We start from the raw sequence: 54,736 nt of genomic DNA, 5'->3' as shown, positions 1-54,736 counted from the left end.
ATGACCGTCGTCCAATTGTTGATCGGGCTCGCGACGCTGGTGCTGAACGCGTTCTTCGTCGGGGCCGAGTTCGCGCTGATCTCGGTGCGGCGTAGTCAGATCGAGCCGTACGCCGAGCAGGGCGACCGACGGGCGAAGGGTGTGCTGTGGGGGCTGGAGCACGTCTCCGCGCTGCTGGCGGCCGCGCAGCTCGGGATCACCTTGTGCACGCTGGTCCTGGGCGCGGTCGCGGAGCCGGCGATCGCGCATCTGCTGGAGCCGGTGTTCCACGCGGTGGGGGTGCCGGAGGGCGCGGGGCACGCGGTGTCCTTCGTGATCGCGCTGACCCTGGCGACCTATCTGCACATGCTGCTCGGCGAGATGGTCCCGAAGAACATCGCGCTCGCGGAGCCGGTGCGCAGCGCGCTGCTGCTGGGGCCGCCGCTGGTCGCGCTGGCGCGCGGGCTGCGTCCGGTGATCTTCGCGGTCAACGCCTTCGCGAACGCCCTGCTGAAACTGCTCCGCGTGGAGACCAAGGACGAGGTCACGGCCACCTTCTCGGACGCCGAGCTGGCACGGATCGTGCGGGACTCCGGCGAGGCGGGCCTGATCGACGAGCGCGCGCGGGAGCGGCTCAACGACGCGCTGGAGCTGGGGCGGCGCCCGGTGCGGGACGTGGTGCTGCCGCTGGAAGGGGTCGTCTACGCGCGCGTGGGCGTCACCCCGGAGCAGTTGGAGGCGCTGTCGAACGAGACGGGGTTCTCCCGGTTCCCGGTGGTGGACGACAGCCGGCGGATCGTCGGCTACCTGCACGTCAAGGACGCTCTGGACGCCTCACCGCGGGATCTGCCGTTCCCGGTGCGGGACATGCGTCCGATCGCACGGATCCGGGAGAGCACCCCCCTGGACGACGTGCTGACGGCAATGCGGCGCAGCCGGACGCACCTGGCCGCGGTGCTCGGCACGGACGGGCGGCTCGCGGGTCTGGTGACCATGGAGGACGTGCTGCGGGAGCTGTTCGGACGGCAGGTGTGAGGGCGCCCGAACCCACCGACCGGTAAGTATGTGAGCGGGTTACCATTTCTTCCGCCATGCAGACGAACCCCACTTACTCCAGCCTCGTCGCGGTCGGCGACTCCTTCACCGAGGGCATGTCGGACCTGCTGCCGGACGGGACCTACCGCGGCTGGGCCGACCTCCTCGCCGGCCGGATGGCCGCCGTGACGCCCGGCTTCCGCTACGCCAACCTGGCCGTGCGCGGCAAGCTGATCAAGCAGATCGTAGACGAGCAGGTCGACGTGGCGGCGGCGATGCAGGCCGACGTGATCACGCTCGTGGGCGGGCTCAACGACACGCTGCGGCCGAAGTGCGACATGGTCCGGGTGCGCGACCTGCTCACGGAGGCCGTGGAGCGGCTGGCCCCGTCCTGCAAGCAGCTCGTCCTGATGCGCAGCCCCGCCCGCCAGGGCCCGGTCCAGGCGCGTTTCCGGCCGCGCATGGAGGAGCTGTTCGCGGTCGTCGACGAGCTCGCCGGCCGGCACGACGCGGTGGTGGTCGACCTCTACGGCGCCCCCTCGCTCTCCGACCAGCGCATGTGGGACGTGGACCGGCTGCACCTGACGGCCGAGGGCCACCGCCGCGTCGCCGAGGCCGTGTGGCAGGCCCTCGGCTACGACCCCGAGGACACCGAGTGGCGCACGCCGATCCCGGCGACGGTCCCCCCGCGGTGGCTCGCGCGGCGCATCGCCGACGCCCGCTTCGCCCGGCAGCACCTGCTGCCGTGGATCGGACGGCGGCTGACCGGCCGCTCCTCGGGCGACGGCCTGCCGCCCAAGCGGCCCGACCTGCTGCCCTGGGAGCACTGAGGACGCCGTGCACACGCGTGTGGTCAACGTCAGGGGCCGTATCCACGAGTACGGCCCCCGCCTCGAACACGCGCCCGCCGACCTCGTCTACGTCGGCCGCCGCTGGACCCTGGGCGGCTGGGACCTGCCGAAGCACCCGCTGTACAACCCGTTCGCCTACGACACTCCCGCGCGCCGCCGGGACGGCACCCGGGCCGAGGTGATGGCGAAGTACCGGGCGCATCTGCTGGGGCGGCCGGATCTGCTCGCCCTGCTGCCGGGTCTGCGCGGCAAGGCCCTGGCCTGCTGGTGTGCGCCAAAACCGTGCCACGCCGAGGTCCTGGCGGAGCTCGCGGAGGAGCTCTCGTAGGTTCCGACGAACGGCACCCCGGCGCTGGCCTGCACGAATCGCCAGTAGAATCCGTACACGTGACTTCCGCTCCCGCCAAGCCCCGCATCCCCAACGTCCTCGCCGGACGCTACGCCTCCGCCGAGCTCGCCACGCTCTGGTCGCCCGAGCAGAAGGTGAGGCTCGAGCGCCAGCTCTGGCTCGCCGTGCTGCGGGCGCAGAAGGACCTCGGGATCGAGGTGCCGGAGCAGGCCCTCGCCGACTACGAGCGGGTCCTCGACACCGTCGACCTGGCCTCCATCGCCGAGCGCGAGAAGGTCACGCGGCACGACGTGAAGGCGCGGATCGAGGAGTTCAACGACCTCGCCGGGCACGAGCAGGTCCACAAGGGCATGACCTCCCGTGACCTCACGGAGAACGTCGAGCAGCTCCAGATCCGGCTCTCGCTGGAACTGATCCGCGACCGCAGCGTGGCCGTCCTGGCCCGTCTGGGCAAGCTGGCCGGCGAGTACGGCGAGCTGGTCATGGCCGGCCGCTCGCACAACGTGGCCGCGCAGGCCACCACGCTCGGCAAGCGGTTCGCCACCGCCGCGGACGAACTGCTCGTGGCGTACGGCCGCGTCGAGGAGCTCCTCGCCCGCTACCCGCTGCGCGGCATCAAGGGCCCGGTCGGCACCGCGCAGGACATGCTGGACCTGCTGGGCGGGGACGCGTCGAAGCTGGCGGAGCTGGAGCAGCGGATCGCCGGTCACCTGGGCTTCTCGCAGGCGTTCACCTCGGTGGGCCAGGTCTACCCGCGCTCCCTGGACTACGAGGTCGTCACCGCTCTGGTGCAGCTGGCGGCGGCCCCCTCCTCGCTGGCGAAGACGATCCGCCTGATGGCCGGGCACGAGCTGGTGACCGAGGGCTTCAAGCCGGGCCAGGTCGGCTCCTCGGCGATGCCGCACAAGATGAACACGCGGTCCTGCGAGCGGGTCAACGGCCTGATGGTGATCCTGCGCGGCTACGCCTCGATGACCGGCGAGCTGGCGGGCGACCAGTGGAACGAGGGCGACGTGTCCTGCTCGGTGGTGCGCCGGGTCGCGCTGCCGGACGCGTTCTTCGCGCTCGACGGCCTCCTGGAGACCTTCCTCACCGTGCTCGACGAGTTCGGCGCCTTCCCGGCCGTCGTCGCCCGCGAGCTGGACCGCTACCTGCCCTTCCTCGCCACCACCAAGGTGCTGATGGGCGCGGTGCGCGCGGGTGTCGGCCGTGAGGTCGCGCACGAGGCGATCAAGGAGAACGCCGTCGCCTCCGCCCTCGCGATGCGCGAGCAGGGCGCCGAGCGCAACGAACTCCTCGACAAGCTGGCCGCCGACGAGCGCATCCCGCTCGACCGGGCCCAGCTGGACGCGCTGATGGCGGACAAGCTGTCCTTCACGGGCGCCGCCGCCGACCAGGTCGCCGTGGTCGTGGGCCGGATCGAGGAGATCGTCAAGCAGCACCCGGCGGCCGCGGGCTACACGCCCGGGGCGATCCTCTGACACGCTCCTCGCGATGACGCGTTTCACCCCCGAGGAACTGGAGGCCGCCCGCGACCGGCTGGTGCCGGACGTGGTCGCGGACGGTCTCCGTGTCCTGTTCTGCGGCATCAACCCCGGTCTGATGACGGCCGCGACGGGCCATCACTTCGCCCGCCCGGGCAACCGGTTCTGGCCGGTGCTGCACCTGTCCGGCTTCACGCCGCGGCTGCTGAAGCCGTCGGAGCAGCAGGAGTTGCTGTCCTACGGGCTCGGGATCACCAATGTCGTGGCCCGGGCGTCGGCGCGGGCGGACGAGCTGACCGCCGAGGAGTACCGCGAGGGCGGCCGGCTGCTGGCGGAGAAGGTGGCGCGGCTCAAGCCCCGCTGGCTGGCCGTGGTGGGGGTCACCGCCTACCGGGCGGCCTTCGACGACAAGAAGGCGAAGGTCGGCCCGCAGGAGCGGACGATCGGGGAATCGCGCGTGTGGGTGCTGCCCAATCCGAGCGGCCTCAACGCGCACTGGACCGCGGCGACCATGGCCGAGGAGTTCGCCCGGCTGCGGGTGGCGGCCGAGCGGGGCTAGCGGGTCAGACCGGGTCGATGTCCGAGGCCACGGCGAGGACATGGACCTCGTCGGTCTCGTCCCGGTAGCCCACGCCGAGGGCGATCCAGCGGTCCGAGCCCGGGGGCTGCCACAGGTCCAGGTCGTCCGCCACGGAACTCGTCGTGGCCCAGGGTTCGGGTATCTCGTCCCCCCGCTCGCCGTGCACCCGGAGCGTGCCCATCCCCCAGAGCGGCTGCTGCCTGCCCCAGCGGTCGTCCAACTGCCGCGCTATGGAGCTCCTCAGGGCGTAGAGGTCCGCCACGGCCGCCATGCGCAGCGTCGCGTCACCGGTCCGCGTCCCGTGGCTCACCTCTAACGACTCGATGCGGTAACCGGGTCCCGCCCCGTAGGGGACCGGCTCGCCGTCCGCCGCGCTCAGGTCGCGGGCGCACAGCGAGTCGATCGCGGCGAGGTACTTCGCACTGTCCATGTGATTCAGTAAACCGGCCGGCACTGACATTTGGCGGGGCGTCAGGCGATACGGGGGTCAGGCGTCCCGGCGCCGCACGCTCCAGGCCCCCGCGGCGAGGGCGGCGGCCGCCCAGGCCGCGGTCACGGCGAGGCCCGTCCACGGTCCCAAAGGCCCCTCGTGGGTCTCGTACAGGACGATCTGTCCCGCCCGGTCGGGCATGTAGTCGGTGACCCCGCCGGCCACGTCGCCGATCACGAACGAGACGACCAGGACCAACGGGATCAGGAGCGCGAGCGCCGCCACCCCGCTGCGCAGCACCGCCGCGAGACCGGCCGCCAGCAGCGCCATCAGGGTGAGGTAGATCCCGCAGCCGACGACACCGCGCACCTGTTCCCCGGTGCTCAGGCCGCCCGCCGCCCCGCCGAGCCCGGCTCGGGCCGCGAGGAGGGCGGCGAGCGCGGTCACCAGACCGACCACGAGCGTGGGGACGGCGACGGCCGTCGCCTTCGCCGCGAACCACCGTCCCCGCCGCGGCACCGCGGCCAGCGACAGCCGGAGCCCGCCCCCGTGGAACTCGGACGACACCGCCATGGCTCCGAAGGAGATGGCCGCGATCTGCCCCGGCGCGACCCCGGACAGCGCCATGAACAGCGGGTCGAACTCGGGGTCGGAGGTCTCGGAGACCCCGGCGATCGCGGAGAACGCGGTGGTCGCCGCGAACAGGGCGAGCAGCGCGCCGAGGAGGGAGCGCAGCGTACGGATCTTCAGCCACTCGGAGTGGAGCACGGATGCGAAGCGCATGTCAGGCCTCCTGGGGCTGTGCGGTGAACTCGGTCTCGGCGGACGTGAGGTCGAGGTAGGCCTGCTCCAGGGTGGCCTCCTCGGCGGCCAGTTCGAGAAGGGGGACGCCGGCGGAGGAGGCGAGGACGCCGATCTCCTCCACCCGCGCGTGCCGTACGGTCCAGTGCCCGTCCTCGTGCTCCACGGCGTCATGGCCGTGCCGGGCGAGGGCGTTCCGGAGCGCGGTCGGGTCGGTGGTGCGGATGCGGACGCCGGGCTGCACGCGCGCGTGGATGAACTCCCGCATCGGGGTGTCGGCGAGGAGACGGCCCCGGCCCAGCACGACGAGGTGGTCGGCGAAGGACGCGGTCTCGTTCATGAGGTGGCTGGAGACCAGTACCGTGCGGCCCTCGGCGGCCAGTCGGCGCAGCAGCTCCCGGATCCAGACGATGCCTTCGGGGTCGAGGCCGTTCGAGGGCTCGTCGAGCATGATGACGCCGGGGTCGCCGAGCAGGGCGGCGGCGATGCCGAGCCGCTGCCGCATGCCCAGGGAGTAGGTCTTCACGCGGCGCCGGGCGGCCGCGGCGAGTCCGGTCCGCTCCAGCACCTCGTCGACCCGGCGGTCGGGGAGGCGGTTGCTCGCCGCGAGGGTGCGCAGGTGGTCGCGGCCGGTGCGGGAGCCGTGCGCGGCCTGGGCGTCGAGCAGGGCGCCCACGTGGCGCAGGGGTTCGTCGAGCGTGGCGTAGGCGCGGCCGCCGATCGTGGCCGTCCCGGACGTCGGGCGGTCCAGGCCGAGGACGAGCCGCATGGTGGTGGACTTGCCGGCGCCGTTGGGGCCGAGGAAGCCGGTGACACGGCCGGGGAGGACACGGAAGGTGAGGTCGTCCACGGCTCGCCGGGTGCCGAACTCCTTGGTGAGGGCGCGGACTTCGATGCTGGTCATGGCAGCAGCCTGGCCGGTGCCAGGGGGGCGGTGCCTCCCCCGCGCGTGGAGATCGTCTCCCCCGTGCGGGGGAGGCTGGTTGTCGGTGGCGGCTGGCACGATGGCGAAATGGTCCGCTTGCTGCGCCCGTTGGGACGGGCGGTGACGTACACACGATGGCTGCATCTGTTCATCGCCGTCGTGTGGCCGGCCATGTGGATGTTCGTCGAGGAGGCGTGGTGGACCTGGGCGGTGGCTGCCGTGACGCTCGCACCCGCCGGACTGGTGCCGGCGATGCGGACCGTGGAGGGGCTCCAGGCGCGGCTGCTGCTGACCGGGCACCGGCACAACAGCGAGAGCATCGACATCGTCGTCGCGCCGTCGGTGTCCTGGAGCGACCGTGGGCGGCTGGTCGTCTGGCTGGAGGCGCGGCTGCTGCTGGGCGTCGTGACGGCACTGCTCAGCGTGCACCTGCTGATCGCGTCGGTGGACCTGGTGGCGTCGGCCTGCGGCCAGGACGTCGAGGAGGGTGCGCTGATCCTGCTCGACGGCCACGGGTGGTGGCATGTCCTGCTCGCGCCCTTGCCGTTGGCCGCGCTGGCGGCGACGGTGGTCGGCTCGGGACGGCTGGTCACCGCGCTCGCGCTCCGGCTGCTGGGCCCCTCCCCCGCCGAGCGCCTGGCCGCCCTGGAGGAGCGCACCGAGCAGCTCCTGGAGCGCACCCGTATCGCGCGTGAGCTGCACGACTCCATCGGGCACGCCCTGACCGTGGCCGTCGTCCAGGCGGGCGCCGCCCGGGCGGCCGGCGATCCGGCCTTCACCGACCGCGCGCTGGGCGCCATCGAAGAGACCGGCAGGGCCGCGCTGGAGGACCTGGAGCGGGTCCTCGGCGTTTTGCGCGAGTCCGAACGGCCGGTGAGCGGCCGCCCGACCCTGACGGACGCCGGCCGGCTGCTGGAGTCGGCGCGCGCGTCCGGCGCGAAGGTGGACGCCGAGCTGGCCGGGCCGGTGGACACCGTGCCGGGACCGGTGTCGCGGGAGGGCTACCGGATCCTCCAGGAGGCACTGACCAATGTGCTGCGGCACGCGGGGGCCGTCCCGGTCCGGGTCCGTGTCGAGGTCACGGGCGAGTCGCTGGCCCTGGAGGTCCGCAATCCGCTGACGGCCGCCACAGCGGGCCCCGGGCGGGGCAGCGGGCTGCGCGGGATACGCGAGCGGGCGGCCCTGCTCGGCGGCAGCGCGCACACCGGACCCGACCGGGGTGACTGGCAGGTGCACGCCGAGCTGCCGCTGCGCTGATCTACGCTGGCGGGATGCCGGTCACCGTTCTCCTCGTCGACGACGAACCCCTCGTGCGTGCCGGTCTGCGGGCGGTGCTGGAGGCGCAGCCCGACATCGAGGTGGTCGGCGAGGCGGCCGACGGGGCGGCGGTCATCCCCCTCGTGCGGCAACTGCGGCCCGACGTCGTCGCCATGGACGTACGGATGCCCCTGCTGGACGGGATCGAGGCCACGCGCGCGGTGCTGCGCACGGTCGACGAGCCGCCGAAGATCCTCGTGGTGACGACGTTCGAGAACGACGAGTACGTGTACGAGGCGCTGCGGGCCGGGGCCGACGGGTTCCTGCTGAAGCGGGCCCGGCCGGCCGAGATCGTGCACGCGGTGCGGCTGGTCGCGGAGGGCGAGTCGCTGCTGTTCCCCGCCTCGGTACGGCAGCTCGCCGCCCGGTACGGCGACGGGGGCGGCAACCGGGCGGCGCGGGCCGTGCTGGAACGGGCCAGGCTGACCGAGCGGGAGGCCGAGGTGCTGCGGCTGATGGCGCGCGGCCTGTCCAACGCGGAGATCGCCGCGCGGCTGGTGGTCGGCACCGAGACCGTCAAGTCGCACGTCAGCGCCGTCCTGGTGAAGCTGGGGGCGCGCGATCGCACCCAGGCGGTGATCGCGGCCTACGAGTCGGGGTTCGTGGCGCCGGGGTGAACCGGACGTCCCCGCGGGGGCGCGGGCCCGTCTCCGCGAACCCGGACTGCCCGCGGGGCGTACGGCCGAGTACGATCCGCCCAACACGCGCACGAGCTGGGAGGACGGACGTTGGGGCGACTGACCGGCGGGGACCCCTCGCTCCTGCGAAGGATCAATTCCGCGGTGGTGCTGCACGCGCTGCGTGCCACGGACTGCGCGACGCTGACCGAGATCACCCGTGTGACGGGCCTGTCCCGGCCGACGGTCGAGGGGGTCGTCGAGGGGCTCATCGAGGGCGGCCTGGTGGTCGAGAAGGCGGCGGACGAGAGCGTCGCCCGACGACAGGGGCGGCCCGCGCGGCGGTTCCGGTTCCGGGCCGAGGCCGGGCATCTGCTGGGCCTCGACATCGGCCCGCACCGGGTCGCCGCGCTGCTGTCCGACCTCGACGGCCGGGTGCTCGGCGCCGTGGCCAAGGACGTCGACGAGACGGCCTCCGCCGACGAACGCCTGGAGCGGCTGCGCACCGCGGTCGCCGACCTGCTGCGCCGGGCCGGGGTCGCGCGCGACTCCCTGTGGGCCGTGGGGGTCGCCTCGCCGGGCATCGTGGAGGCGGACGGCACCATACGGCTGTGCGCGGCGCTGCCCGAGTGGACGGGGCTGCGGCTGGGCGAGCGGCTCAGCCGTTCCTTCAAGTGCCCGGTGCTGGTCGAGAACGACGCCAACGCGGCCGCGGTCGCCGAGCACTGGAAGGGGGCCGCGACCGAGTCCGACGACATGGTGTTCGTCCTGGCCGGGCTGAGCCCGGGGGCCGGTTCGCTGATCGGCGGGCGCCTGCACCGGGGGTACGGCGGGGCGGCCGGGGAGATCGGCGCGCTGCACCTGCTGGGCCGCGAGGTCACCCCGGAGACGCTGCTGTCCACGACCGACGAGCCCCTGCACCCGCTCGACGAGCAGGCCGTCGCCGAGGTCTTCGCGCAGGCGCGGGAGGGCGACCAGCGGGCGCGGGCGGCCGTGGAACGCTTCATCCAGCGGCTCGTGCACGACGTGGCGGCGCTCGTCCTGGCCCTCGACCCGGAACTCGTCGTGGTGGGCGGCTGGGCGGCCGGCCTGGACGGCGTACTGGAGCCGCTGCGGCGGGAGTTGGCCCGCTACTGTCTGCGCCCGCCGAAGGTGGCCCTGTCGCTCCTCGGGGAGGCGGCCGTGGCGACGGGTGCGCTGCGCCTGGCCCTCGACCACGTGGAGGAGCAGTTGTTCGCCGTGGAGGGCACCGTCACGGCACGGCGGTGAGCGGCCCGATGACACCCGGCGGCGCCCCGGATCCCGGTCCGGGGCACCGCCGTGTCGGTCAGGAGGCCCGGCGTTCGGGGCTCTCGTGGATCTCCACCGCGCCGGAGTCCCCGAAGGTCAGCCGGCAGGTGTCGGCGCGGTAGGTGGCCACCGAGACCGCGGCGGTGCGGCCCCCGGCCAGGTAGCGGGTGGTGACGACCAGCACCGGCGCGCCGGGCAGGCGGTCCAGTTCCTTCGCGTCGTCCGCGCGGGCCGAGCCGAGCTCGACGGCGTTCTCCCGGCTGTCCAGTTCCAGGCGCTGGAGTTCGCGCAGTACGGCACGCGCGCGTGCCGCCCCGGACGGCGCGTCTATGGCGGACAGCTCGGGCACCGACGCCTCGGGGATGTACAGGAGCTCGGCGGCGACGGGCTGGCCGTGGGTCACCCGGGAGCGGCGCACGACGTGCACCGGCTGCTCGCGGTCGGTGTCGAGCGCGTCCGCGACGGACGCGGGCGGCACCGCGGCGGCGCAGTCGACGGACTGCCAGTCGTCGCCTGCCGCGCCGGGCCAGGCGTGCTGCTCGGTGCCGACGGCCACGCCCACGCGCGGCGGGGCGACGGTCGTGCCGACACCGCGGCGGCGCTGGAGCCTGCCCTCCAGCTCCAGCTGCTCCAGGGCCTGTCGGAGCGTGGCGCGGGCGACGCCGAAACGGGCGGCGAGGTCGCGCTCGTTGGGCAGGATCTCGCCCACGGTGAATTCGGAGTCCAATGCCTCACTGAGCACGGTCTTGAGATGCCAGTACTTCGGTTCCGGCACCGTTTCGAGCTGCGTGGTCCCCACCCTGTCCTCCGCAATCGCCGTGGTCCGGCGGCGTTTTAGCGCCCTTGTTTATTAAAGGTTGTTTCACTTATCTGCGACCATAGGGCGGCCCCCACCCTTGGTCAAGACCAATCCTCGATCCCCTCCGGGGTGTGCGGACGCGATGTCACACAGCGTTGACGAGGCGTTCAGACGGCCGACAGGGCGTGCAGCTTGTCCGGGTTGCGGATGATGTAGACGGACTGGATGCGGCCGTCGAGGACGTCCACCTGGAAGACGGAGTCGGGCTTGCCGCCCGACAGGACGAGCACCGCGGGCCCGCCGTTGATCTCCAGGAAACGCCAGGTGAGGTCCGGGAGGCCCTTGCCGGCGACGCCGGCGATGAAGCGGCCCACGTGGTCGGCCGACTCCAGGACCCGCAGCGGCGCCTTGCTCTTGCCGCCGCTGTCCCCGACGAGCCGGACGTCCGGGGCGAGCAGCGCCATCAGCGCCTCCAGGTCGCCGCCGCCGGCCGCGGCGAGGAAACGCTCCGTCAGATCGCGGCGGCGGACCGGGTCGACGTCGTAGCGGGGCCGTCGTTCGTCGACGTGCCGGCGGGCCCGCCCGGCGAGCTGCCGTACGGCGGGTTCGGCGCGGTCGAGCATGGCGGCGATGTCGGCGTAGGGGTAGCCGAAGGCCTCCCTGAGGACGAACACCGCCCGCTCCAGGGGCGACAGGGACTCCATGACGACCAGGACCGCGAGGGAGACCGAGTCGGCGAGGACGGCCTGCTCGGCGGTGTCGGGGACGGTGTCGCCGAAGTCGGTCACGTACGGCTCGGGCAGCCACGGTCCGACGTAGGTCTCACCGCGCGCCTTGACCTGGCGGAGCCGGTCGATCGCCAGGCGCGTGGTGACGCGGACCAGATAGGCGCGCGGTTCGCGCACCTCGCTCCGGTCCGCCGCCGACCAGCGCAGCCAGGCTTCCTGCACCACGTCCTCGGCGTCGGCGACGCGCCCGAGCATGCGGTAGGCGACGCCCAGGAGAACGGGACGGTGTGCTTCGAAGACGTCGGTCTCGGTGTCAGTGGCCACGCCTTCATCCCAACGCAGACGCCGGTTCGTGTCCAGGCGGCACCAGGCGCGGCGCGCACCGGGGACCGAGGGCCGGGACGGGGACTGGGGCCGGAGGGGTCTACCCGCCAGTAGCAATTGCTGACAAGCTGTCTACGACGTGTCCGCCGCACGTCGTCGCCTCAGCCCCGTGACCCGCCGTCAAGGAGCCCTCATGTCCGCCACCGTCTCCTTCGAAGTCCCCTCCCCGCAGGGGCCGCAGCCCGTGACCGTCTCCTACACGCGCGTGGGGCGCGGCGAGCCGCTCCTCCTGCTGCACGGCATCGGTCACCACCGGCAGGCCTGGGACCCGGTGGTGGACATCCTGGCGACCGAGCGCGACGTGATCGCCGTGGACCTGCCGGGGTTCGGCGCGTCGCCGGGGCTGCCCGAGGGGCTGTCGTACGACCTGGCCACCACGACGTCCGTGTTCGGGGCGTTCTGCGAGGCGCTGGAGCTGGACCGACCGCATGTGGCGGGCAACTCCCTCGGCGGGCTGCTGGCCCTGGAACTCGGGCGCGAGCGGCTCGTACGGTCCGTCACCGCGCTGGCTCCCGCCGGGTTCTGGTCGCAGGCCGAGCGCCGCTACGCGTTCGGGGTGCTGCTCACCATGCGGCGCGTCTCCCGGCGGCTGCCGCTGCCGCTGGTCGAGCGGCTTTCGCGCAGCGCGGCCGGCCGCACGATGCTCACGAGCACCATCTACGCCCGCCCGGGCCGCCGTTCACCCGAGGCCGTGGTCGCCGAGACACTTGCCCTGGCGCGGGCCACGGGATTCGACGAGACGCTCCGGGCCGGTACCGCCGTCCGGTTCGGCGACGACGTCCCGGGGCTGCCCGTCACGGTCGCCTGGGGCACCAGGGACATGATCCTCGTGCGCCGGCAGGGAGTGCGGGCCAAGCAGATCATTCCCCGGGCCCGGCTCGTGCGGCTGCCCGGCTGCGGCCACTGCCCGATGAACGACGACCCGGCGCTGGTCGCGCGGGTCATCCTCGACGGCAGCCGCTGAGCCCTTGCGCCGCCCGGCCGACGCCCCGGAACCGAGGGCGACCCCGGCACCGACCAGGGCGCTGCCCACGGCCTGCGCGGCGCCGTAGGAGCCCGTGCCGACGAGGGGCGCGGTGCAGGCGGCCGCGACCGGGATGAGGCCGGAGAACAGGGTGGCGCGCTCCGCGCCGATCCGCTGCATGCCCATGTACCAGCACACGAATCCGACGACGGTGACGACCGCCGCCTGCCACAGCAGTGCGGCGGCCTCGGCGCTGTCGGGGCGGCGCAGCCACGCCGTGCCGTCCAGGAGCAGTCCGGCCGCCGCGGCCTCGGCGGCGGCGACCGCGCAGACGGTCGCGGACAGCAGCCGCGGCCCCAGCGGGCGCAGCACCGGTACGGCGAGCACCGCGAAGCCGACCTCGCCGGCCAGCGCGCACACCGAGAAGGCGAGGCCCGCGCCGTCGGTTCGGCCCCACCCCTGGACGGCGAAGGCACCGAGGGCCACGAGCAGCGCGCCCCGCAGGATCCGGCGCCGGGGCCGGCGTCCCTCCAGCAGCGGGACGAGGACGGCCACCAGCACGGGGGCGCAGCCCACGAGGACGCCCGGGACGGCCGGTTCCGCGGTGCGCTCGGCGGCGATGACGGCGAGGTTGAAGCCGACCATGCCCACGGCGGCGAGGAGCGCGAGCCGTGCCCACTGCCGGCGCCCGAGAGCGCGCAGCCGTGCCCCGGCGCCCTTCGCGGCCAGGGGAACCAGCAGCAGCGCGGCAAGGGCGTAGCGCAGGGCCTGGCCACCCGCGTACGGGTAGTCGCCGAGGAGGCTGTTGGCGGTGAAGGACGCGCCGACGAGGACGCAGGCGAGCGCGGCGAGGAGGGAGCCGCGCGTGGTGGTGGCGTTCATGGCGACGACGCTAGGAACTGCCGCGGCCCGGTTTAAGGTCCAGTGCCATGACGTCATCGGGGACCAATCCGCAACGGCGACCGCACGGCGACCCCGTCGGGTCGGCCGCCTGGGAGCTGCTCCTGCCCGCCGTCTCGGCGCCGGCACGCACGCGTGGCCGTTCCCTCCAGGCGGCGCTCAGGGAGGCGGTCCGCTCCGGGCGGCTCGTGCCGGGGACGCGGCTGCCGTCGAGCCGGGACCTGGCCGCCGACCTCGGCGTGTCGCGCGGTCTGGTCACCGAGGCGTACGAACAGCTCACGGCGGAGGGCTATCTGCGCAGCGGCCGCGGCGCGGGCACCTGGGTCGGCGGTGCCGTGCGGGCGGCCCGGCCACGCGCGCGTGACCTGGCCCCGCGTGCTCCGGGCAGCCGGGCGGACTTCGTGGCGGGGACGCCCGACCTGTCGCTGTTCCCCCGCACCGCGTGGGCCACCGCCCACCGGGGCGTGCTGGCGGAGCTGGCGCACCAGGACCTCGGCTATCCCGACCCGCGCGGGCTGCCCCGGCTGCGGGCCGCCCTGGCCGAACTGCTGACGCGCCGCCGGGGTGTGGTCGCCGACCCGGAGCGGATCGTGGTCGTCTCCGGCGTGGCGCAGGCGACGACACTGCTCGGATTCGCGCTCCACGCGCGCGGGTTGCCGACCGTCGGCGTGGAGGACCCGGGGAGCCCGCAGCACGACGCCCTGTACGCGGCGGCGGGCGTGACCACCGTTCCGGTGCCGCTGGACGACGACGGGATCCTGCTCGGGCCGCTGCGCGACGCGGACGTGCGTGCCGTGGTCACGACGCCCTCCCACCAGTTCCCCACCGGCATCGCCTACTCGGCGCGGCGGCGCGCGGAACTGCTCGACTGGGCGCGTTCCGTCGACGGCTTCGTGCTGGAGGACGACTACGACGGCGACTTCCGCTACGACCGGGCCCCCGTGGGCGCGCTCCAGGGGCTCGACCCGGACCGCGTCGCCTACACGGGATCGGTCAGCAAGTCCCTCGCGCCCGGGCTGCGCCTGGGCTGGCTGCTCGTGCCGGAGACGCTGGCCGACGAGATCGTCGAGCGCAAGCGGACCATGGACCTCGGCCATCCCACCGTCGACCAGGCGCTGTTCGCCCGGTTCGTGGAGCGCGGCGACTACGACCGTCAGCTGCGCCGCTGCCAGCGCGCCTACCGGGAGCGGCGCGACGCGCTGGTCGCGGCGCTGGACGAGCACCTCCCCGGCACGCAGGTGTCCGGGATCGCGGCCGGGCTGCACGTCATCGCCGCGCTGCCGCCCCGGTACGGCCCTCAGGAGCGGTTTCTCGCGCGCCTGGGCACGGCCGGTGTGCGCGTGCGGCCCCTGACGGACTACGCACACGCGCGTGCCGAGCCCGAGGACCAGGAGGGCGTGCGGCTGGTCCTGGGATACGCGCACCTGTCGCCGGCACGGATCCGCGACGGCGTACGGCTGATGGCAGAGGCCGCCCGGCGCTGAACGGGCCGATGCCCGAGGTCGCCTGACACCGAGCCCGCTGAGCGACACCATGCGTGCCGGCCCGGGCCGCCCCACCGCTGAGCCGCGCCGTCTGGCACGTGGGTTCCCCCGTTCCCGCGGCCAGTTGTTCACCTGCGGTTTGCGTGTGCGCTGCGGCGCCCCAGTAGTTGTGGCATCGCACACCGGCCGGATCCCGTCCTTGGAGGCGCATCCATGTCCCACCGTCCCTTCCCCGGCCGCCGCAGCGTTCTGCGCGGCTCCCTGGCAGCCTCGGCGGCCCTCACCCTCCCCACGGTCTCCGGGGCCGCGCCCGCCTTCGCCCTGTCCGGGCGCCCGGGGGCGGGATGGGGTGTGCAGACGGGAGACGTGACCGCCGACTCCGGTCTGGTGTGGGTGCGTTCCGACCGTCCGGCCCGGATGATCGTGGAGACGTCGGCGACCGAATCGTTCCGCAACCCGCGCAGATGGCACGGCCCGCTGCTCGGCCCGGACACCGACTTCACGGGGACGACCCGGCTGCGCGGGCTGCCGTCGGGCGAGCAGATCCACTACCGGGTGCTGCTCGCCGACCCGGACGACCCGCGCCGCACCGGTGAGCCGGTCACCGGCACCTTCCGCACGGTGTCCCACAAGCGCCGGGACGGGGTGCGGTTCCTGTGGTCCGGCGACCTCGCCGGGCAGGGCTGGGGCATCAACCCCGACTTCGGCGGCTACACGATCTACCGGGCGATGGCCGCGCTGGACCCGGACTTCTTCCTGTGCAGCGGCGACAACATCTACGCCGACGGACCGATCCCGGCCACCGCAGCCCTGCCGGACGGCGGCACCTGGCGGAACATCACGACCGAGGAGAAGTCCAAGGTCGCCGAGACCCTGGCCGAGTTCCGCGGCAACTTCCGCTACAACCTGCTCGACCACAACCTCCGGGCCTTCAACGCCCAGGTCCCGTCGATCATCCAGTGGGACGACCACGAGGTGCGCAACAACTGGTACCCGGGGCAGACGATCCTGGACTCCGACACCCGCTACACCGAGAAGCGCGTCGACGTGCTCGCCGGCCGGGCGCGGCGCGCGTTCAGCGAGTACTTCCCGATCTCCACGCTCCGGCCCGGCAGCCGGGACGGCCGGGTGTACCGGGTGCTGCGGCAGGGCCCGCTGCTCGACGTGTTCGTGCTGGACATGCGCACGTACCGGAACGCCAACTCGCCCGACGACCAGACCGTGGACCCGCAGGGCATCCTCGGCCGGGAGCAGTTGGAGTGGCTGAAGCGGGAGCTGTCGCGCTCGCGGGCGGTGTGGAAGGTGATCGCCTCGGACATGCCGCTCGGCCTGGTCGTGCCCGACGCCACGGAGGGCAGGGCGAACATCGAGGCGGTGGCGCAGGGCGATCCGGGCGCCCCGCTCGGACGTGAGCTCCAGATCGCCGAGCTGCTGCGGTTCGTCAAGCACCGGCGGATCACCGGCACGGTGTGGCTCACCGCCGACGTGCACCACACCTCGGCCCAGCACTACCAGCCGTCGCGGGCCGCGTTCACCGACTTCGAGCCGTTCTGGGAGTTCGTGTCGGGCCCGTTGAACGCGGGGGCCTTCCCGGCCAGCGCGCTCGACGGCACCTTCGGCCCGGAGCGGGTCTTCGTGAAGGCGCCGACCGCCTCGAACGTCTCCCCCGCCGGCGGCTACCAGTTCTTCGGCGAGGTCGACATCGACGGCCACAGCGGCGAGCTGACGGTCCGGCTGCGCGAGGCGGACGGCACCGTGCTGTTCACACAGGTGCTCCAGCCGGGCCGGGTGGGCCAGTAACTCCCGTACGCTGTACGGCGGGTCGCGCACCGGCGTCATCCCCCGGTGCGCGACCCATGAACTGTTGAAAAGGGTATAAAGCGCACGGACCACGCTTTACCGCGCAGTCACAATACGTTCGTGATCACGCAACACCGTTCCTTCACAGTGGCTGCATGACTTCGAACATGTCTGATGTGACCCCTGCGAAACTCGCCGCCGCCTTCAGGGCCGCGTTCAGCACCCGGTGGACACGGCGCCACGGCCACGCGCCCCCGACGGGTGATACCGGCGCCCGGCCGCTGCCCGAAGGGGAGCAGGCCGGGCAGTCGGGAACCCCGGGTCCCGTGGCGGCGGAGAGCACCCTGTGGCGGATGCGGACCACGGTGAAGGACGAACCGGGCTCGCTGGCCGCCCTGTGCACGGTCCTGGCCGGGCAGCGGATCGACATCCTGAGCCTCCAGACCCACCCGCTGGCCGAGGGCACGGTCGACGAGTTCCTGCTGCGTGCCCCGGGCGCGCTGGAGGGCGCCGCGATCACCCAGGCCGTCGCGCGGGCCGGCGGCGCGGACACCTGGATCGAGCGGGCCGACACGCACGATCTGGTGGACGCCCCGACCCGGGTGCTCGGTCTCGCCACCCGTACCGCGCTGGACGCGGCGGAACTGCCGCTCGCGCTGCGGCAGTTGCTGGGCCGGTGCACGATCCGGTCCCTGCCGGCCGCGCCGGTGGGCGGCGGTCGCGGGCCGGAAGGGGTGCCCGTGGAAGGGGCTCTGGAGGACACCGTGATGCGGCTGCGGGCTCCGGAAGGCGGCGTGATCACCGTGGAGCGGCCGTATCTGCCGTTCACGCCGACGGAGTTCGCCCGGGCCCGGGCCCTGGTCGAGCTGGACGCCCGGCTCGGTCCGCGGGTGCCGCGCAGCCAGGATCTGCTGACGCTGCCGCAGGGACACGACATCACCGTGCGGCGGGCCGACACCGGCGATCTGGCGGCCGCGGTGGCGATGCACGAGCGGTGCTCGCCGAGGACGTTGGGCATGCGCTACCACGGGCCCGTCGGTGACGCCGACCGCTATCTGAACCACCTGCTCAGTCCGCGGTTCGGGCGCACCCTCGCCGTGCAGACCGCCTCCGGGCGCATCGTCGGGCTCGGCCACCTGCTGTGGGACGGCGACGAGACCGAGGTGGCGCTGCTCGTCGAGGACGCGTGGCAGCGGCGCGGGATCGGGGCCGAGCTGCTGGAGCGGCTGGTCGCGATGGCCGCCGAGGCCGGGTGCGAAAGCGTGTACGCCGTGACGCAGTCGTCCAACACCGGGATGGTCGCCGCGATGCGGGGGCTGGGACTCCCCCTCGACTACCAGATCGAGGAGGGGACCCTGGTGATCACGGCGCGCCTCGCTCCGGGGGCGGAGCCGGAGCGCGCCGTACGCGTCACGCGCGTCGAGGCGCCGTAGCGGCCGGGGCCGGCCGGCGGACCCGGTCCGGGTCCGTCAGGCGGGGGTCTGTCCGAGGGCCTGGTCCAGGTCCGTCCACAGGTCGTCCACGTCCTCCAGGCCCACCGACAGGCGCAGCAGACGGTCGCTCACCCCGGCCCCCCGCCGGTCGTCCGCGTCCACGATGCGGTGGCTGATCGACGCCGGGTGCTGGATGAGGGTGTCCACGCTGCCCAGGCTCACCGCCGGGGTGACCAGCCGGACCCGGTCGATCACCTCGTGCGGGTCGCCGTCGACCTCGAAGGCGATCATCGCGCCGCCGATCCGCGGGTAGTGCACGCGGCTCACCCGGGGGTCGGCGGCGAGGCGGCGGGCGAGCTCGGCGGCGGTGGCGGAGGCGGCACGGACCCGGACCGGGAGGGTCGCCAGGCCGCGCAGCAGGAGATAGCCGGCGAGGGGGTGCAGGACACCGCCCGTGGCGAAGCGCACCTGCCGCAACCGCCCGGCGAACTCCTCGTCGCAGGCCACCACTCCCGCCATGACGTCCCCGTGGCCGCCGAGGTACTTGGTCGCGCTGTGCAGCACCAGGCGGGCGCCCTGCTCCGCGGGACGCTGGAGCACGGGTGTGGCGAAGGTGTTGTCCGCGAGGAGGGGCACGGAGCCGCAGGAGTGGGCCAGGGCGCGCAGGTCGAGCTCGGCGAGGGTGGGGTTGGCCGGGGACTCGACCAGGACCAGGCCGGTGTCCGGGCGCAGGGCGTCGGCGACCCCCGCCGGATCGGTCCAGGTGACCTCGGTGCCGAGGAGTCCGGCGGTCAGGAGGTGGTCGCTGCACCCGTACAGGGGGCGTACGGCCACCACGTGGCGCAGGCCCAGGGAGGCCCGTACGAGAAGGACCGCCGTGAGCGCGGCCATGCCGCTGGCGAAGGCGACCGCGGCCCCGGTGTTCTCCAGGCGGGCCAGGGCGGTCTCGAAGCGGGCGACGGTCGGGTTGCCGAGCCGCCCGTACACCGGCGGGCCCTGCGGCTCGGCGCCGGTCGCGGCGAAGGCGTCGATACGGGCGGCCTCACCGCGGCTGTCGTAGGAGGGGTAGGTCGTCGACAGGTCGATGGGCGGGGCGTGCAGTCCCTGCCGGACGAGGTCGTCGCGGCCGGCGTGGACGGCCTCGGTGGCCAGTGCTCTGAGCGGCGTACGGAAGGCGGTGGCGGTGCGCGCTGAGTCCATGACCGCAAGAGTGAACACCGAACGGACTGCGCGGGGATATGCCCGTGCTACGTTCGGCCGATGGCCGAATCTGTCGTACTGGACCCGGTGGACCTGCATCTGCTGCGGCTGTTGCAGAACGACGCCCGGACCACCTACCGCGATCTCGCCGCGCAGGTCGGTGTCGCCCCCTCGACCTGCCTGGACCGGGTGACCCGGCTGCGCCGCTCGGGCGTCATCCTCGGGCACCAGTTGCGGCTGGATCCGGCGAAGCTCGGCCGGGGTCTGGAGGCGCTGCTGTCGGTGCAGGTCAGGCCGCATCGGCGGGAGCTGGTGGGGCCGTTCGTGGAGCGGATCCGGGCGCTGCCGGAGTCGCGGACCGTCTTCCATCTGACCGGCCCCGACGACTACCTCGTGCACGTGGCCGTGGCGGACATGACCGACCTCCAGCGGCTGGTGCTGGACGAGTTCACGTCCCGGCGCGAGGTGGCCCGGGTGGAGACCCGGCTGATCTTCCAGCAGTGGGAGTGCGGGCCGCTCCTCCCGCCGGCCACGCCCACAGCGGAATCGGGGTGACTCCCGCGAGGTCCGCGTACGAGGATGGTCCGCATGTCTGAGACTCAGAGCCCGCTTCCCCGTCAGGTCGCCGACACCTACGTCGACGAGCTCATCGCCCTCGATCCGGTCACCGGTACCTACCTGGGTGTGAAGGAGAGTTCGAGCAAACTGCCCGACACGTCGCCGGCGGGCCAGGAGGCGCTGGCGGAGCTCCAGCGGGCGACCCTCGCCCGGCTCGACGAGGCCGAGCGGCGGCCCGGCGCGGACAGCGACATCGAGCGCCGGTGCGGCCGGCTGCTGCGGGAGCGGCTGACCGCCGAACTCGCGGTGCACGAGGCCGACGAGGGGCTGCGCGCGGTCGGCAACATGGCGACGCCCGCGCACTCGGTCCGCGAGGTCTTCACCGTGACGCCGAACCAGACCGAGGAGGACTGGGCGGCCATCGCCGAGCGGTTGCGTGCCGTGCCCACGGCGTACGCGGGCTACCGCGAGTCCCTCGCCCTCGGTCTGGAGCGCAAGCTGTACGCGGCTCCGCGCCCGACGGCCACCTTCGTCGAGCAGCTCACCGAGTGGGCGGACACCGACGGCAACGGCCGCGGCTGGTTCGAGGACTTCGTCTCGGCGGGACCCGAGTCGCTGCGGGCCGAACTGGACGAGGCCGCCCGCGCGGCGACCGCCTCCGTGGTGGAGCTGCGCGACTGGATGCGGGACGTGTACACGCCCGCCGTCGAGGGCGCCCCGAACACGGTGGGCCGGGAGCGATACGCCCGCTGGGCCCGCTACTTCAACGGCACGGACCTCGACCTGGACGAGGCGTACGCGTACGGCTGGTCCGAGTACCACCGGCTGCTCGGCGAGATGCGGCAGGAGGCCGAGAAGATCCTGCCGGGCGCCGCGACGCCGTGGGTGGCGCTCGCGCACCTCGACGAGCACGGCAAGCACATCGAGGGCGTCGACGAGGTGCGCGACTGGCTCCAGGGCCTGATGGACCAGGCGATCGACGCGCTGGACGGCACCCACTTCGAACTCGCCGAGCGGGTGCGGAAGGTGGAGTCCTGCATCGCCCCGCCCGGCAGCGCGGCCGCCCCGTACTACACGCCGCCGTCGGAGGACTTCTCGCGTCCCGGCCGCACCTGGCTGCCGACGATGGGCCAGACCCGTTTCCCGGTCTACGACCTCGTCTCGACCTGGTACCACGAGGGCGTCCCCGGCCATCACCTCCAGCTGGCGCAGTGGGCCCATGTCGCGAAGAACCTCTCCCGCTACCAGGCGGTGGTCGGCGGGGTCAGCGCCAACGCCGAGGGCTGGGCGCTGTACGCGGAGCGGCTGATGGACGAGCTGGGCTTCCTGACCGATCCGGAGCAGCGGCTCGGCTACCTCGACGCGCAGATGATGCGGGCCGCCCGGGTCATCGTCGACATCGGCATGCACCTGGAGCTGGAGATCCCGGCGGACTCCCCCTTCCACCCCGGTGAGCGCTGGACGCCCGAACTGGCGCAGGAGTTCTTCGGCGCGCACAGCAGCCGTCCGGCGGACTTCGTGGAGAGCGAGCTGACCCGCTACCTGACGATTCCCGGCCAGGCGATCGGCTACAAGCTCGGTGAGCGGGCCTGGCTGCTGGGCCGGGAGAAGGCCCGGGAGCGGCACGGCGACGCCTTCGACCTCAAGGCCTGGCACATGGCGGCACTGTCGCAGGGCTCCCTGGGCCTCGACGACCTGGTGGACGAGCTGGCCCGGCTGTAACGCGTACGGCGGACCGGTGCGGGAAGCCGCCGGTCGCCCGATCGCGCAAGCGGCCCGCCTCGACGCCCCCGAGCGGGCGACGGGGCGGGCCGCTTGCTCAGGTCCGCACGTCGGCGACCGTCAGTCCTGGAGCCGGCGCAGCTGGACCAGACCCAGCCAGGTCTCCGGGCCGGGGCGCACGTCGGCGGCGCGTACCGCGTACCGGCCGGGGGCGAGCGAGACCTTCAGGTGGTCGGTGCCGACCGAGTCGTTGCCGGGCCAGGCCGCGTCGAAGAGGACGACCGGGCCGGGTACCGTCCAGCTCACCTCCTCCTCCCAGACCGCGCCGGCGAGGGCGGCCGGGACCTCGGCGAGGAGTTCGTCCTCGGAGTCGGCGGCGCACCACCGTACGAAGGTGTCGTGCTCGGCGAGATAGGAGGTCGAGGCGGGTTCGTCCCCGAGGACCAGGGCCACCGCGTCGCCGACCGGCAACAGGCCCACGGAACCCTCGACTTCACAGGCCCGGTCGTAGTCGGAGACCGTCTCGTCGCCGTCGGCTCCCGCCCAGAACGGCAGCACCGTCTCGGGCACCGCTATGAGCGGACCGCCGCCCGACTCCACCCATTCCACCGCGCCCGGCTCCGCGTATCGCACCATGGGCCAGAACCTACACGCACCGGAACCTCCGGGTTGCACCTGCACAGGAACCCCACCGGAATCGCCAGGGCTCAACAGCCGCAGTCCTCGGAGTCGGCCGGTGCGGTCAACGCGTCGGCGGCGCGCCGCTCCTGCCCCTCCCAGGTCTCGAACACGAAACCCTCCCGCACCCAGTACTCGAAGCCGCCGAGCATCTCCTTGACCTGGTAGCCGAGTTCGGCGAGGGCCAGTGCGGCGCGTGTGGCGCCGTTGCAGCCCGGGCCCCAGCAGTACGTCACCACCGGCACCGATCTGTCCAGGAGCTGTTCGGCCTGCTCGGGGACGAGGGCGGTGGGCAGGTGGACCGCGCCCGGGACGTGGCCCTGGTCCCAGGCGGCGGTGGAACGGGAGTCGAGGACCACGAAGCCGGGGTCACCGTCCGCGGCGAGCGCGGCGGCGACGTCGGAGACGTCGGCGTGGAAGACCAGACTGGCGCGGAAGTAGGCGGCGGCCTCGGCCGGAGCGGCGGGGGCGACGCGAAGGACAGGGTTCGAGGGGAGCGCGGCGGTTGTCGTCATGGCCGGAAATCTACGGCCGTCGATCCGCCACCTGAAGGGCGATTCCACGGCGGTGGCCTTGCCCGGCCGGGGATTCCCCTGCTATTCCTCGGGCATGACCGCGTATTCCCCGGACGCCACCGACTGGCGCATCCTCGACGTCCTCCAGCGGGAGGGCCGGGCCAGTTTCGCCGAGCTCGCCCGTGCCGTCTCGATGTCCGCGAGCGCGGTCACCGAGCGGGTGCGGCGGCTGGAGGAGGCGGGCGTCATCCAGGGGTACGCCGCCGTCGTGGACCGCGACCGGCTCGGCCTGCCGATCCTCGCGTTCGTCCGCCTCCGGTACCCCAACGGCAACTACAAGCCCTTCCACGACCTGGTCGCCGTGACGCCCGAGATCCTGGAGGCGCACCACGTGACCGGCGACGACTGCTTCGTCATCAAGGTCGCCGCCCGCTCCATGCGGCACCTGGAGGAGGTGTCGGGCAAGATCGGCACCCTGGGCTCGGTGACCACGAGCGTCGTCTACTCCTCGCCGCTCCCCCGGCGGCCCGTGGGGCGCTGACCTCAGACTCCGCCGCGCTGTCTCAGCACCGACCCCGACCGCCCCTTCACGACCTCCAGCTGGGCGTGGACGCGGCGGCGCAGATCGGCGACATGGCTCACGATGCCCACGCTGCGGTCGCGTTCCCGCAGGGAGTCCAGGACGTCGAGGACCTCGTCCAGGGTCTGGTCGTCGAGGCTGCCGAAGCCCTCGTCGATGAAGAGCGTGTCGAGCCGGACCCCGCCCGCCTCGTCGGTGACGACGTCCGCGAGGCCGAGGGCCAGGGCGAGGGAGGCGAAGAAGGTCTCGCCGCCCGACAGCGTGGCCGTGTCCCGCTCCCGCCCCGTCCAGGCGTCGACGACGTGCAGCCCGAGTCCGCTGCGGCCGCGGCCGGTGCGGTCGTCGGAGTGGACGAGGGTGTAGCGGCCCGACGACATCCGTTGCAGGCGTGCGGTCGCGGCGGCCGCCACCTGCTCCAGGCGGGCCGCGAGCACATAGGACTCCAGGCGCATCTTGCGTTCGTTGTCCGCGGAGGTGCCCGCCGCGAGCGCGGACAGGCGGGCCACCCGGTCGTACTCCTCGCGCAGCGGCGCCAGGCGCCCGAGGCCGGTGGCCGTGCGGGCGGAGAGCCGGTCGAGTTCCGCGCAGCGCCGGGCGGCCGCGTCGAGCGCGGAGGCGGCCTCGCGGACCCGGCGGCTCGCGTCGGCGGCGGCCCGCTCGGCCGCGAGGACGTCGGCGGGCGGCCGCCGTGCCGCCTCGGCGGTCTCGGACTCGGCGAGCACGGCCCGTACGGCGGCCTCCTCGGTCTGCCAGGCGTCCAGCCGGTGCTGGAGGTCGCGGTGGGCCGCCTCGTCGAGGAGGGCGGCGGCCGCGGCCTGCGGGGTCTCGAAGCCGGCCCGGAAGGCGGCGTCGGCGAGGCGGGCGTCGGCGTCCTTGAGCCGCTGGGCGGTGTCCTCGGCGGCGCGCGCGGTGTCGGCGGCCTCGGTGAGCAGCGCGGCCTGCCGTTCGAGCTGGGCGGCGCGGGCGGACACGCTGTCGGCGGCACCGCGCGCTTCGGCCAATTCCGCTTCCAGGGTGATGCGTTGGTGGTCCAGGGCGTCCCGGCGGGCGCCGCGGGAGGCGGTGCGCACGGCGGCCTCCTGCTGGGCGGTCAGGCGTCGTTCGCGCTCCCGCTCGGCCTGCCGTAGCTGTTCCGTCGCGGTGTGCAGGGCCGAGGCGAGGGTGCGGACCCGGGCGTACTCGCGCTCCAGCTCGTCCACCTGGGCGGCGAGGTCCTCGGTGGAGGTGTCGCCGGCCTCGCCCTGGGCGGCGGCCAGCGCCCGCTGGACGAAGGCGAGGCGCCGCTCGGCCTCGGCCCGCTGCTCGTCGGCGTGCTGCGAGGCGGCGAGCGCCCGCTCCTCGGTCTCCCGGTCGACGTGCCCGGCGTCCTTGCGGGCGGGTGCGGGATGCTCGGTGGCGCCGCAGACCGCGCAGGGCTCGCCGTCGGTGAGCTGTGCGGCCAGTTCGGCGGCGATGCCGTTCAGCCGCCGCTCCTTGACGTCCAGCCAGTCGGCTCGGGCCTGCTGCGCCCGGTCCGTCGCGTCGATGACCTGCTGCTGGGCGTCGTCGGTGTCCCGGGCGAACTGGTCGCGCTGGCGTGCGGCGGCGAGCCGCCTGCGGGCGGGCTCCCGCTGCACGTCGAGCTGTTCGGCGCGGTTGGCCGCCTCCTGGGCCGACTCGACGGCGTGCTGGAGACCCGCGCGGGTCTCCTCCCAGCCGGCCAGCCACGCCTCGGCCTCCTGGAGGACGTCCTCGTCGGAGCGCTCCTCGTCGTCCAGGGCGGCGCGTTCGCGGACGAGTTCGGTGAGCCGCTGCTCGGCGCGCCGGGCCGCGTCCAGGCCGCCCAGCTCCTCGGCCGCCCGGCGCGCGGCGCTCGCGAGTCCTGCGGCGCCCGCCCCGGCGAAGGTCTCCGGCAGCAGCCCACGCGCGTGTGTCTCGGCCTCGGCCGCCCTGCGGTGCTCGGCCTCGGCCGCCTCCCGCAGCTCCAGCGCGGGCGCCACCGCCTCCGCCTTGCGGGCCCGCTCCATCCGGGCCTGCGCCTGGTGGTAGCCGTCGGCCCGCTCCGCGAGCAGCGCGGCCCGCTCACGCGCCTGGGTGAAGCGGCGCTGGAGCCGGTCCAGTTCGCGTACGTCGGCCAGGGCGCGCTCGGCGGCGGCCTGCGCGGACTCGGCGGCACCGAGTCCGCAGTGGGCGATCGTCAGCTGTTCGCGGGCGGTGCTGCGGGCGACGGCGGCCGCGCCGAGGACGGCCTCGGCCAGGCCCGGCTCACCGGGTGCGAGGTCGGGCAGTTCCATGGCGTCGCCGGCCGCCTGCTGCATGCGGTGCGCGTCGGCCAGCAGCGCCGCGTCGCCCTCGCGGACCTGTGCCTCGGCGGCGCGGCGGCGCTCGGCCAGCCGCTTCTCGACCTCGGCGAACCGGTGGGTGTCGAAGAGCCGTCCGAGCAGTCTGCCGCGTGCCTCGGCGTCGGCCCGCAGGAAGCGTGCGAAGTCACCCTGGGGCAACAGCACGACCTGGCAGAACTGTTCACGGCTCATGCCGAGGAGCTGGGTGATCTCCTCGCCGATCTCCTGGTGGGACCGGCTCAGGTCCTTCCACGCCCCCGTGGGGCCGTCGTACTCGCGCAGCCAGCTCTGCGCCTTGTCGAGGGTCGTCCCGGTGCCGCGCTTCTTGGGGCGCTCCCACGGGGGTTGCCGGGTGACCTCCAACCGGCGCCCGGCCACGGTCAGTTCGAGACGGATCTCCGTGCGGGTGCCGGGGGCGGCGTGATCGCTGCGCAGGGCCGTGCCCTGGCCGCTCTGCCGGGCCCCGGGCACCGAGCCGTAGAGCGCGTAGCAGACGGCGTCGAGGACGGAGGTCTTCCCCGCGCCCGTGGGCCCGTGCAGAAGGAACAGCCCGGCTGCCGACAGCTCGTCGAAGTCGACCGTCTGGGAACCGCCGAACGGTCCGAACGCGGTGATGTCCAGCCGGTGCAGCCTCACCGGGCCACCTCCCGCACGGCCTCGTCCGCGCGCACGGCGTCCAACGCGTCCCGCAGCACGGCCTGTTCCCGCTCGTCGGGCCCGGCGCCCCGCACGTGTGCCACGAAGTCCTCGGCGATCTCCTGGTCGCTGCGCCCGGCCAGCCGCCGGGCGTACGACACGTCGGGGTCGTCCGGCGCCCGTTCGGGATCGAACACCAGGCTGAGGGTGTGCGGGAAGCGCTCGCAGAGACGGGCCATGGGTTCGGCCGGGCGGACCGGGTCGGTGAGGGTCGCCTCGATCCAGGCGTCCTCCTGCGGCACGAGCCGCGGGTCGGCTAGCAACTCCTCCAGCGTCCCGCGGATCCGGGCCAGCGACCGCGGCACCGGGCAGTCGACGCGCTCGGCGGTGACCGCGCCCTGCCCGTCCAGGTCGACGAGCCACATGCTCTTGCGGTGGTCGGTCTCCGAGAAGGAGTACGGCAGCGGGGAGCCGGAGTAGCGCACGCGCTCGGTGATGGTCTGGCTGCCGTGCAGGTGCCCGAGGGCCACGTAGTCGACGCCGTCGAAGACACCGGCGGGCACCGCGGCCACTCCCCCCACCGTGATGTCCCGCTCGCTGTCGCTGGCCTCGCCACCGGTGACGAAGGCATGGGCGAGGACGACGGACCGCGTCCCCGGCGCGCGCGTCGCGAGGTCGGCGCGGACCCGGTCCATGGCGGCGGCGAGCACGGCCTCGTGGCCCGCCTTCCTCACGCCGAACTCGTCCTTCACCAGGGCGGGTTCGAGATAGGGCAGCCCGTAGAAGGCGACGTCGCCGTGGTCGTCGGAGAGCACCACGGGGGTTCCGCAGGCCGCGGGGTCGGTCCGCAGATGGATGCCGGCGCGCCCGATGAGTCCCGCGCCGACACCGAGGCGGCGGGCGGAGTCGTGGTTGCCGGAGATCATCACCGTCGGCACGCCGAGGTCGGCGAGCCGGTGCAGGGCGTCGTCGAACAGCTCGACCGCGGCGAGCGGCGGCACCGCGCGGTCGTACACGTCCCCCGACACGACCACCGCGTCCACGGCGTGCTCCCGCACGGTGGTGACGAGGTGACCGATGAACTCGGCCTGGGCCCCGAGCATGTTGACCCGGTGGAACGCGCGGCCGAGGTGCCAGTCGGAAGTGTGCACGATTTTCACGACATCCCCCCGACCAACACGATTGCCCCTATTGCACCTCTAGTCCCCGTGCGAACCAACACGGGGTCCGCGGTCACCGCTCGCCACGCTAACGCATGTCACCTCTGATCCCTCACTCACCTCAGAACACCGTGATGGTGGTGCGGCTCAAGGAGCGGGCGTCACCGGCCCCGCTGGTGGATCGACGGACCGAGGGGTACACAACCCGCCTACCGGGTCCCGGATTTCTCCGGGAGGGTCCATGTGACCCGCGCAGGTTCGAATCCTGCCCTCTCCGCTGCGGACCCCGAACGGGTTCGGTCCCGTTCGGGCCTCGCCGGCCCGGCTCAGGCGTCTCCGTAGGCCTCCCCGCCCAGTTCGAACCGGGCGGTCCCGGCCGTGGCATCGGCCAGCCAGCCCCGGAACGCCTCCACGTCCGCGTCCGGCAGCCCGATCTCGATCGTGACCGCCTCGCCGTAGCGGACGTCGCGCACCTCGCGGCCGGTCGACCTGAGGTCGTTCTGCACCTTGCCCGCGCGCTGGTGGTCGACGGTCACCGTGGCGAGGCGGAACCGGCGGCGCGTGAGGGTGCCGAGGGTGTCCAGCGCCTCGCCGACCGCGCCGCCGTACGCCCTGATGAGGCCGCCCGCGCCGAGCTTGACGCCGCCGTAGTAGCGGGTGACGACGGCGACGACGTACCGCATGTCGCGGCGCAGCAGCATCTGGAGCATGGGGACGCCCGCGGTGCCGCCGGGTTCGCCGTCGTCGCTCGCCTTCTGGATCGCGGCGTCGGCGCCGATGACGTACGCGTAGCAGTTGTGGGTGGCGTCGGCGTGCTCCTTGCGGACGGCGGCGACGAAGTCCTGGGCCTCCTGCTCGGTGGCCGCCGGGGCGAGGGCGCACAGGAAGCGGGAGCGGTTGACCTCGGTCTCGTGCACGCCCGCGCGGGCCACTGTGCGGTACTCGTCCTGCATCCGGCCACCCTAGTCCGTGCGCGGACCCCGGCCGGGTGGCCGGCCGGGGCCCGCCCCGGTCACTTCCTCCCGCGCGGCACCAGCACGGACGTGAGCAGCGCCGTCCCCGGCTCCAGGGCTCGCCAGGACGTGCCGTGCCAGGCCAGCACCGCGATCGCCGACGTAGGGAACTTCACGCGCACCTCGTCCAGCGCGTCGTCGAGGCCGTCCCCGGCGAGGGTCAGGACCAGCTCCTCCAGGCCGGGGTTGTGTCCGACGAGGAGCAGGGTCTCGACCTCGGGAGGTGTCCCGTGCACGGCCGCGAGCAGCTCCGGTACGTCGGCCGCGTACAGCTCGGGGTCGAGGCGTACCGGCGGCGGGGTCCCCCACTGGGCGGACGCCAGCTCCCAGGTGTGCCGGGCGCGTACGGCGGTGGAGCACAGGGCGAGGTCGGGCAAGAGGTCGGAGGCGGCGAGGACGCGGCCCGCCTCCGGTGCGTCCCGGCGGCCGCGGGGCCCGAGGGGGCGTTCGTGGTCGGCGACACCCTCCGGCCACGCGGACTTCGCGTGTCTCAGCACGACCAGGCGGCGCAGCGGGCCCGGTCCGGGACGCTCGATCATGCCGGGGCCCCCAGGTCGCGGGTGAGGTCGAGACCGAGCAGCCGGTCGGCGTAGGCGTACGTCTCGAAGCGGGCGCCCTCCGGCAGGTCCGACTCCTCGACCCGGCGCAGCACGCGCAGCACCTCGGGTACGTCCAGGTCGTCCTCCCAGGCGGTACGGAGGTGTCCGCGCACCTCGTCGGGTACGGGCCGTGACGGATGCCGGGCCCAGGCGGCGACGGCCCGGCGCCAGCGCGCGAGGGTGTCGTGGGCGTCGGTCAGGGCCGTCTCGTCGAGCTGTGCGGGTGTGCTCCGGGGCTTGGTGAGCAGGGCGAGGCGGACTGCGGCGGGCTCGGCGTCCGGCGGGAGGTCCGGCGTCGCGACCGGGGCGACGGCGACCCGGACCCCGTCCGGGGCGGGACCGTTCTCCCCCACCACGTGGACGGCCTGGGACTCGCCCCGGCCGGGGCCGGCGTCCCGGCGGTCCTCGAAGGGCCGGATGCCCAGGGCGGCGGCACCCGCGTGCAGCTCCGCCTGTCCGCTTTCGCCGGTGAGCAGCGCCCACACGGGCGTGCCGCCGATCTCCAGGGCCCGCACGAGCAGGTCGGCGACGAGCAGGACGCGGAGGGCGGAGGCGTCGTAACCCGGCACGTGGGCCTCGACTCGGGTCAGGCCCCTGCGGGCGGGGACGGCGTCGACGGGCTCGCCGGTTCGGGCGTCGGTGATGCGCAGCACGGGGCGAGCGTAGGCGCACGGCGGCCCGGGCGCAGGTGACTGACCGGTATCCCTGGTCCGAACACCCGGTGGGGCGTGGCTTGCGCGGCAACCGCACGACAGAGGGTCGCCGGTGCCCGGCACGACGCGCTCACCGCACGTCCGACCGTCCTTCTTGGCGCCCCGCAGCTCCGGCGCCTCCGGCCCGCCTGCGCCGAACTCGTCCGCCGGGCCCACCGCGCGCGCCTGGTCGGCGCGAGCGGCTTCCGGGGCGTGACGGTTCCGGGGCCGGTATCCAAGTCCGCCGAGGGCCCCTGCGCGGTGGTCGTGGTCGAGGCGGAGCCGCGGCTGCGCTCCTTCCCGCCGCCGGTGGCCGACGTTCCCGGGCGGGAGGTCCGCGGTCGCCGTACCGGCCCCGCGTGCGCGGACGAAGAGGAGCGTTCGCGCCTGGGCTTCCAGGCCGTCCGCGCGGCAGCCGTGCGCCCGAGGCGCGGGGCCCGTCACCTCCCGGATCGGTCGTCCGTCTCCGGCTGGTCCAGCTGCGAGGCCAGGACAGCGGCTTGGACGCGGCGCTGGACGCCGAGCTTGGCCAGCAGCCGGGAGATGTGGTTCTTGACCGTCTTCTCGGAGAGGTAGAGCTTCTTGCCGATCTCGCGGTTGGTCAGTCCGTCCCCGATCAGCGCAAGGATGTCCCGCTCACGCGGCGACAGGCTCGCCAGTTCGGGCGCGAGCGCCGGGGTCTCGACGGGGTCGGCGCGCAGGGAGCGCATCAGGCGGGCGGTGGTCGCGGGGTCCAGCATGGACTGGCCGGAGGCGACCGTGCGGACCGCGGAGACCAGGTCCGAGCCCCGGATCTGCTTGAGGACATAGCCCGAGGCCCCGGCCATGATGGCGTCGAGCAGGGCGTCCTCGTCGTCGAACGAGGTCAGCATCAGACAGGCCAGCTCGGGCATCTGGCTGCGCAGTTCACGGCAGACGGTGATGCCGTCGCCGTCCGGGAGGCGCACGTCGAGGACGGCCACGTGGGGGCGCAGCGCCGGGCCGCGCACCAGGGCGTGCTCGACGGTGCCGGCGTCACCGACCACCGAGATGTCCGGCTCGGCGTCGAGCAGGTCGGTCAGGCCCCGCCGTACCACCTCGTGGTCGTCCAGCAGGAAGACCCGGATCGGGTTCTGCTCCGTGAAGGTGCCTGGCTCGGTCATGACGACCCCTCGTTCCCCGGTTACGGACGGGCGGCGGGCGGCCCGTGAGGACGATCGTCGCGCGAACGGGACCCGATCGACTAGGGCCGACCGGCCCAAGACGCGGGAGAGCGCCGGGCGGCCCCCGGGTTCACCGGTTCCCCGACGCTCCGGGAGGCCGGGCGGAGGCGGGCACGGAGTCCGTCGGGCCCTGCGCCTCCGGCTCGAAGTCCACGTCCACGACGCCCTCGACGGCACGCACCAGCCGGGCGGCCACGGGGATCAGGGACGGGTCCCGGACCCGGCCGACGAGCCGTACCGCACCGTCGTCGACCCGGACGCGGACGGACGAGCGCGGTGGCGGGAAGAGGTACGCCACCACCTCGCGCCGCACCTCCTCAGCGATCTCCTCGTCGTCGCGCAGGAACACCTTGAGCAGGTCGGACCTGCTGACGACGCCCTGCAACCGGCCCGGTTCGTCCACCACGGGCAGCCGCTTGACCCTGGCGCGGGCCATGGTGCGGGCGGCCTCGGCGAGCGTCGCGTCCGGCCGGGTGGTGAGCGCCGGTGAGGTCATCAGCTCCTCCGCGGTGAGGGCTCCCGCCTTCGCCAGGTCGGACAGGCGCCGCTGCTGGGTGTACCGGTCCGGGTCGCTGTCGCGGAACTCCTCCTTGGGCAGCAGATCGGCCTCGGAGACAACTCCGATGACCCGGCCCCGGCCGTCGAGGACCGGCAGGGCGCTGATGCCCCGGTCCCTCATCAGCCGCACGATCTCCTTGAAGCCGGCCGTGCGGCCGACGGCGGCGACGGTGCGGGTCATGACGTCGCTGACGATGTGAGGTGTGCCGTGCATGACGACTCCCGCCCTCAGACGATGCTGCCGGAGCCGTACGGGGCGTACAGGTCCAGGAGCCGGATCCGCGCGGAGTGCAGCCGGTGGGCGAGCACGTCCCCGACCCACTGGGCCACGGCGCTGCCCATGGCGGGGTCCTCCCGGCACATCAGGCGGACGGCCGTGGCGTCGAACTCGTACGCCCGCACCGGGCTCGTCGCCTCGGCGCCGAGGTGCCAGGTGTGCGGGGTGAACAGCCAGGACCAGCCGACGAGTTCGTTGTGCCGCAGGGTCTCGATGACGGCCGGCCGGCGGCCCGGTACCCGCATGTCGAGCTCGACGGTGCCCGTCCGGATGATCCAGAACCGGTCGGCCCGGCTCCCCTCCTCGAACAGCCGCGTCCCCTGCGGGAAGGAGACTTCACGGGCCATGCGCATCAGCCGGTGCCGGTGTTCGGCGGGCAGGGCGCGCAGCATGCTGGGCGTGGGCGTGGTGATCATGGCCTGCCTCCCGACGGGTGGGGAACCGCTGTAGCCACCGTCCCCCCGCCACGGGCGGGGCCACATGGGCCGACCGGCCCCTGTGCCGGGCCACACGGCTCCGACACGGCCGGGCACGGCTCCCCCTGAGTCAACGGTCCGCGAGAGCCCCGCCTCCCCAGGAAACGGTCCGCGAGAGCCCCGCCTCCCCAGGAAACGGTCCGCGAGACACCTGCGCCCCCGCCCCCCGACGCACCAGGCACCGGGCACCGGGCACCGGGGCACCCCCAACCGGCCCTCGGATCAGGACCGTTCAGCCCTCCGTCCACCGACCTTCGGCACCCGGCGGTCTCGGCCGCGTCCCGAGCAGCATGAGGGACGTCAAGCACCGACCAGAGCTCCTCGAAGGGATCACCACCATGGCCGTGCACGAGCACCCTCACCGGAGCCCAGGCCTCCACCTGCCGTCCTTCCGCAGGGACCGGACCGCCACCCCCGCGACGGAGTCCACCGTCTCGGCACGCACCGGCGCACGGGCCTACGCCTTCGCGTCGCTGCGCCTGCTCACCGGGTTCGTCTTCCTGTGGGCCTTCCTCGACAAGACCTTCGGACTCGGCTACGCCACCGGCTCCGGCAAGGGCTGGATCGACGGCGGCTCGCCCACCAAGGGCTTTCTCGGCGGGGTGGCCGCGGGACCGATGGAGTCCACCTTCCACTCCTGGGCCGGGGACACCTGGGCGGACTGGCTGTTCATGCTCGGTCTGCTCGGCATCGGCGTCGCGCTGATGGCCGGCGTGGCGCTCCGGTTCGCGGCCGTCGCGGGCACCGTGATGATGGCGCTGATGTGGGTCGCCGAGTGGCCGCCCGCCCGGCACCTCTCCGACGGCTCGCCGAGCATGTCGACGAACCCCTTCGCCGACTACCACCTCGTCTACGCCCTCGTCCTGATCGCCCTGGCCGCCGCCTCCGCGGGCGACACCCTCGGTCTCGGCAGGCTCTGGGCCAGGCTCCCCTTCGTCAGCCGCAACCGCTGGCTGCGCTGACCGCGGGAGGCGCGGCGGGCCCCCGGCAGGACGAGCCCGCCGCCTCCCCGTCCCGGCCCGCACGGACCGCACCGCACCGCACCGCACCGGCTCCACGGACCGCCCCGCGCAGAACCGCACCGACCGCCCCGCACCCACCGGCCGGCACCGACCCGCGTCGACCGGCCCGCGTCGACCGACCCGCGTCGACCGGCCCGGGTCGGTCGGCCCCCACCAGGGACGTACGGCCCCTGCCCCGGGCCCGTTCCGAGGACGACGCTGGAATCAGGAGGTGGAGATCATGGTCCGTACCGTCACCGTCGGTCTCGACGGCTCGCGTGAGAGCCGCGCGGCGGCCGAGTGGGCCGCCCGCGAGGCGGGACTGCTGGGTCTGCCGTTGCGGCTGGTCCACGTCTGGGAGCCGGTCCCCGACCCCGTCGCGCAGGCCCCCCTCCTCGGCGCGGAGACCCAGCAGCACTGGACCGAGCGGGTGCCCCGGGAGGCGGCGGAGGGCATCCGGTCGCGCCACCCCGGCCTGGACGTGAGCACCGCGCAGCTGTCCGGCCGACCCGCCGACGAGCTGCTGGACGCGGCGAAGGACGCCGAACTGCTGGTGCTCGGCTCGCGCGGACTGAGCGGGATCGGCGGGTTCATGGTCGGCTCGGTCGGCCTCTCCGTCGTGGCGCACGCCGAGCGGCCGGTGGTCCTGGTCCGCGCGGACCAGCAGGCCGCCGACGAGCACGAGAAGGATCCCGTCGGCATCCCGTCCGCCGCGACGCCGTTCCGGCCCGTCGTCCTCGGCCTCGACATCGAGAGCCCGGACGAGGAGCTGATCGCCTTCGCGTTCGCCGCCGCGGTCCGCCGCGGCACCTCCCTGCGGGTCGTGCACGGCTGGAACCCCCCTCCCCACTACGCCTACGGCCTCGCCGTGGACCTCGAACTCCACGCCGAGCTGGCCCGACGCGAGACCGTCGCCCTGGCCGGGGTCATGGCCCCGTGGCGCAAGGCGTTTCCGGACACCGAGGTCGCCGAGGAGTCGTTCTACGGCACCCCCGCGGGCCACCTCGTCGACGCCTCCCGCACGGCCTCCCTGGTCGTCGTGGGCCGGCGGGTCCGCCGCGCCGCGTTCGGCGCCCGCATCGGAGCCGTCACGCACGCCGTCCTGCACCACTCCATCGCCCCCGTCGCCGTCGTCCCGCACGACTGACGCCACACATCAAAGGAGTTGCCCCATGAAGGCAGCGGTCGTACGAGCCTTCGGCGAGCCCCTGGTCATCGAGGAGCGCCCCGACCCCGAGCCCGGCCCCGGCCAGGTCCGGGTCCGGGTCGAGGCCTCCGGGCTCTGCCACACCGACATCCACGCCGCCCGCGGCGACTGGCCCGTCAAGCCGAACCCGCCCTTCGTGCCGGGTCATGAAGGCGTCGGCCTTGTCGAGGAGCTGGGCGAGGGGGTCACCCACCTGTGCGTCGGACAGCGGGTCGCCGTGCCCTGGCTGGGCAAGGCCTGCGGGCGGTGCGAGCACTGCCTGTCCGGCTGGGAGACGCTGTGCGAGCGGCAGGTCAACACCGGCTACGGCTGCGACGGCGGTCACGCGGAGAAGATGCTGGCCTGGGCCGACTTCGCCCAGCCCGTCCCGCACGGCGTCACCGCCGTCGACGCCGCCCCGCTCACCTGCGCCGGCGTGACCACGTACAAGGCGCTCAAGGTCGCCGGTGTGCGGCCCGCCCAGCTCGTCGCGATCTCCGGGATCGGCGGACTCGGTCATCTGGCCGTCCAGTACGCGAAGATCGCCGGGGCGCAGGTCGCCGCGATCGACGTCACCGACGAGAAGCTGGAGCTCGCCGCCGAACTCGGCGCGGACATCCTCATCGACGCCCGCAAGCAGGACGTGGGCGAGACGCTGAAGAAGTACGGCGGAGCGCACGCGGCGATCGCCCTGGCGGTGAACGAGGACGCCTTCGCCGCCGTCAACGCCGGGCTCAGGCGCGGCGGGAAGCTCGTCATGGTCGCCCTGCCGGCCCACGGCACCGTCCAGGTGCCGATCTTCGACACCGTCCTCAACGGGACGAGTGTGATCGGTTCGATCGTCGGCACCCGGCAGGACCTCGCCGAGGTGTTCCGGTTGCACGCGGCCGGCCGGACCCGGGTGATCTCCGAGGTCCGTCCGCTCGACGCGGTCAACGAGGCCGTCGAGGACGTGCTGCGCGGCGAGGTCAGGGCCCGGATCGTGTTCGCCGCGAGTGCGGGAAGGTGAGCGTGACGGAGCTTCTGGTGGTGGTCGGCGTCGACGGGTCCGAGCCCAGCCTGCGGGCCGTCGACCGGGCCTCCGACGAGGCCGCACTGCGTGGCGTGCCGCTGCGGATCGTCAACGCCTGCCTCTGGGAACGCTACGAGGGCGCCGCTCTCGCCCATGATCTCGGCGAGCCGGTGGAGCGGGCCCTGCCGCAGGACCTGGTCCGGGCCGCCGTGCGGCGCGCCGGCACCCGTCACCCGGACCTGAAGGTGACCTCCGAGGTGATCTTCGAGGAGCCCGAGTACGCCCTGGTGCGGGAGAGCCGCGACGCGTCCGCGCTGGTGACGGGCACCCGTGGCCGCGGTGGCATGACCGAGGCGCTGCTCGGTTCGGTGAGCCTGACGGTGGCCGGGCACGCCCACTGCCCGGTGATCGTCGTCCGGGGCAGCCACGACAACCGGGCACGGTCCGGGCGGCACGGCCGCGTCGTCGTCGGGGTCGGCGCGAAGTCGACCTTGGACTTCGCCTTCGCGGAGGCCACGCGGCGCAAGGTACCCGTGGAGGCGATACGGGCCTGGCGGTGCCCGGCGCACGAGAGCACCGACCATCCGCTGCCGGCCGGGGAGCCCGCCCGGCTGCACGAGCAGCAGGCGGTGGACGTCCTGGAGGCGGCGCTCCGGGACGTGCCGGCCGATGCCGAGGTGCACCGCCGTACCGTCGAGGGCCCCGCCGGGACGGTGCTGGCGGGGGCCTCGCACCACGCCGACCTCCTGGTCATCGGCGCCCGGCGGCACCCGCGGCACTTCGGGCTCCAGCTCGGCCGGGTGGCCCACCGGGTGCTGCACCACTCGGACTGCCCGGTCGCGATCGTGCCCGAGGAAGGGTGAGCGGCTCCGCTCAGAGACTCGCCGCGTGGTCGGGGACGTAGGTCTGCAGATCGCGCGGCGGGCGTTCGTACCCGGTCGGCCGCGGCCGCTCGGGCAGTTCCAGGACCGGGGGCGGCACCTCGTGGTAGGGCAGGGATCCGAGCAGGTGGGCGATCATGTTCAGCCGCGCCCGGCGCTTGTCGTCGCTCTCCACGACGAACCAGGGCGCCTCGGAGATGTCGGTGTGCACCATCATCTCGTCCTTGGCACGGGAGTACGCCTCCCAGTGGGTGATGGACTCCAGGTCCATGGGTGACAGCTTCCAGCGCCGCAGCGGATCCTCCAGGCGTTTGCGGAACCGCTCCTGCTGCTCGGTGTCGCTCACCGAGAACCAGTACTTGCGCAGCACGATCCCCGCCTCGACGAGCATCCGTTCGAAGATCGGGCACTGGCGCAGGAAGAGCCGGTACTCCGCCTCGGTGCAGAAGCCCATGACGTGCTCGACGCCGGCGCGGTTGTACCAGGACCGGTCGAACAGCACGATCTCGCCGGGCGCCGGCAGGTGCTCGACGTACCGCTGGAAGTACCACTGGCCGCGTTCCCGCTCGGTCGGCTTCGGCAGGGCCGCGATCCGGGCCACACGGGGGTTGAGGTGTTCGGCGACCCGCTTGATGGTGCCGCCCTTGCCCGCCGCGTCCCGGCCCTCGAAGACCACGACCAGCCGGGCGCCCTCCGCGCGCACCCATTCCTGGAGCTTCACCAACTCCGTCTGGAGTCGCAGCAGTTCCTTCTCGTAGGTCTTGCGCGGCAGTTTCTCCGCGCCCTTCTCGGTCATGCCGCCTCCACCCTCCGACGACCGCCGGGACAGCCGTCCCGTGCCCGGGGTCGAACACCTGGGCGCCACCGTACGTTCCGGCGCCGGGCCGCGCACGCCGGAGGTCGGGACCGACCGCCCCGCGGGAGCGGGCCGGCGTGACCGGGCCCCCGGGAAGACCTGGAGGCCGGGCGGTGTTTCCCCCACGGCCCGTTTTCCGCTTCCCGAGGAGTTCCGACGTGTACGGCGACGCAGCGACGATCCGCAAGATCCTCACCGAACTCGGCGACACCTGGGCCGTCGTGGGCCTGTCGTCGAACCAGGGGCGCGCGGCCTACCGCGTCGCCGAGGTGCTCCAGCGCCACGGCAAGCGGATCGTGCCGGTCCACCCCAACGCGGAGACCGTGCACGGCGAGCAGGGGTACGCCTCCCTCGCGGACATCCCGTTCGACGTGGACGTGGTCGACGTGTTCGTGAACAGCGACCTCGCCGGAGCGGTCGCCGACGAGGCCGTCGCCAAGGGGGCGAAGGCGGTGTGGTTCCAGCTGGACGTCGTCGACGAGTCCGCGTACGAGCGCACCCGCGCGGCCGGCCTCGACATGGTCATGGACCGGTGCCCGGCGATCGAGATCCCCCGTCTGGGCTGAGTTCCCTCCCCGCCCCCGCCGGGGGCCGACATAATGACCGGGTGACCTCCCACCCCAACTCCGTTGCCCCACAGCGTGTTCCGGTCGTGATAGTCGGGGCCGGGCCGGCCGGACTGACGATCGGCAACATCCTGCGGGCCGCGGGTGTCGACTGCCTCGTACTGGAGGTGGAGACCCGAGAGTTCATCGAGCAGCGGCCCCGCGCTGGCGTCATCGAGGAGTGGGCGGTACGGGGTCTGGAGCGGCGCGGTCTCGCCGACAGCCTGCTGGAGCGCGCCCAGTCGCACACCGAGTGCGAGTTCCGCTTCGCCGGCGACCGCTTCCGCTTCGCCTACGGCGAGCTGACGGGACAGCACCACTTCGTCTACCCGCAGCCCCTGCTGGTCACCGACCTGGTCCGCGAGTACGCCGACGTCAGGGGCGGCGAGATCCGCTTCGGCGTGCGGGACGTCCTCCTGCACGACCTGGAGTCGCCCAGGCCGTCCGTGTCGTACACCGACGCGGACTCGGGCGAACGGCACCTGGTGGAGTGCGAGTTCGTGGCCGGCTGCGACGGGGCCCGCGGGGTGAGCCGCACCGTCCTGCCCAAAACCACGAACATCGCCCGGCACGACTACGGCGTCGGCTGGCTGGCGCTGCTCGCCGAGGCGCCGCCGTCCTCCGACTGCGTCCTGTTCGGCATCCACCCGAACGGTTTCGCCGGGCACATGGCCCGCAGCCCCGAGGTCACCCGCTACTACCTGGAGTGCCCGCCGGGCGACGACCCCGGGAACTGGCCCCACGAGCGTGTCTGGGCCGAACTCCAGCAGCGTCTGGGCGCGGACGGCGTCCCGCCGCTCACCGAGGGCCGGCTGATCGAGAAGCGCGTCCTCGACATGCACAACTACGTGGTCGAGCCCATGACGTTCGGCCGTCTGTTCCTCGCGGGGGACGCCGCCCACCTGACCGCGCCCATCGCGGCGAAGGGCATGAACCTCGCCCTGCACGACGCGTTCCTGCTCGGCGACGCGCTCGTCGCCTACCTCGGCAAGGGCGACGGGAGCGGCCTCGACGGCTACTCGGAGGCCTGTCTGCGGCGCGTGTGGGACTACCAGGAGTTCTCCCAGTGGCTCTCCGAGGTCTACCACGGCACCTCGTCGGGCGACGAGTACCGCGCGGGCACCACCTTCGCCCGCCTCCGCCGCCTGTTCACCTCCCCGGCCGCCGCCGCGGCCTTCGCGGAGCAGTACCTCGGTACGGCGGCCGCGTACTGACCTCTCAGTCGTGCACCGGCCGGTCGCTGAGCCGGTGGTCGGCCACGTTCAGGGCCTCGTCGACGAGCCGGCGCAGATGGCCGTCGCGCAGTGCGTAGACCACCCGGCGGCCCTCCTTGCGCGTGCTGACCAGCCCGGCCAGCCGGAGCCGCGCCAGGTGCTGGCTGACCGCGGGCCGGGCCGCCCCGCACGCCTCGGTGAGCGTCGTGACGTCGGCCTCTCCCCCGGTCAGGGCGTGCAGCAGCGCGAGGCGGGTGCGGTCGCCAAGCAGGGCGAGGACCTCGGCGGCGAGGGCGAACTGCTCCTCGCCGGGGGTGCGCGGGTGCGCATCGTGCGCAGATGACAGGTGCATGCGTGCGCTCATACGCACATAATGGCGGGGTGGGCGCGCCACGTCCACCACCGCGCGCACCGGAAGGGGCAGCACGTGAGCCACCACGAGCACGGTCACGACCATCCGCACGGGCACGAGCACGGGCATGACCACGGGCGCCACGGCCTCCGTCACCGCCTGGCGCATCTCCTGACCCCGCACTCCCACGAGACCGCCGACAAGATCGACGCCGCCCTGGAGTCCTCCGCCCGCGGCATGCGCGCCCTGTGGGTCTCACTGGCGGTGCTGGGGATCACGGCCCTGGCCCAGGCGGTCGTAGTGGCCGTGTCCGGGTCCGTCGCGCTGCTCGGCGACACGGTGCACAACGCGGCGGACGCGCTGACCGCCGTACCGCTGGGCATCGCCTTCGTGCTGGGCCGGCGTGCGGCCACCCGCCGGTTCACGTACGGCTACGGCCGCGCCGAGGATCTCGCGGGCATCGTGATCGTGCTGACGATCGCCGCGAGCGCGGCCTTCGCGGGGTGGGCGGCGATCGACCGGCTGCTCGATCCCCGTCCCGTGGCACACGTCCCGGCGGTCGCCGCGGCCGCGCTGGTGGGCTTCGCGGGCAACGAGTGGGTGGCCCGCCACCGCATCCGGGTGGGCCGGGACATCGGCTCGGCGGCACTAGTGGCGGACGGACTGCACGCCCGCACCGACGGGTTCACCTCACTGGCCGTGCTCGCCGGGGCCGGCGGTTCGGCCCTGGGCTGGCAACTGGCCGACCCGCTCGTGGGGTTGGCGATCACGGCCGCGATCACGCTGGTGCTGCGGGACGCCGCCCGCGAGGTGTTCCGGCGGGTGCTCGACGCCGTCGACCCGGAGCTCGTCGACCGGGCCGAGGCCGCCCTGCGGGAGGTCGAAGGGGTGCGAGGGGTGGGCGAGTTGCGGCTCCGCTGGATCGGGCACCGGTTGCGCGCGGAGGTGGCGGTCGTGGTGGACGGGAAGATGACGGTACGTCAGTCGCACGCGGTGGCCGTGGCGGCGGAGCACGCCCTGCTGCACGCGGTGCCCCGGCTCACCGCGGCCCTGGTGCACGCCGATCCGGCGCCGGTGCCGGGCGAGCCCGACCCGCACCACGCGCTCGCCCACCACGCGCCGGCCTGAGCTCAGGCGACGCCGAGCCCCTCCAGCACCACGGCGCCCGGCAGTTCCGCGAACGCCTTGCCCGGCACCAGCAGTTTCCCCCGACGCCGCCCGCTGCCGACCAGGACGTAGGGCAGGTCCACCACGGCCGAGTCGATCAACAGCGGCCAGCCGGCGGGGAGTCCGATCGGGGTGATGCCGCCGTACTCCATGCCGCTCTCCCCGGTCGCCGTGTCCATCGGGGCGAAGGACGCCTTGCGGGCGCCGAGCTGGCGGCGGACGACTCCGTTGACGTCGGCCCGGGTGGTGGACAGCACCACGCACGCGGCGAGCGTGGTCTCGCCGCCGCGCTTGCCGGCCACCACCACACAGTTCGCCGACTGCTCCAGGAGCTCCCGGCCGTAGTGCTCGACGAAGACCGCGGTGTCGGCCCACTGCGGGTCGGTGTCGACGTACACGATCTGCTCGGCGGGGACGCTGCCGCTCCAGTGGCGTACGGCGTCGGCGACCGGTCGGATCAGCTCGTCGAGGGCGGCGGGGGCGGGGGTGGCGTGGTCGAAGTGTCCGATGGGTGCGTCCATGGCGGCACGCTAACAGCCGCTCAGGGCACGGCCGGCACCGAGACCGCCAGCATCCACCGCGCGGGGACGTCGCCCTGGTTGGCGTAGACGTGCTCGGCGTCGGCCTCGAAGGTGACGCTCGCCCCGGTGGGGACCAGGTGCTCGACGCCGTCGACGGTCAGGGTCATCTCGCCCTCGGTGACGTGCAGGATCTCGACCGTCCCGGCGGGGTGCGGGTCCGACCTGCTGCTCTCGCCCGGCATCATCAGCCACTCCCACATCTCCAGCGGGCCGGGGGCCTCCGCGCCCGCGAGGAGCCGGCTCCAGCTTCCCGCCTCCGTGCTCCACAGCCGCACCACCTGCTCGGGCGGGACGACCCGCACCTTGGGCCCCTGCTCGTAGTCGAGCAGCGTGGTGATGCTGATGCCGAGGGCGTCACCGATCTTCACGACGGTGCCGAGGCTGGGGTTGGTGCGGGCCTGCTCGATCTGGATCAGCATGCCGCGGCTGACTCCGGCCCGGGCGGCGAGAGTGTCCAGGGTGAAGCCGCGCTCGGTCCGCCAGCGCTTGACGTTGCGCGCGAGGGACTGGGTCAGCAGGTCGAGGTCCGACACGTCACGTCCAATATTCTGTATGACACAGTGCAACTGAATGAACTACGGTGGGGTGCACCCGATCGTTCACCGAACTGTACTGCGAGGCGAGCCGTGACAGCATTCTTCGCCCTGGCCACCAGCCTGCTGTGGGGCCTGGCCGACTTCGGCGGCGGGGTGCTGACCCGGCGGCTCCCCGCGCTCACGGTGGTGGTGGTCTCCCAGGCGCTCGCGGCGGCGGTGCTCGGCGCGATCGTGGTGGCGACGGGCGGCTGGAGCGAGGCGGGTCCCCGGCTGTGGTTCGCGTTCGCCGCGGGACTGGCCGGGCCGGTCGCCCTCATCTGCTTCTACAGGGCGCTCGCGCTGGGCCCGATGGGAGTCGTCTCCCCGCTGGGCACGCTCAGCGTGGCGGTCCCGGTCGGCGTGGGCCTCCTCCTCGGCGAGCGTCCCGGGCCGGTGCAGGCAGCGGGCATCGCGGTGGCCGTGACCGGGGTGGTCCTGGCGGGCGGCCCCCAGTTGCGCGGAGCCCCGGTGCAGCGCGAGGCGATCGTCCTCACGCTGATCGCGGCCCTCGGCTTCGGCACGGTCTTCGCCCTGATCGCGGAGGCGTCCACGACCGTCCCCGGCCTGTTCCTCGCCCTGTTCGTCCAGCGCCTGGTCAGCGTGGCGGTGGGGGGCGCCGCTCTGTACGGCTCGGTGAAGCGGGGCACCCCCGCCTTCCCGGTCCCCGGCTTCCCCTGGACGTCCCTCCCCGCTCTCGCCTTCGTCGGCCTCGCGGACGTGGCGGCCAACGGCACGTACGCGGTGGCCGCCCAGCACGGCCCGGTCACCGTGGCCGCGGTCCTCGCCTCCCTCTACCCGGTGGTGACGGCCCTGGCCGCCCGTGGCCTCCTCGGCGAACGCCTGCGCACCCTCCAGGCGGCGGGCGCGGGCCTGGCCCTGGTGGGCACCCTGCTCCTGGCGACGGGGTGAGGCTCCGGCGCACCCCTCCAGGGCGCGGGAATTGCGCGACCGGCCCCACGAACCCGCAGCCGCCCGGCAACCGAACCGGGCACTCGCCAGGTGCGTTCAGTCCAGCTCAGCCAACTTCGCCACCGTCTCCTCGTCCAGCCCCGCCAACGCGCTCAACTCCTCCGCCGTCGCCCCCGGAGGGATCGGCACCGGCGCCGGCGTGCGCAGCGGCGGCTGCCACCCCTCCTCGGCCGTCCACCGCCTGACGACCCGAGCGGGCGCCCCCGCGACCACGGCGTGGTCCGGCACCACCCCACGGACGACGGCACCGGCGGCCACGACGACGTTCCGCCCGATCCGGGCCCCGGGCAGGATCACCGCCCCGGTCCCGATCCAGCACCCCGAACCGATCTCCACCGGCTCCATCCGCGGCCACTGCTTGCCGATGGGCTCGTGGGGATCGTCGTACGAGTGATTCGTCGAGGTGACGTACACATAGGGCCCGAAGTAGCAGTCGCTGCCGATGGTCACCGTGGTGTCGGCGATGACATGGCTGCCGCGGCCCAGCACGACCCCGTCGCCGATGCGCAGGATCGGATCCGGGCCGAGGTCCAGGTCGGGCATCAGGCCCGCGGTCAGGGTGACCTGCTCGCCGACGATGCAGTGGGAACCCACATGGATCCACGGCTCGCCGAACACCGTGCCGAGCGGAAAGGCCAGCCGGGTGTGCGCCCCCAGCGCGCCGAAGCGGAAGCGCCCCGGGCGCTCGGCGGTGACGGACCCGGTGCGCTGCACCCAGGCCCAGCCCGCGTGGACGGCACGCTGCACGACGCGGCCCCGCCAGGATGAGAACGTGTTCTTGCTCTTCGGCACGAGCTCACCGTACTGAGCGCACGCCGTCCGCATGAGACCGCGGGGTTGTGATCTTCGCCCCAACCGGGTGGCGTACCGTGCGGGACATCACGAACCAGGAGGCGGAATGGCGCACAAGGCGTTGATCACGGGCATCGGCGGAAGGGAACCGCAGATCGACGAGGGGGCCTTCGTGGCACCCACCGCATCGGTGATCGGAGACGTGACGCTACGGGCGGGGGCCAGCCTCTGGTACGGCGCGGTGGCCCGCGGCGATGTAGAACGCATCTCAGTCGGCGCCCGGAGCAACATCCAGGACAACTGCACTCTGCACGCCGATCCCGGCTTCCCGGTGACGATCGGCGAGCGCGTGTCCGTGGGGCACAACGCCGTCGTCCACGGCGCCACGGTCGAGGACGACTGTCTGATCGGCATGGGCGCGACCGTGCTGAACGGCGCGGTGATCGGGGCCGGTTCCCTGGTCGCGGCCCAGGCACTGGTGCCGCAGGGCATGCGGGTCCCGCCCGGTTCGCTGGTCGCGGGCGTGCCGGCGAAGGTGCGGCGGGAGCTGACGGAGGAGGAGCGGCAGGGGGTCACCCTGAACGGCACGCTCTACGCGGACCTGTCCAAGGCCCACCAGGAGGTGCACGAGAAGCCGTGAGGCTCAGTCGGCGGCCGGGACGGTCTCCGGCTCGGCCGCCTGCTTCCGGGCCGCCGCCGTCGCCGTGGCCTTCGCCGCCTTGCGCTTGAGCACCAGCATCGAGGTCAGCCCGATCAGCACGGCCAGCACGAGCCCGAGCCACGAGAACCGCTTCAGCCAGGACTCCGCGACGATCCCGACGTAGTAGATGACCGCCGTCGTACCCCCGGCCCAGACGATCCCGCCCAGCACATTGGCGATCAGGAACTTCCAGTACGGCATCCGCAGCACACCGGCGAGCGGTCCGGCGAAGATCCTCAGCAGCGCGACGAAGCGGCCGAAGAAGACCGCCCACATGCCCCACTTCTCGAAGGACCGCTCGGCCGTGGCCACATGGCCCTCGCTGAAGTGCCGGGGGAACTTGTTGCCGAGCCAGGCGAGCAGCGGCCGTCCGCCCTTGCGTCCGATCGCGTACCCGATGGAGTCGCCGACGACCGCGCCGACGCTGGCGCACGCGCCGAGGACCACCGGGTTGATACCCGCGTGCTGCGAGGACAGCAGCGCCGCGGAGACCAGGATGATCTCGCCGGGCAGCGGGATGCCCAGGCTCTCCAGGCCGATGACCAGGCCCACCAGGGCGTAGACGGCGGCCGGGGGCACGGTGTCGAGCCATTCCTGGACGTGCAACGCCGGTTCCTCCCAAGTCGCGTTCCCGGCGTGCGTCACCTTCCGACGCACGCCCGGGAAGCCTACCGGTTCGGGAGAACCGGCGTCGGGGGCACGGACTCACCCGCCGAGGCCCGGCCCCGCACCGGCGGCGAGTGCGCCGAGGACCGACGCTCCGGACGCCGTCGCCGACGTCGCGGTGTCCAGGACCGCGCCCACCGCCGGTCGGGCCCGCTCGACGGGAACGGCCGGCCCGGCGTCACCGTGGCCGGCCTGGGCCACCCGCGTCCCGTACCGCTCGGGCGGGCTTCCGTCCCGGTCCGAGGGCCGGCCGGAATCCTGGTCCCGGTGGGCGTCGGGACCGGAGGGCGGGGAGGGCGGCGCCGACGGGGCGAGACCGGGTGGGACGAGGTCGCCGGGACCCGCCGGGAGCCGGTCCGGGTCCGTGTCCCGCCCCGGTCCCGTGTCCTGCGGCGCGTGTGTGCCCTGCTGCGCGGACGCGTTCGCGTCGGCGGACTGCAGCAGCCACCGCTGTCCCTGCGACCCGTCGCGATCGGTGACGACGACGGACTCCCCCTCGCCCGGCGCGACCAGGAGCCCCTTCCCGCCGCGCAGCAGCAGTTCGCCGCGCACGGTGAGGTCGTAGCGGACCTCTCCCGTGCCGGTCAGGCAGTCGGCGACCACGACCGACCGCTTCTCGGCGTCCGCGTCGAGGCAGAGCCGCGGGTCGGCGGCGCTGCGCAGCAGTCCGTCCTCCAGGTAGGTCCACTGCTGGGACGCGGCGGAGGAGCATGCCGCGAGCACGGCCCGTGTGCCGTCCGCGGTCCGCGTGCCGTGGGTGTCCAGGCACCGGCCGTCGCCGGCGTTGCGGAGCGTGCCGTGGCCGGTCTCGCCGGCCTCGCCCACGGAGGCGGTGGACGGGGCGTCCCGGGAGACCTGCGACGGGTTCGGCCGTACGGTGTTGCCGCTCACCGCACCCCAGGTGGCGCCGGGCACGGGGACACCGTCGTCGGACCAGCCCTTGGCGACCAGCACCGTCGCGAGCAGGACCAGGGAGGTCAGACCGGCCCCCACGAGAACCGCCCGGGCGCTCCTGCGCTGGGCGAGGAAGCCCGCCGGGGCGGGGCGGTGCCGTCCGCCGGGCTTGGCACGGGCCGCGCGGATCGGCGCCGGGGCGGGACGTCCGGCGGCACGCGCGGGCCGTGAGTCGAGATAGCGGTGGGCGCCCCAGCCGAGCACCGTCTCGGCGAGCAGCACCTCGAGGCCGCCCTCGAAGTGGCTGAGCTGTTCGGCGGCATGACGGCAGTAACGGCACTCCGTCAGATGCCTGCGGACATCGGGCAGAAGGTCCCCGCCCCGGCGAATCGGGACATCCAGGAGGCGATTGTAGAAACGGCATTCACTGGTCGGCGCGAGTTCCCGGTGGGCGCGGACGCATCCGGTGCGGAATTGCTCGCGCGCCTGTTCCAGGGCGGCTGCCGCACGGGTGGTGTCCACCCCCAGCAGACCGGCGGGTACGGATATGGGTTCGGCCTCGACCTCGGCATGCCACAGGAGACATTGGGAGGCACCGGGAAGGGCCCGGAATGCGCGCTCGGCGAGCAGTCGTCTTTCGGGGGTGGCGGACCTCGCGGCGCGCAGGCCGCGACCGCCGATCGTCTTGCGGAGTTCCGGCAGTACGGCGGAGATTTCGTCGTCCGCGGCCCACTCCTTGACGAACTCCCGCACCGCCACGAGCAGTTGGGGGCGCAGTGCACCGTCACCCGCCCGACCCAGCACACGGTGAAAAGCCGCGGCGGCCGCCATCGAGGCCGAACCCGACCAGGAGGCGAGGCAGATGACGGAGTATTCGTACGTGGCCTGCCAGTGTCGCGCCATCAACAGCGCGACGGCATGGCCGTCCACGCGGTTCCGCCCCAGCCCGGCCAGGAGATCGCGGTCGGACTCCGCCGGGGGCGATCCGGGGCGTGGCGGATAAGGGGGTCGTGGGGGGTGAGCGGATTGCACGGGACCAATTCCTTCCAAGCCGCAGGACCGCACGGAATATGCGCTCCTCGGAAAGCAGGCGCCTGATTGGTGCATACCTTTGCCGCGTCAGTGGAGACCCGGCCGTCGGGGGGCGCTCACCTTCGCACAATGAACGCGCAGCAAACAAGAAGATGGAGTGACCCGTGTTCAAAAAGAGTCGACTTCAGAAAAGTTACCGCTGGTATCCGCACCCGCATTCGAAATTACGCGGGAGTTGGGATCGAGTCGCGCCCGGCGGCCGGATGCCTGGCACACGAAATTCCCTCGCCCGGCCGGGTCCACAGCGGGCACCCAGGCATCTCCCGGTGTGCTCTCATTCCCGTGGCGCAGCATGTCCCGCATGATCGTCCCCCACGCGACCGACACCCCCGTCCCCGTCCGTACCGTCCGCAAGGCGGTCGTTCCGGCCGCCGGGCTCGGCACCCGGTTCCTGCCGGCGACCAAGGCGACGCCGAAGGAGATGCTCCCGGTCGTCGACAAGCCGGCCATCCAGTACGTCGTGGAGGAGGCCGCCGCGGCCGGGCTCGACGACGTCCTGATGGTCACCGGCCGCCACAAGGGGGCCATCGAGGACCACTTCGACAACGCCTTCGAGCTGGAGCAGGTCCTGGCCGCCAAGGGCGACGCGGTACGCCTCGACGCGGTGCGCGACCCCGCCCGGCTCGCCGCCATCCACCACATCCGGCAGGGCGAGCCGCTCGGACTCGGCCACGCGGTGCTCTGCGCCCGCCGCCACGTCGGCGACCAGCCGTTCGCCGTCCTCCTCGGCGACGACCTGATCGACCCGCGCGAGACCCTGCTCAGCACGATGCTCGACGTCCGCGAACGGCACACCGGGAGCGTGATCGCCCTCATGGAAATGGCGCGCGAGCAGATCCACCGCTACGGCTGCGCGGCGGTCGAGGCGACGGAGGAGGAGGGCGTGGTCCGCGTGACCGGCCTGGTCGAGAAGCCCTCCCCCGCGGACGCCCCGAGCGCCTACGCGGTCATCGGCCGCTATGTCCTCGACCCCGCCGTCTTCGACGTCCTGGAGCGGACCCCGCCGGGCCGCGGCGGCGAGATCCAGCTCACCGACGCCCTCCAGACGCTCGCGACCGACGGCACGGTCCACGGCGTCGTCTTCGACGGCCTGCGCCACGACACCGGCGACAAGGCGGACTACCTGCGCACGGTGGTCCGCCTGGCCTGCGCCCGCCCCGATCTCGGCCCGGAGTTCACCGACTGGCTCAAGGGGTTCGTGGGGCAGCTGGAGAGCGGCGAAGGGGTCGTACGGCGGCGGTCGGTGGCCTGAGCGACGGGCGACGGTGGTCGTGGTCACCGGGGGACCGGGACCGGCCCGGGACGGGACGGCCGCCGCCCCGCGCACATCGGTCACCCGAACATGGCGGTCCGGCTCAGCCGTTGGGCCGCAGGGTCCACACCACCGTCATCTCGTCCGTGACCGCCCCGTCCCCGCGACGGATCTCGATCGTGACTGGGAACTCCGGGCGCTTCCCGGCGTCGAGCTCTGCGACGACCTCGGAGGCCGGGCGGCCCAGGGTCGCCGTGGCGGTCACCGGGCCCATCGCGAGCTTGCGGTAGGCGATCTCGGCGTTGACGGCCAGCGGTACCGCGCGCGAGAGCTGGTCGCCGAACGCGGCCAGGACGACCGCCCCGCTGGCCGACTCGGCGAGCGTGAACATCGCACCGGCGTGCGGTCCGCCCACGTGGTTGTGGAACTCCCCCTGGTCGGGCAGGGCCACCACGACCTTCTCCGGGCCGGTCTCCAGGAACTCGAGGTTCAGGGTCCGCACCATGGGCACGGTGGCGGCGAGCATCTCGCCGACGGACATCTGGTCTGCGCTCATGTCCGGGATGTTACCCACGAGTAGATCGCGCTGACCAGGTCCGGTGCCAGTGATCGACGTCTCCTCGCAGCGGCCGGAAACGCGGTCGGCGCCGGGCGCCGTTCTCCCGGTCCGGCCCGCAGACGGTTTGGCAAGGCGGCACCCGGGCGGCGATAGTCAGCCGGTGACCCGCTCCGCCGACTCCTCCCGCGCCCGCAGACCCGCCTGGGCGAGCCGCAACTACAGCCTGCTGACCGCCGCCGCGTTCGTGACCAACCTGGGCAGCAACGGCGCCGTGATCGCCGCCGCGTTCGCCGTGCTGGCGGCGGGCGGCGACAGCGGCGACGTGGGTCTGGTGGCCGCCGCGCGCACCCTCCCGCTGGTGGTGTTCCTGCTGATCGGCGGCGCTGTGGCGGACCGCCTGCCCCGGCACCGCGTGATGGTCGCGGCCAACACCCTCAACTGCGTCTCGCAGGGCGCCTTCGCCGTCCTCGTCCTGACCGGCGAGCCCCGGTTGTGGCAGATGATGCTGCTCACCGCGCTCGGCGGGACCGGCCACGCGTTCTTCAGCCCGGCGGCCGAGGGGATGCTGCTGTCCACGGTGAGCGGTGAGCAGGCCGGCCGGGCCTTCGCGGTGTTCCGGATGGCGATGCAGGGCGCGGCGCTGGGCGGGGCCGCGCTCGGCGGCGCGATGGTCGCGGCCGTCGGTCCGGGCTGGGTGCTCGCGGCGGACGCCGTCGCCTTCGCCGCCGCGGGTTCGCTGCGCGCGCTCCTCGACGTCAGCCACATCCCGGCCCGCGCACCGGGTGCCGGCCTCCTCGCCGACCTCCGCGACGGCTGGCGCGAGGTCGCGGGGCGGCCGTGGCTGTGGGGCATCGTCGTCCAGTTCTCCGTCGCGAACGCGGTTCTGGGCGCCGCCGACGCCGTCTACGGCCCGCTCGTCGCCCGGGACCACCTGGGCGGGGCGGGGCCCTGGGGCGTGGCCCTCGGGTTCTTCGGCGCGGGCACGGTCGTGGGCGCCCTCCTCATGACCCGCTGGAAGCCGCAGCGCCTGCTGTTCACGGGCATCCTGTGCGTGTTCCCGCTGGCCCTGCCGTCCGCCGCGCTGGCCGTACCGGTCTCGGTGCCCGTGCTGTGCACGGCGATGTTCGTGGCCGGCGCGACCGTCGAGGTGTTCGGTGTCTCCTGGATGACCGCCCTGCACCAGGAGATACCGGAGGACAAGCTCTCCCGGGTCTCGGCCTACGACTGGTTCGGCTCGGTCGCCCTCATGCCGCTCGCGGCCGCGCTGGCCGGCCCGGCGGAGTCGGCGTTCGGCCGTGACACCGCCCTGTGGGGCTGCGCCGGCCTGATCGCGGCCGTCACGGCACTCGTCCTGTGCGTACCGGACGTCCGCAACCTGCGCCGCAACACCAAGCACATCACCCAGGCCCCGACCGACACGGCCGACACCGAACGCCCCGTCGGCGGACTCGGCTGACACCACGGCCTCCCGCGACAGTCCTCCGCACGCTGGAAGCCGTGACGCACGCCTCAGCAGCACCGAACAGGCCATCCGACCGACTCAGCCGACACCGAACGCCCCGTCGGGGGGCTCGGGTGACGGCACGGCGTCCTCGTCCCGTACCGGCCGGGCCGCGCCGATGAAGCCGCGCAGGCCCTCGCCGTGTTCGACCCGGGCGGGGAACGCGTCGGCCGCCGTACGCCGGGCCAGTGCCGCCGTGTCGAGTGGCCGTCGCGCCGCGACGAGCACGGCGTTCCCGAACCGCCGCCCGCGCAGCACCCCCGGCTCCGCGATCAGCACCAGTTCCTCGAACACCTCGGCGAAGTTCGCGAGTTGGGACCGCAGGAAGGCGAAGGGCGCCCCGTCGGCGAGGTTCGCGAGATAGACGCCGTCGCTCCGGAGCACCCGCGCGGCCTCGCGGGCGTACTCCAGCGACGTCAGGTGCGCCGGGACCCGCGAGCCTCCGAAGACGTCGGCGACCAGCACCTCCGCGTGGTCCGCCGGGGCGTTCTCCAGCCACGCCCGCGCATCGGCCGCGTGCAGGGCGATCCCGGCGCCGTGCGGGAGCGGCAGATGTTCGGCGACCAGCTCCAGCAGCCCCCGGTCGAACTCGACGACGTCCTGCCGCGACCCCGGCCGGGTGGCCGCGAGATACCGGGGCAACGTCAGCGCGCCCCCGCCGAGATGGACGACGTCCAGGGCCCGCCCCGGCTCCCCGACGCCGTCCAGGACGTGCCCGAGCCGCCGCGCGTACTCGAACTCCAGGTGCGTCGGCTCGTCGAGATCGACGTAGGACTGCGGAGCCCCGTCCACGGTCAGCAGCCAGGCCCTGGCACGGTCGACGTCGGGCATGAGCTTGGCGAAGCCGGAGTCGGTGGCCCTGGCGACGGGTATCGAGTCAGTCACCCGTCCAGTGTGCCGACTCAGCGACGCGGGGAACCGCGCGACCAGCCACGACCGGCCCGCGGTCCCCCGCACACGACGGCGACCGCCCTCACACGACGGCTGTCACGGTGCCCGCCCCCACGGTCCTCCCACCCTCACGGATGGCGAACCCGAGCCCCGCCTCCAAGGGCACGTCCCGGCCCAGTTCCACGGTCATGACCACCTGGTCCCCCGGCCGCGCGACGGCGACCTCGCCGAGGTCCACGTCTCCCACGACGTCCGCGGTACGGATGTAGAACTGCGGCCGGTACCCGGTGGTGACCGGTGTCGTACGACCGCCCTCGCGTGCCGACAGCACGTACACCTGCGCGGTGAAGCGACGACTCGGCACCACACTGCCCGGCGCGGCCACCACATGCCCCCGCCGGACCGCGTCCCGCGGCACGCCCCGCAGGAGCAGCGCCACGTTGTCCCCGGCCTGCGCCTCCTCCATCGGCTTGCCGAAGGTCTCGACGCCGGTCACCACCGTCTCCACGGCGGCCCCCAGCACCTCGACCCGGTCACCGACCCGCACGGTGCCCCGCTCGACCGCCCCGGTCACCACGGTCCCCCGGCCGGTGATGGTGAGCACGTTCTCGACGGGCATCAGGAAGGGCGCGTCGAGATACCGCTCGGGGATGGGCACGTACGTGTCCACCGCGTCCAGCAGCGCCTCGATCGACGCCGTCCAACGCGGGTCCCCGTCCAGGGCCTTGAGTCCCGAGACCCGTACGACGGGCACGGCGTCGCCGCCGTAGCCGTGCGCGGTGAGCAGTTCGCGGACCTCCAGTTCGACGAGCTCGACCAGCTCCTCGTCGGCCGCGTCCGCCTTGTTGAGGGCGACCACCACGTGGTCGACGCCCACCTGCCGCGCGAGCAGCACGTGTTCGGCGGTCTGCGGCATGATCCCGTCGAGCGCGGAGACGACGAGGATCGCCCCGTCGAGCTGCGCCGCCCCGGTGACCATGTTCTTGACGTAGTCGGCGTGGCCCGGCATGTCCACGTGCGCGTAGTGCCGGGTGTCGGTCTCGTACTCGACGTGCGCGATGTTGATGGTGATCCCGCGCGCGGCCTCCTCCGGGGCCCGGTCGATGCGGTCGAACGGCACGAACGTGCCGCTGCCGCGCTCGGCGAGGACCTTGGTGATGGCGGCGGTCAGGGTGGTCTTGCCGTGGTCGACGTGACCCATCGTGCCGATGTTCAGGTGCGGCTTGGTGCGCACATAAGCGGTTTTGGACATGGCTGTACCTCGAAGCCTCTTCGTGTTCACGGAAGAACGGGGACCCCGAGGACTGGCCGACCCTCCCCCTGCGGGGTCCGCCGGACTGTCCGGGAAGGGTCAGCTTCGGGCGCCGTCTGCGGCGGCCAGGAGAACGGGAACGGCAGCCTTCGGCGCATCCGCGACTGCGGATGCTGCGAGAGCGAAGGCGTACCGGAACATGACGCAGATCATGTCCGACGCGTCGTCCCACGTCGAACGGTTTTTCACGGCCGCCCGTCACACAACCGACGGCATCCGCGGGGCAATCACCCGCCGGTGTCGGTTACCGTCACAGGATGCTCGATGCCACCACCCGCTCTGGGGGCACCGCCACGGCCACTCCCCCGGCCCTCGCCACGGAGCTCGCTCTCCCCGTCCCCGCTCCGGTGCGTCTCACCGCCCGCTGCTCGAGAGTGCTGCTGTCGCCGTGGTCCCGGCTCTCCTTGCTGGTCGCGCTGCTCGCGGGCGCCGCGTCCACGGTCCTGCTGTTCGAGCCGCAGAGACTGCTCTCGGACGGCTGGCCGCCCCAGCTCGGCGGGGTCGCGGCCGCGGTCGTCTTCGGGGTGGCGTACGGGCTGTGCACGGTGGCGTTCGTACCGCGACCGCTGCTCAACCTCGCCGCGGGCGCGCTCTTCGGGTCGCAGCTCGGGCTGGCGTCGGCGCTCGCCGGCACGGTCCTCGGGGCGGGCATCGCCTTCGGGCTGGGCCGGGGCCTCGGGCAGGACGCGCTGCGGCCGTTGCTGCGGGGGCGGTGGCTGAAGGCGGCGGACGGGCAGTTGAGCCGGCACGGCTTCCGCTCGATGCTGGCGGCCCGGCTGTTTCCCGGTGTGCCGTTCGCCGCGGCGAACTACTGCGCCGCGGTCTCCCGCATGGGCTGTGTCCCGTTCCTCGCGGCGACGGCGCTCGGGTCGATCCCGAACACCGCCGCGTACGTCGTCGCCGGGGCGCGGGCTTCGGCGCCCACCTCGCCGGCCTTTGTGATCGCCCTGGCTGCGATCGCCCTGCCGGGCCTGGCGGGGGCGATCGTGGCGTGGCGCAAGCGGCACCGGCTGCGCCGCCCCTGAGCGCCTGACCGCGCGGCGCCGGCCGCGTTCCGGAAGGCGCTCCTCACACCCTTTCGAGGATCATCGCGTTGGCCAGTCCGCCCGCCTCGCACATGGTCTGGAGGGCGTAACGGGCCCCGCGTTCCCGCATCGCGTGCACCAGCGTCGTCGTCAGCCGGGTGCCGCTCGCGCCCAGGGGATGGCCGATCGCGATCGCACCCCCGTGGACGTTGACCTTGGCCAGGTCCGCCCCCGTCTCCTGCTGCCAGGCCAGGACCACGCTGGAGAACGCCTCGTTGACCTCGAAGAGGTCGATGTCGTCGACGGTGAGACCGGCCCGGCGCAGGACCTTCTCGGTGGCCGGCACCACTCCGGTCAGCATGAGGATCGGGTCGGAGCCGGTGACGGCGAACGAGTGCAGGCGGGCCAGGGGACGCAGGCCCAGGCGTTCGGCGGTCTCGCTCGACATGATCAGGACGGCCGAGGCCCCGTCGTTGACGGGGCTGGCGTTGCCCGCCGTGACGTTCCACTCGATCTGGGGGAAGCGCTCGGCGAAGGCCGGGTCGTAGTAGGCGGGCTTGAGGCCGGCGAGGATCTCGGTGGTGCTGCCCGGGCGTACGCACTCGTCGCGCGTGACGCCCTCCAGGGGCGCGACCTCGGCGTCGAAGAGGCCCTGCTCCCAGGCGGCCGCGGCCTTCCGGTGCGAGGAGACGGCGAACGCGTCCATCTGCTCGCGCGAGATCGACCACTTGGCGGCGATGAGCTCGGCGCTGATGCCCTGCGGGACCAGGCCCTCCTCGTAGCGTGCGGCGATGCCGGGACCGAAGGGGTCCTTGCCCTCGGGGACGTTGGACCACATCGGCACGCGGCTCATCGACTCGACCCCGCAGGCGACGACGATGTCGTAGGCGCCGGCGATCACGCCCTGCGCGGCGAAGTGCACGGCCTGCTGGGAGGAGCCGCACTGGCGGTCCACGGTGGTCGCCGGGACCGTCTCGGGGAAGCCGGCCGACAGGGCCGCGTAGCGGGTGGTGTTCATGGCCTGCTCGCCGACCTGGTCGACGGTGCCGCCGATGACGTCGTCGATGAGGGCCGGGTCGACGCCGGAGCGCTCCACGAGGGTGCGCAGGGTGTGGGCGAGGAGTTCGACGGGGTGCACGTGCGCGAGGGAGCCGTTCGGCTTGCCCTTGCCCACGGGGGTGCGTACGGCTTCGACGATGACTGCGTCACGCATGGTGCGTGCCTCCATCAATGAGGGCGATTACCGGCGAGTAGGAAATCCAAACTCACCATAGCCTTGCGAGTTGGAAAATCAAACCCTTTAAGTTGGAGAACCA

At 73.5% G+C, this 54,736-nt stretch carries 54 protein-coding genes and 1 pseudogene; 27 read left to right on the top strand and 28 right to left on the bottom strand.

Features of this window, described 5'->3' with window-relative positions; all coding sequences use genetic code 11:
• From ACIQJT_RS09645 to mug, 5 genes are read left to right on the top strand one after another with little or no spacing between them, the layout of a single operon-like run.
• Entirely contained in the window at positions 1–1,014 is a 1,014-nt protein-coding gene (locus ACIQJT_RS09645; protein WP_365448536.1) for a hemolysin family protein, read from the top strand.
• A 56-nt stretch (positions 1,015–1,070) separates the two neighbouring features.
• On the top strand, positions 1,071–1,844 hold the full coding sequence (locus ACIQJT_RS09640) for an SGNH/GDSL hydrolase family protein (RefSeq protein ID WP_365448534.1): 774 nt from the start codon (positions 1,071–1,073) through the stop codon (positions 1,842–1,844).
• A gap of 7 nt (positions 1,845–1,851) precedes the next feature.
• The gene (locus ACIQJT_RS09635; RefSeq protein WP_365448532.1) at positions 1,852–2,193 is read left to right on the top strand and encodes a DUF4326 domain-containing protein; all 342 of its coding nucleotides are present in this window, start codon (positions 1,852–1,854) and stop codon (positions 2,191–2,193) included.
• Positions 2,194–2,252: 59 nt separating this feature from the next.
• A complete protein-coding gene (gene purB / locus ACIQJT_RS09630; protein WP_402641548.1) occupies positions 2,253–3,695 on the top strand; it encodes an adenylosuccinate lyase in 1,443 nt (480 codons plus the stop codon).
• A 13-nt stretch (positions 3,696–3,708) separates the two neighbouring features.
• Positions 3,709–4,257, top strand: a complete 549-nt coding sequence (gene mug / locus ACIQJT_RS09625; RefSeq protein ID WP_402641546.1) for a G/U mismatch-specific DNA glycosylase — start codon at positions 3,709–3,711, stop codon at positions 4,255–4,257.
• A gap of 4 nt (positions 4,258–4,261) precedes the next feature.
• Here mug and ACIQJT_RS09620 read toward each other — a convergent pair whose 3' ends face one another.
• The 3 genes from ACIQJT_RS09620 to ACIQJT_RS09610 are packed head-to-tail and all read right to left on the bottom strand — an operon-like array spanning position 4,262 to position 6,413.
• Positions 4,262–4,708 carry a hypothetical protein gene (locus ACIQJT_RS09620; protein WP_402641543.1) on the bottom strand — a complete coding sequence of 149 codons (447 nt, stop codon included), beginning with the start codon at positions 4,706–4,708 and terminating at the stop codon, positions 4,262–4,264.
• A 57-nt stretch (positions 4,709–4,765) separates the two neighbouring features.
• Complete coding sequence (locus ACIQJT_RS09615; protein ID WP_402641541.1) at positions 4,766–5,491, bottom strand: ABC transporter permease; 726 nt, start codon at positions 5,489–5,491, stop codon at positions 4,766–4,768.
• Between the two features lies 1 nt (position 5,492).
• Complete coding sequence (locus ACIQJT_RS09610) at positions 5,493–6,413, bottom strand: ABC transporter ATP-binding protein (RefSeq protein WP_402641538.1); 921 nt, start codon at positions 6,411–6,413, stop codon at positions 5,493–5,495.
• Between the two features lie 108 nt (positions 6,414–6,521).
• On the opposite strand from ACIQJT_RS09610, the gene ACIQJT_RS09605 reads away from it, so the two are divergent.
• The 3 genes from ACIQJT_RS09605 to ACIQJT_RS09595 all read left to right on the top strand — a co-directional run bounded on the left by ACIQJT_RS09605 (position 6,522) and on the right by ACIQJT_RS09595 (position 9,637).
• Positions 6,522–7,691 (top strand): sensor histidine kinase, encoded by a 1,170-nt coding sequence (locus ACIQJT_RS09605; protein WP_402641536.1) that lies wholly within the window; start codon positions 6,522–6,524, stop codon positions 7,689–7,691.
• A gap of 14 nt (positions 7,692–7,705) precedes the next feature.
• Complete coding sequence (locus ACIQJT_RS09600; protein ID WP_402641534.1) at positions 7,706–8,368, top strand: response regulator; 663 nt, start codon at positions 7,706–7,708, stop codon at positions 8,366–8,368.
• Between the two features lie 111 nt (positions 8,369–8,479).
• Positions 8,480–9,637: an ROK family transcriptional regulator gene (locus tag ACIQJT_RS09595; protein ID WP_053847640.1), complete on the top strand. Its 1,158-nt coding sequence runs from the start codon at positions 8,480–8,482 to the stop codon at positions 9,635–9,637.
• Positions 9,638–9,695: 58 nt separating this feature from the next.
• Here ACIQJT_RS09595 and ACIQJT_RS09590 read toward each other — a convergent pair whose 3' ends face one another.
• Positions 9,696–10,457: a GntR family transcriptional regulator gene (locus tag ACIQJT_RS09590; protein WP_402641531.1), complete on the bottom strand. Its 762-nt coding sequence runs from the start codon at positions 10,455–10,457 to the stop codon at positions 9,696–9,698.
• A gap of 167 nt (positions 10,458–10,624) precedes the next feature.
• A complete protein-coding gene (locus ACIQJT_RS09585) occupies positions 10,625–11,509 on the bottom strand; it encodes an RNA polymerase sigma-70 factor (protein ID WP_402641528.1) in 885 nt (294 codons plus the stop codon).
• Positions 11,510–11,702: 193 nt separating this feature from the next.
• On the opposite strand from ACIQJT_RS09585, the gene ACIQJT_RS09580 reads away from it, so the two are divergent.
• Entirely contained in the window at positions 11,703–12,533 is an 831-nt protein-coding gene (locus ACIQJT_RS09580; RefSeq protein ID WP_365448512.1) for an alpha/beta fold hydrolase, read from the top strand.
• Between the two features lie 45 nt (positions 12,534–12,578).
• Here ACIQJT_RS09580 and ACIQJT_RS09575 read toward each other — a convergent pair.
• Positions 12,579–13,415: pseudogene (locus tag ACIQJT_RS09575) on the bottom strand (EamA family transporter); the annotation flags it as partial.
• 47 nt (positions 13,416–13,462) lie between these two features.
• Between ACIQJT_RS09575 and ACIQJT_RS09570 the strand changes: the two are divergent.
• From ACIQJT_RS09570 to ACIQJT_RS09560, 3 genes are all read left to right on the top strand, one after another.
• Complete coding sequence (locus ACIQJT_RS09570; RefSeq protein WP_402641525.1) at positions 13,463–14,917, top strand: PLP-dependent aminotransferase family protein; 1,455 nt, start codon at positions 13,463–13,465, stop codon at positions 14,915–14,917.
• Positions 14,918–15,130: 213 nt separating this feature from the next.
• Entirely contained in the window at positions 15,131–16,717 is a 1,587-nt protein-coding gene (locus ACIQJT_RS09565; RefSeq protein WP_402641523.1) for an alkaline phosphatase D family protein, read from the top strand.
• Between the two features lie 155 nt (positions 16,718–16,872).
• The gene (locus ACIQJT_RS09560; protein ID WP_402641520.1) at positions 16,873–18,150 is read left to right on the top strand and encodes a GNAT family N-acetyltransferase; all 1,278 of its coding nucleotides are present in this window, start codon (positions 16,873–16,875) and stop codon (positions 18,148–18,150) included.
• Positions 18,151–18,186: 36 nt separating this feature from the next.
• Here ACIQJT_RS09560 and ACIQJT_RS09555 read toward each other — a convergent pair whose 3' ends face one another.
• A complete protein-coding gene (locus ACIQJT_RS09555) occupies positions 18,187–19,350 on the bottom strand; it encodes a trans-sulfuration enzyme family protein (protein WP_402641518.1) in 1,164 nt (387 codons plus the stop codon).
• 60 nt (positions 19,351–19,410) lie between these two features.
• Here ACIQJT_RS09555 and ACIQJT_RS09550 point away from each other — a divergent pair, with 60 nt between their 5' ends.
• Together ACIQJT_RS09550 and ACIQJT_RS09545 are read left to right on the top strand one after the other, a co-directional pair.
• The gene (locus ACIQJT_RS09550; protein WP_053847631.1) at positions 19,411–19,905 is read left to right on the top strand and encodes an Lrp/AsnC family transcriptional regulator; all 495 of its coding nucleotides are present in this window, start codon (positions 19,411–19,413) and stop codon (positions 19,903–19,905) included.
• A gap of 33 nt (positions 19,906–19,938) precedes the next feature.
• Positions 19,939–21,630 (top strand): DUF885 domain-containing protein, encoded by a 1,692-nt coding sequence (locus ACIQJT_RS09545; RefSeq protein WP_365448502.1) that lies wholly within the window; start codon positions 19,939–19,941, stop codon positions 21,628–21,630.
• Positions 21,631–21,750: 120 nt separating this feature from the next.
• Here ACIQJT_RS09545 and ACIQJT_RS09540 read toward each other — a convergent pair whose 3' ends face one another.
• Both ACIQJT_RS09540 and ACIQJT_RS09535 read right to left on the bottom strand, forming a co-directional pair.
• The gene (locus ACIQJT_RS09540; RefSeq protein WP_365448500.1) at positions 21,751–22,266 is read right to left on the bottom strand and encodes an immunity 21 family protein; all 516 of its coding nucleotides are present in this window, start codon (positions 22,264–22,266) and stop codon (positions 21,751–21,753) included.
• A gap of 71 nt (positions 22,267–22,337) precedes the next feature.
• Positions 22,338–22,823, bottom strand: a complete 486-nt coding sequence (locus ACIQJT_RS09535; protein ID WP_402641514.1) for a rhodanese-like domain-containing protein — start codon at positions 22,821–22,823, stop codon at positions 22,338–22,340.
• A gap of 94 nt (positions 22,824–22,917) precedes the next feature.
• Here ACIQJT_RS09535 and ACIQJT_RS09530 point away from each other — a divergent pair, with 94 nt between their 5' ends.
• A complete protein-coding gene (locus ACIQJT_RS09530) occupies positions 22,918–23,364 on the top strand; it encodes an Lrp/AsnC family transcriptional regulator (protein ID WP_402641511.1) in 447 nt (148 codons plus the stop codon).
• Between the two features lie 2 nt (positions 23,365–23,366).
• On the opposite strand, the gene ACIQJT_RS09525 is transcribed toward ACIQJT_RS09530, so the two are convergent.
• From ACIQJT_RS09525 to ACIQJT_RS09490, 8 genes are all read right to left on the bottom strand, one after another.
• The gene (locus ACIQJT_RS09525) at positions 23,367–26,360 is read right to left on the bottom strand and encodes an AAA family ATPase (protein ID WP_402641509.1); all 2,994 of its coding nucleotides are present in this window, start codon (positions 26,358–26,360) and stop codon (positions 23,367–23,369) included.
• Positions 26,357–27,520 (bottom strand): exonuclease SbcCD subunit D, encoded by a 1,164-nt coding sequence (locus tag ACIQJT_RS09520; protein WP_402641507.1) that lies wholly within the window; start codon positions 27,518–27,520, stop codon positions 26,357–26,359. The genes ACIQJT_RS09525 and ACIQJT_RS09520 overlap by 4 nt, the downstream gene beginning before the upstream one ends.
• Before the next feature lie 326 nt (positions 27,521–27,846).
• Positions 27,847–28,473, bottom strand: coding sequence for a YigZ family protein (locus ACIQJT_RS09515; protein WP_365448490.1), 627 nt, complete (start codon positions 28,471–28,473; stop codon positions 27,847–27,849).
• A 59-nt stretch (positions 28,474–28,532) separates the two neighbouring features.
• Complete coding sequence (locus ACIQJT_RS09510) at positions 28,533–29,072, bottom strand: SixA phosphatase family protein (protein ID WP_402641504.1); 540 nt, start codon at positions 29,070–29,072, stop codon at positions 28,533–28,535.
• Positions 29,069–29,785 carry a hypothetical protein gene (locus tag ACIQJT_RS09505; protein ID WP_402641501.1) on the bottom strand — a complete coding sequence of 239 codons (717 nt, stop codon included), beginning with the start codon at positions 29,783–29,785 and terminating at the stop codon, positions 29,069–29,071. The genes ACIQJT_RS09510 and ACIQJT_RS09505 overlap by 4 nt, the downstream gene beginning before the upstream one ends.
• Before the next feature lie 479 nt (positions 29,786–30,264).
• Positions 30,265–30,966, bottom strand: coding sequence for a response regulator transcription factor (locus ACIQJT_RS09500; RefSeq protein ID WP_053847505.1), 702 nt, complete (start codon positions 30,964–30,966; stop codon positions 30,265–30,267).
• A gap of 130 nt (positions 30,967–31,096) precedes the next feature.
• Positions 31,097–31,798 (bottom strand): CBS domain-containing protein, encoded by a 702-nt coding sequence (locus ACIQJT_RS09495; protein ID WP_402641498.1) that lies wholly within the window; start codon positions 31,796–31,798, stop codon positions 31,097–31,099.
• A gap of 14 nt (positions 31,799–31,812) precedes the next feature.
• Positions 31,813–32,277, bottom strand: coding sequence for a cyclic nucleotide-binding domain-containing protein (locus ACIQJT_RS09490; protein WP_365448480.1), 465 nt, complete (start codon positions 32,275–32,277; stop codon positions 31,813–31,815).
• Between the two features lie 398 nt (positions 32,278–32,675).
• Here ACIQJT_RS09490 and ACIQJT_RS09485 point away from each other — a divergent pair, with 398 nt between their 5' ends.
• From ACIQJT_RS09485 to ACIQJT_RS09470, 4 genes are all read left to right on the top strand, one after another.
• The gene (locus ACIQJT_RS09485) at positions 32,676–33,299 is read left to right on the top strand and encodes a hypothetical protein (RefSeq protein WP_402641495.1); all 624 of its coding nucleotides are present in this window, start codon (positions 32,676–32,678) and stop codon (positions 33,297–33,299) included.
• A 280-nt stretch (positions 33,300–33,579) separates the two neighbouring features.
• Positions 33,580–34,485 (top strand): universal stress protein, encoded by a 906-nt coding sequence (locus tag ACIQJT_RS09480; RefSeq protein ID WP_402641492.1) that lies wholly within the window; start codon positions 33,580–33,582, stop codon positions 34,483–34,485.
• Between the two features lie 25 nt (positions 34,486–34,510).
• Positions 34,511–35,533 carry a zinc-dependent alcohol dehydrogenase gene (locus tag ACIQJT_RS09475; RefSeq protein WP_402641489.1) on the top strand — a complete coding sequence of 341 codons (1,023 nt, stop codon included), beginning with the start codon at positions 34,511–34,513 and terminating at the stop codon, positions 35,531–35,533.
• Complete coding sequence (locus tag ACIQJT_RS09470) at positions 35,530–36,399, top strand: universal stress protein (RefSeq protein ID WP_402641486.1); 870 nt, start codon at positions 35,530–35,532, stop codon at positions 36,397–36,399. The genes ACIQJT_RS09475 and ACIQJT_RS09470 overlap by 4 nt, the downstream gene beginning before the upstream one ends.
• 10 nt (positions 36,400–36,409) lie before the next feature.
• On the opposite strand, the gene ppk2 is transcribed toward ACIQJT_RS09470, so the two are convergent.
• Positions 36,410–37,213: a polyphosphate kinase 2 gene (gene ppk2, locus ACIQJT_RS09465; protein WP_365448472.1), complete on the bottom strand. Its 804-nt coding sequence runs from the start codon at positions 37,211–37,213 to the stop codon at positions 36,410–36,412.
• Between the two features lie 218 nt (positions 37,214–37,431).
• On the opposite strand from ppk2, the gene ACIQJT_RS09460 reads away from it, so the two are divergent.
• Positions 37,432–37,839, top strand: a complete 408-nt coding sequence (locus tag ACIQJT_RS09460) for a CoA-binding protein (protein WP_402641481.1) — start codon at positions 37,432–37,434, stop codon at positions 37,837–37,839.
• A gap of 41 nt (positions 37,840–37,880) precedes the next feature.
• The gene (locus ACIQJT_RS09455) at positions 37,881–39,092 is read left to right on the top strand and encodes a 4-hydroxybenzoate 3-monooxygenase (RefSeq protein WP_402641478.1); all 1,212 of its coding nucleotides are present in this window, start codon (positions 37,881–37,883) and stop codon (positions 39,090–39,092) included.
• Between the two features lie 4 nt (positions 39,093–39,096).
• Here the strand turns inward: ACIQJT_RS09455 and ACIQJT_RS09450 are convergent, their stop codons facing one another.
• Positions 39,097–39,456, bottom strand: coding sequence for a metalloregulator ArsR/SmtB family transcription factor (locus tag ACIQJT_RS09450; protein WP_365448466.1), 360 nt, complete (start codon positions 39,454–39,456; stop codon positions 39,097–39,099).
• 9 nt (positions 39,457–39,465) lie between these two features.
• Here ACIQJT_RS09450 and ACIQJT_RS09445 point away from each other — a divergent pair, with 9 nt between their 5' ends.
• Entirely contained in the window at positions 39,466–40,572 is a 1,107-nt protein-coding gene (locus tag ACIQJT_RS09445) for a cation diffusion facilitator family transporter (RefSeq protein ID WP_402641474.1), read from the top strand.
• Positions 40,573–40,574: 2 nt separating this feature from the next.
• On the opposite strand, the gene ACIQJT_RS09440 is transcribed toward ACIQJT_RS09445, so the two are convergent.
• Positions 40,575–41,132 carry a YbaK/EbsC family protein gene (locus ACIQJT_RS09440; protein WP_053847496.1) on the bottom strand — a complete coding sequence of 186 codons (558 nt, stop codon included), beginning with the start codon at positions 41,130–41,132 and terminating at the stop codon, positions 40,575–40,577.
• 20 nt (positions 41,133–41,152) lie between these two features.
• The gene (locus ACIQJT_RS09435; RefSeq protein WP_053847495.1) at positions 41,153–41,725 is read right to left on the bottom strand and encodes an XRE family transcriptional regulator; all 573 of its coding nucleotides are present in this window, start codon (positions 41,723–41,725) and stop codon (positions 41,153–41,155) included.
• 93 nt (positions 41,726–41,818) lie between these two features.
• Here ACIQJT_RS09435 and ACIQJT_RS09430 point away from each other — a divergent pair, with 93 nt between their 5' ends.
• Positions 41,819–42,676, top strand: a complete 858-nt coding sequence (locus ACIQJT_RS09430; protein WP_402641471.1) for an EamA family transporter — start codon at positions 41,819–41,821, stop codon at positions 42,674–42,676.
• A 96-nt stretch (positions 42,677–42,772) separates the two neighbouring features.
• Here the strand turns inward: ACIQJT_RS09430 and ACIQJT_RS09425 are convergent, their stop codons facing one another.
• The gene (locus ACIQJT_RS09425) at positions 42,773–43,528 is read right to left on the bottom strand and encodes an acyltransferase (RefSeq protein ID WP_402641468.1); all 756 of its coding nucleotides are present in this window, start codon (positions 43,526–43,528) and stop codon (positions 42,773–42,775) included.
• Between the two features lie 106 nt (positions 43,529–43,634).
• Here ACIQJT_RS09425 and ACIQJT_RS09420 point away from each other — a divergent pair, with 106 nt between their 5' ends.
• Complete coding sequence (locus ACIQJT_RS09420; RefSeq protein WP_402641465.1) at positions 43,635–44,168, top strand: gamma carbonic anhydrase family protein; 534 nt, start codon at positions 43,635–43,637, stop codon at positions 44,166–44,168.
• A 3-nt stretch (positions 44,169–44,171) separates the two neighbouring features.
• Here the strand turns inward: ACIQJT_RS09420 and ACIQJT_RS09415 are convergent, their stop codons facing one another.
• The gene (locus ACIQJT_RS09415) at positions 44,172–44,834 is read right to left on the bottom strand and encodes a DedA family protein (RefSeq protein ID WP_365448456.1); all 663 of its coding nucleotides are present in this window, start codon (positions 44,832–44,834) and stop codon (positions 44,172–44,174) included.
• Positions 44,835–44,933: 99 nt separating this feature from the next.
• Positions 44,934–46,718: an RICIN domain-containing protein gene (locus tag ACIQJT_RS09410; RefSeq protein WP_402641462.1), complete on the bottom strand. Its 1,785-nt coding sequence runs from the start codon at positions 46,716–46,718 to the stop codon at positions 44,934–44,936.
• A gap of 463 nt (positions 46,719–47,181) precedes the next feature.
• Here ACIQJT_RS09410 and galU point away from each other — a divergent pair, with 463 nt between their 5' ends.
• A complete protein-coding gene (gene galU, locus ACIQJT_RS09405; protein ID WP_402641459.1) occupies positions 47,182–48,132 on the top strand; it encodes a UTP--glucose-1-phosphate uridylyltransferase GalU in 951 nt (316 codons plus the stop codon).
• 103 nt (positions 48,133–48,235) lie between these two features.
• Here galU and ACIQJT_RS09400 read toward each other — a convergent pair whose 3' ends face one another.
• A complete protein-coding gene (locus ACIQJT_RS09400) occupies positions 48,236–48,673 on the bottom strand; it encodes a DUF4442 domain-containing protein (RefSeq protein ID WP_402642589.1) in 438 nt (145 codons plus the stop codon).
• A 178-nt stretch (positions 48,674–48,851) separates the two neighbouring features.
• Here ACIQJT_RS09400 and ACIQJT_RS09395 point away from each other — a divergent pair, with 178 nt between their 5' ends.
• On the top strand, positions 48,852–50,147 hold the full coding sequence (locus ACIQJT_RS09395; protein WP_402641455.1) for an MFS transporter: 1,296 nt from the start codon (positions 48,852–48,854) through the stop codon (positions 50,145–50,147).
• 84 nt (positions 50,148–50,231) lie between these two features.
• On the opposite strand, the gene ACIQJT_RS09390 is transcribed toward ACIQJT_RS09395, so the two are convergent.
• Together ACIQJT_RS09390 and tuf are read right to left on the bottom strand one after the other, a co-directional pair.
• The gene (locus tag ACIQJT_RS09390) at positions 50,232–51,077 is read right to left on the bottom strand and encodes a spermidine synthase (protein WP_402641452.1); all 846 of its coding nucleotides are present in this window, start codon (positions 51,075–51,077) and stop codon (positions 50,232–50,234) included.
• 88 nt (positions 51,078–51,165) lie between these two features.
• Positions 51,166–52,335 carry an elongation factor Tu gene (gene tuf, locus ACIQJT_RS09385; RefSeq protein WP_365448446.1) on the bottom strand — a complete coding sequence of 390 codons (1,170 nt, stop codon included), beginning with the start codon at positions 52,333–52,335 and terminating at the stop codon, positions 51,166–51,168.
• A gap of 317 nt (positions 52,336–52,652) precedes the next feature.
• Here tuf and ACIQJT_RS09380 point away from each other — a divergent pair, with 317 nt between their 5' ends.
• Positions 52,653–53,420, top strand: a complete 768-nt coding sequence (locus ACIQJT_RS09380) for a TVP38/TMEM64 family protein (protein ID WP_402641448.1) — start codon at positions 52,653–52,655, stop codon at positions 53,418–53,420.
• A gap of 43 nt (positions 53,421–53,463) precedes the next feature.
• On the opposite strand, the gene ACIQJT_RS09375 is transcribed toward ACIQJT_RS09380, so the two are convergent.
• Positions 53,464–54,633, bottom strand: coding sequence for a thiolase family protein (locus ACIQJT_RS09375; protein ID WP_402641446.1), 1,170 nt, complete (start codon positions 54,631–54,633; stop codon positions 53,464–53,466).
• Positions 54,634–54,736 lie beyond the last annotated feature (103 nt).

It is taken from the genome of Streptomyces sp. NPDC091972, from assembly GCF_044756385.1.
Lineage (GTDB): Bacteria > Actinomycetota > Actinomycetes > Streptomycetales > Streptomycetaceae > Streptomyces.
Note: the sequence above shows the minus strand (reverse complement) of the source record. Positions and strands in the feature narration are given on the sequence as shown.

What these genes read in the sequence shown, in the direction of transcription:
- ACIQJT_RS09645 (WP_365448536.1), top strand. Translation starts at nt 1, where the DNA reads ATGACCGTCGTCCAATTGTTGATCGGGCTCGCGACGCTGGTGCTGAAC.
- ACIQJT_RS09640 (WP_365448534.1), top strand. Translation starts at nt 1,071, where the DNA reads ATGCAGACGAACCCCACTTACTCCAGCCTCGTCGCGGTCGGCGACTCC.
- mug (WP_402641546.1), top strand. Translation starts at nt 3,709, where the DNA reads ATGACGCGTTTCACCCCCGAGGAACTGGAGGCCGCCCGCGACCGGCTG.
- ACIQJT_RS09620 (WP_402641543.1), bottom strand. Translation starts at nt 4,708, where the DNA reads ATGGACAGTGCGAAGTACCTCGCCGCGATCGACTCGCTGTGCGCCCGC.
- ACIQJT_RS09615 (WP_402641541.1), bottom strand. Translation starts at nt 5,491, where the DNA reads ATGCGCTTCGCATCCGTGCTCCACTCCGAGTGGCTGAAGATCCGTACG.
- ACIQJT_RS09610 (WP_402641538.1), bottom strand. Translation starts at nt 6,413, where the DNA reads ATGACCAGCATCGAAGTCCGCGCCCTCACCAAGGAGTTCGGCACCCGG.
- ACIQJT_RS09605 (WP_402641536.1), top strand. Translation starts at nt 6,522, where the DNA reads ATGGTCCGCTTGCTGCGCCCGTTGGGACGGGCGGTGACGTACACACGA.
- ACIQJT_RS09600 (WP_402641534.1), top strand. Translation starts at nt 7,706, where the DNA reads ATGCCGGTCACCGTTCTCCTCGTCGACGACGAACCCCTCGTGCGTGCC.
- ACIQJT_RS09580 (WP_365448512.1), top strand. Translation starts at nt 11,703, where the DNA reads ATGTCCGCCACCGTCTCCTTCGAAGTCCCCTCCCCGCAGGGGCCGCAG.
- ACIQJT_RS09570 (WP_402641525.1), top strand. Translation starts at nt 13,463, where the DNA reads ATGACGTCATCGGGGACCAATCCGCAACGGCGACCGCACGGCGACCCC.
- ACIQJT_RS09565 (WP_402641523.1), top strand. Translation starts at nt 15,131, where the DNA reads ATGTCCCACCGTCCCTTCCCCGGCCGCCGCAGCGTTCTGCGCGGCTCC.
- ACIQJT_RS09560 (WP_402641520.1), top strand. Translation starts at nt 16,873, where the DNA reads ATGACTTCGAACATGTCTGATGTGACCCCTGCGAAACTCGCCGCCGCC.
- ACIQJT_RS09555 (WP_402641518.1), bottom strand. Translation starts at nt 19,350, where the DNA reads ATGGACTCAGCGCGCACCGCCACCGCCTTCCGTACGCCGCTCAGAGCA.
- ACIQJT_RS09550 (WP_053847631.1), top strand. Translation starts at nt 19,411, where the DNA reads ATGGCCGAATCTGTCGTACTGGACCCGGTGGACCTGCATCTGCTGCGG.
- ACIQJT_RS09545 (WP_365448502.1), top strand. Translation starts at nt 19,939, where the DNA reads ATGTCTGAGACTCAGAGCCCGCTTCCCCGTCAGGTCGCCGACACCTAC.
- ACIQJT_RS09540 (WP_365448500.1), bottom strand. Translation starts at nt 22,266, where the DNA reads ATGGTGCGATACGCGGAGCCGGGCGCGGTGGAATGGGTGGAGTCGGGC.
- ACIQJT_RS09535 (WP_402641514.1), bottom strand. Translation starts at nt 22,823, where the DNA reads ATGACGACAACCGCCGCGCTCCCCTCGAACCCTGTCCTTCGCGTCGCC.
- ACIQJT_RS09530 (WP_402641511.1), top strand. Translation starts at nt 22,918, where the DNA reads ATGACCGCGTATTCCCCGGACGCCACCGACTGGCGCATCCTCGACGTC.
- ACIQJT_RS09515 (WP_365448490.1), bottom strand. Translation starts at nt 28,473, where the DNA reads ATGCAGGACGAGTACCGCACAGTGGCCCGCGCGGGCGTGCACGAGACC.
- ACIQJT_RS09510 (WP_402641504.1), bottom strand. Translation starts at nt 29,072, where the DNA reads ATGATCGAGCGTCCCGGACCGGGCCCGCTGCGCCGCCTGGTCGTGCTG.
- ACIQJT_RS09500 (WP_053847505.1), bottom strand. Translation starts at nt 30,966, where the DNA reads ATGACCGAGCCAGGCACCTTCACGGAGCAGAACCCGATCCGGGTCTTC.
- ACIQJT_RS09495 (WP_402641498.1), bottom strand. Translation starts at nt 31,798, where the DNA reads ATGCACGGCACACCTCACATCGTCAGCGACGTCATGACCCGCACCGTC.
- ACIQJT_RS09490 (WP_365448480.1), bottom strand. Translation starts at nt 32,277, where the DNA reads ATGATCACCACGCCCACGCCCAGCATGCTGCGCGCCCTGCCCGCCGAA.
- ACIQJT_RS09485 (WP_402641495.1), top strand. Translation starts at nt 32,676, where the DNA reads ATGGCCGTGCACGAGCACCCTCACCGGAGCCCAGGCCTCCACCTGCCG.
- ACIQJT_RS09480 (WP_402641492.1), top strand. Translation starts at nt 33,580, where the DNA reads ATGGTCCGTACCGTCACCGTCGGTCTCGACGGCTCGCGTGAGAGCCGC.
- ACIQJT_RS09475 (WP_402641489.1), top strand. Translation starts at nt 34,511, where the DNA reads ATGAAGGCAGCGGTCGTACGAGCCTTCGGCGAGCCCCTGGTCATCGAG.
- ppk2 (WP_365448472.1), bottom strand. Translation starts at nt 37,213, where the DNA reads ATGACCGAGAAGGGCGCGGAGAAACTGCCGCGCAAGACCTACGAGAAG.
- ACIQJT_RS09450 (WP_365448466.1), bottom strand. Translation starts at nt 39,456, where the DNA reads ATGAGCGCACGCATGCACCTGTCATCTGCGCACGATGCGCACCCGCGC.
- ACIQJT_RS09445 (WP_402641474.1), top strand. Translation starts at nt 39,466, where the DNA reads ATGGCGGGGTGGGCGCGCCACGTCCACCACCGCGCGCACCGGAAGGGG.
- ACIQJT_RS09440 (WP_053847496.1), bottom strand. Translation starts at nt 41,132, where the DNA reads ATGGACGCACCCATCGGACACTTCGACCACGCCACCCCCGCCCCCGCC.
- ACIQJT_RS09420 (WP_402641465.1), top strand. Translation starts at nt 43,635, where the DNA reads ATGGCGCACAAGGCGTTGATCACGGGCATCGGCGGAAGGGAACCGCAG.
- galU (WP_402641459.1), top strand. Translation starts at nt 47,182, where the DNA reads ATGATCGTCCCCCACGCGACCGACACCCCCGTCCCCGTCCGTACCGTC.
- ACIQJT_RS09400 (WP_402642589.1), bottom strand. Translation starts at nt 48,673, where the DNA reads ATGTCCGTCGGCGAGATGCTCGCCGCCACCGTGCCCATGGTGCGGACC.
- tuf (WP_365448446.1), bottom strand. Translation starts at nt 52,335, where the DNA reads ATGTCCAAAACCGCTTATGTGCGCACCAAGCCGCACCTGAACATCGGC.
- ACIQJT_RS09380 (WP_402641448.1), top strand. Translation starts at nt 52,653, where the DNA reads ATGCTCGATGCCACCACCCGCTCTGGGGGCACCGCCACGGCCACTCCC.
- ACIQJT_RS09375 (WP_402641446.1), bottom strand. Translation starts at nt 54,633, where the DNA reads ATGCGTGACGCAGTCATCGTCGAAGCCGTACGCACCCCCGTGGGCAAG.